At 63.3% G+C, this 40,435-nt stretch carries 32 protein-coding genes and 1 pseudogene; 18 read left to right on the top strand and 15 right to left on the bottom strand.

Features of this window, described 5'->3' with window-relative positions; genetic code table 11:
- A pseudogene (locus tag ASD63_RS19615) lies at positions 1 to 653 on the top strand (aldehyde dehydrogenase family protein); the annotation flags it as partial.
- Positions 654 to 780: 127 nt separating this feature from the next.
- Positions 781 to 1,587, top strand: coding sequence for an HpcH/HpaI aldolase/citrate lyase family protein (locus ASD63_RS19610; protein WP_034801630.1), 807 nt, complete (start codon positions 781 to 783; stop codon positions 1,585 to 1,587).
- On the opposite strand, the gene ASD63_RS19605 is transcribed toward ASD63_RS19610, so the two are convergent.
- On the bottom strand, positions 1,581 to 2,669 hold the full coding sequence (locus ASD63_RS19605; protein WP_034801632.1) for a D-mannonate oxidoreductase: 1,089 nt from the start codon (positions 2,667 to 2,669) through the stop codon (positions 1,581 to 1,583). The genes ASD63_RS19610 and ASD63_RS19605 overlap by 7 nt on opposite strands.
- A gap of 20 nt (positions 2,670 to 2,689) precedes the next feature.
- Positions 2,690 to 3,568 carry a GntR family transcriptional regulator gene (locus ASD63_RS19600; RefSeq protein WP_034801634.1) on the bottom strand — a complete coding sequence of 293 codons (879 nt, stop codon included), beginning with the start codon at positions 3,566 to 3,568 and terminating at the stop codon, positions 2,690 to 2,692.
- A 218-nt stretch (positions 3,569 to 3,786) separates the two neighbouring features.
- Between ASD63_RS19600 and ASD63_RS19595 the strand changes: the two genes are divergently transcribed.
- From ASD63_RS19595 to ASD63_RS19555, 9 genes are all read left to right on the top strand, one after another.
- The gene (locus ASD63_RS19595) at positions 3,787 to 5,292 is read left to right on the top strand and encodes an altronate dehydratase family protein (protein WP_034801636.1); all 1,506 of its coding nucleotides are present in this window, start codon (positions 3,787 to 3,789) and stop codon (positions 5,290 to 5,292) included.
- 32 nt (positions 5,293 to 5,324) lie between these two features.
- Entirely contained in the window at positions 5,325 to 6,344 is a 1,020-nt protein-coding gene (locus ASD63_RS19590; protein WP_034801638.1) for an aldo/keto reductase, read from the top strand.
- Positions 6,345 to 6,511: 167 nt separating this feature from the next.
- The gene (locus tag ASD63_RS19585; RefSeq protein ID WP_034801640.1) at positions 6,512 to 7,501 is read left to right on the top strand and encodes an ABC transporter substrate-binding protein; all 990 of its coding nucleotides are present in this window, start codon (positions 6,512 to 6,514) and stop codon (positions 7,499 to 7,501) included.
- A 94-nt stretch (positions 7,502 to 7,595) separates the two neighbouring features.
- Complete coding sequence (locus ASD63_RS19580) at positions 7,596 to 9,149, top strand: sugar ABC transporter ATP-binding protein (RefSeq protein ID WP_034801642.1); 1,554 nt, start codon at positions 7,596 to 7,598, stop codon at positions 9,147 to 9,149.
- Between the two features lie 39 nt (positions 9,150 to 9,188).
- Entirely contained in the window at positions 9,189 to 10,166 is a 978-nt protein-coding gene (locus ASD63_RS19575; RefSeq protein ID WP_034801644.1) for an ABC transporter permease, read from the top strand.
- Between the two features lie 26 nt (positions 10,167 to 10,192).
- On the top strand, positions 10,193 to 11,215 hold the full coding sequence (locus tag ASD63_RS19570; protein WP_060521537.1) for a zinc-binding alcohol dehydrogenase family protein: 1,023 nt from the start codon (positions 10,193 to 10,195) through the stop codon (positions 11,213 to 11,215).
- Positions 11,216 to 11,548: 333 nt separating this feature from the next.
- A complete protein-coding gene (gene phaZ, locus ASD63_RS19565; RefSeq protein ID WP_034801648.1) occupies positions 11,549 to 12,823 on the top strand; it encodes a polyhydroxyalkanoate depolymerase in 1,275 nt (424 codons plus the stop codon).
- A gap of 146 nt (positions 12,824 to 12,969) precedes the next feature.
- The gene (locus ASD63_RS19560; protein WP_034801651.1) at positions 12,970 to 13,389 is read left to right on the top strand and encodes a DUF2852 domain-containing protein; all 420 of its coding nucleotides are present in this window, start codon (positions 12,970 to 12,972) and stop codon (positions 13,387 to 13,389) included.
- A 109-nt stretch (positions 13,390 to 13,498) separates the two neighbouring features.
- Entirely contained in the window at positions 13,499 to 14,251 is a 753-nt protein-coding gene (locus ASD63_RS19555) for a M48 family metallopeptidase (RefSeq protein WP_034801660.1), read from the top strand.
- 25 nt (positions 14,252 to 14,276) lie between these two features.
- Here ASD63_RS19555 and ASD63_RS19550 read toward each other — a convergent pair whose 3' ends face one another.
- Positions 14,277 to 14,471, bottom strand: a complete 195-nt coding sequence (locus ASD63_RS19550; protein WP_034801662.1) for a YqaE/Pmp3 family membrane protein — start codon at positions 14,469 to 14,471, stop codon at positions 14,277 to 14,279.
- Between the two features lie 156 nt (positions 14,472 to 14,627).
- Between ASD63_RS19550 and ASD63_RS19545 the strand changes: the two genes are divergently transcribed.
- The 5 genes from ASD63_RS19545 to ASD63_RS19525 all read left to right on the top strand — a co-directional run bounded on the left by ASD63_RS19545 (position 14,628) and on the right by ASD63_RS19525 (position 19,829).
- Positions 14,628 to 15,302: a phosphoribosylanthranilate isomerase gene (locus ASD63_RS19545; protein WP_034801664.1), complete on the top strand. Its 675-nt coding sequence runs from the start codon at positions 14,628 to 14,630 to the stop codon at positions 15,300 to 15,302.
- The gene (gene trpB / locus ASD63_RS19540; protein ID WP_034801666.1) at positions 15,299 to 16,519 is read left to right on the top strand and encodes a tryptophan synthase subunit beta; all 1,221 of its coding nucleotides are present in this window, start codon (positions 15,299 to 15,301) and stop codon (positions 16,517 to 16,519) included. The genes ASD63_RS19545 and trpB overlap by 4 nt, the downstream gene beginning before the upstream one ends.
- 4 nt (positions 16,520 to 16,523) lie before the next feature.
- On the top strand, positions 16,524 to 17,363 hold the full coding sequence (trpA, locus tag ASD63_RS19535; RefSeq protein WP_034801668.1) for a tryptophan synthase subunit alpha: 840 nt from the start codon (positions 16,524 to 16,526) through the stop codon (positions 17,361 to 17,363).
- A 50-nt stretch (positions 17,364 to 17,413) separates the two neighbouring features.
- Positions 17,414 to 18,328: an acetyl-CoA carboxylase, carboxyltransferase subunit beta gene (gene accD / locus ASD63_RS19530; protein ID WP_034801670.1), complete on the top strand. Its 915-nt coding sequence runs from the start codon at positions 17,414 to 17,416 to the stop codon at positions 18,326 to 18,328.
- A gap of 157 nt (positions 18,329 to 18,485) precedes the next feature.
- Positions 18,486 to 19,829 carry a folylpolyglutamate synthase/dihydrofolate synthase family protein gene (locus tag ASD63_RS19525; RefSeq protein WP_034801672.1) on the top strand — a complete coding sequence of 448 codons (1,344 nt, stop codon included), beginning with the start codon at positions 18,486 to 18,488 and terminating at the stop codon, positions 19,827 to 19,829.
- 93 nt (positions 19,830 to 19,922) lie between these two features.
- On the opposite strand, the gene trxA is transcribed toward ASD63_RS19525, so the two are convergent.
- From trxA to chvI, 12 genes are all read right to left on the bottom strand, one after another.
- On the bottom strand, positions 19,923 to 20,246 hold the full coding sequence (trxA, locus tag ASD63_RS19520) for a thioredoxin (protein ID WP_034801674.1): 324 nt from the start codon (positions 20,244 to 20,246) through the stop codon (positions 19,923 to 19,925).
- A gap of 86 nt (positions 20,247 to 20,332) precedes the next feature.
- Positions 20,333 to 23,899, bottom strand: coding sequence for a double-strand break repair helicase AddA (gene addA, locus ASD63_RS19515; protein WP_060529773.1), 3,567 nt, complete (start codon positions 23,897 to 23,899; stop codon positions 20,333 to 20,335).
- Positions 23,889 to 27,071, bottom strand: coding sequence for a double-strand break repair protein AddB (gene addB / locus ASD63_RS19510; RefSeq protein ID WP_234798716.1), 3,183 nt, complete (start codon positions 27,069 to 27,071; stop codon positions 23,889 to 23,891). The genes addA and addB overlap by 11 nt, the downstream gene beginning before the upstream one ends.
- A 2-nt stretch (positions 27,072 to 27,073) precedes the next feature.
- Positions 27,074 to 27,805 (bottom strand): nucleotidyltransferase family protein, encoded by a 732-nt coding sequence (locus ASD63_RS19505; protein ID WP_034801678.1) that lies wholly within the window; start codon positions 27,803 to 27,805, stop codon positions 27,074 to 27,076.
- A gap of 10 nt (positions 27,806 to 27,815) precedes the next feature.
- Positions 27,816 to 29,327, bottom strand: coding sequence for a tRNA (adenosine(37)-N6)-threonylcarbamoyltransferase complex ATPase subunit type 1 TsaE (gene tsaE / locus ASD63_RS19500; RefSeq protein WP_082572943.1), 1,512 nt, complete (start codon positions 29,325 to 29,327; stop codon positions 27,816 to 27,818).
- A complete protein-coding gene (locus tag ASD63_RS19495; protein WP_051659589.1) occupies positions 29,327 to 31,807 on the bottom strand; it encodes a PAS domain-containing sensor histidine kinase in 2,481 nt (826 codons plus the stop codon). Before ASD63_RS19495 ends, tsaE begins: the two co-directional genes overlap by 1 nt.
- Before the next feature lie 306 nt (positions 31,808 to 32,113).
- Positions 32,114 to 33,514, bottom strand: coding sequence for an adenosylhomocysteinase (gene ahcY / locus ASD63_RS19490; protein WP_034801698.1), 1,401 nt, complete (start codon positions 33,512 to 33,514; stop codon positions 32,114 to 32,116).
- Between the two features lie 166 nt (positions 33,515 to 33,680).
- Positions 33,681 to 33,971 (bottom strand): HPr family phosphocarrier protein, encoded by a 291-nt coding sequence (locus ASD63_RS19485; protein WP_034801682.1) that lies wholly within the window; start codon positions 33,969 to 33,971, stop codon positions 33,681 to 33,683.
- Positions 33,971 to 34,372 carry a PTS sugar transporter subunit IIA gene (locus ASD63_RS19480; protein ID WP_034801684.1) on the bottom strand — a complete coding sequence of 134 codons (402 nt, stop codon included), beginning with the start codon at positions 34,370 to 34,372 and terminating at the stop codon, positions 33,971 to 33,973. The genes ASD63_RS19485 and ASD63_RS19480 overlap by 1 nt, the downstream gene beginning before the upstream one ends.
- Before the next feature lie 156 nt (positions 34,373 to 34,528).
- On the bottom strand, positions 34,529 to 34,987 hold the full coding sequence (locus tag ASD63_RS19475) for a serine kinase (protein ID WP_034801686.1): 459 nt from the start codon (positions 34,985 to 34,987) through the stop codon (positions 34,529 to 34,531).
- Positions 34,984 to 36,717 carry a sensor histidine kinase gene (locus ASD63_RS19470; RefSeq protein ID WP_218685636.1) on the bottom strand — a complete coding sequence of 578 codons (1,734 nt, stop codon included), beginning with the start codon at positions 36,715 to 36,717 and terminating at the stop codon, positions 34,984 to 34,986. Before ASD63_RS19470 ends, ASD63_RS19475 begins: the two co-directional genes overlap by 4 nt.
- 239 nt (positions 36,718 to 36,956) lie before the next feature.
- The gene (gene chvI / locus ASD63_RS19465) at positions 36,957 to 37,682 is read right to left on the bottom strand and encodes a two-component system response regulator ChvI (protein ID WP_034801691.1); all 726 of its coding nucleotides are present in this window, start codon (positions 37,680 to 37,682) and stop codon (positions 36,957 to 36,959) included.
- 324 nt (positions 37,683 to 38,006) lie between these two features.
- Here chvI and ASD63_RS19460 point away from each other — a divergent pair, with 324 nt between their 5' ends.
- Together ASD63_RS19460 and arfB are read left to right on the top strand one after the other, a co-directional pair.
- A complete protein-coding gene (locus ASD63_RS19460; RefSeq protein WP_034801700.1) occupies positions 38,007 to 39,617 on the top strand; it encodes a phosphoenolpyruvate carboxykinase in 1,611 nt (536 codons plus the stop codon).
- Positions 39,618 to 39,820: 203 nt separating this feature from the next.
- Positions 39,821 to 40,255, top strand: coding sequence for an alternative ribosome rescue aminoacyl-tRNA hydrolase ArfB (arfB, locus tag ASD63_RS19455; RefSeq protein WP_034801693.1), 435 nt, complete (start codon positions 39,821 to 39,823; stop codon positions 40,253 to 40,255).
- Positions 40,256 to 40,435 lie beyond the last annotated feature (180 nt).

The raw sequence follows: 40,435 nt of genomic DNA, 5'->3' as shown, positions 1-40,435 counted from the left end.
CTTCGACGATGCCGATCTCGATGCCGCGGTCGAAGGCGCGCTGATCGCCAAGTTCCGCAACAACGGCCAGACCTGCGTGTGCGCCAACCGCATCTATGTTCAGGACAAGGTCTATGATGCCTTCTCCGACAAGCTCGCCAAGGCGGTCGCCAAGCTGAAGATCGGCAACGGTCTCGACGAAGGCGTGATCCTTGGCCCGCTGATCGACAAGGCGGCGCTGGAAAAGGTCGAGGAGCACATCGCCGATGCGACGTCGAAGGGCGCACGCGTCATCCAGGGCGGCAAGCGCCACACGCTCGGCGGCACCTTCTATGAGGCGACGGTTCTGGCCGACGTCACCCAGGCGATGGCCGTTGCGCGTGAAGAAACCTTCGGGCCGGTGGCCCCGCTCTTCCGCTTCACCGACGAGGCGGATGTGGTCGAGCAGGCCAACGACACCGAGTTCGGTCTCGCGTCCTAAGGACCTGGCGCGGGTGTTCCGGGTCGCCGAAGCGCTGGAATACGGCATGGTCGGCGTCAACACCGGGCTGATCTCGACGGCGGAAGCGCCGTTCGGCGGCGTCAAGCTTTCCGGACTTGGCCGCGAGGGCTCGCGCTACGGCATCGAGGAGTTCACCGAGATCAAATATGTCTGCCTCGGCGGCGTTGCGTAAGATACGGTACCCAATCTGAAAAACCGGCCGGAAAGTTCTGGCCGGTTTTTTTCTTTGCCGGTAGAAATCTCGTGATTGCGGGATTGAGGCATCGCTCGTCCCGTCGCATAGCAGGAGGAGACGACCCATGCCGGCACCGAAGAACCCTTTCAAAGCAGCCCTGCGCGAAAACCGCTTCCAGCTTGGGCTCTGGGTGGCGCTAGCCAGCCCCTATGCGGCCGAAGTGGTGTCCGGCAGCGGCTATGACTGGCTGCTCATCGACGGCGAACATGCGCCGAACGATATCCCGCTGCTGTCCGCACAGTTTCGTGCCGTCTCCGCATCGGCGAGCCACCCGATGGTTCGCCTGCCGGTGGGCGATACCGTGCTGATCAAACAGATCCTCGATACCGGCATGCAGACCCTCCTGATCCCGATGGTCGAGAGCCTGGCGCAGGCGCAGCAGTTGGTGCGCGCCACCCGCTATCCGCCCCATGGTATTCGCGGCGTCGGCGCCGCCCTCGGGCGGGCCTCGGAGTTCGGCCGCATCGGCGACTATCTTCAGACCGCCGGCGACGAAATCTGCCTGATCCTGCAGATCGAGAGCCGCGCAGGTCTTGCCGCCATCGACGAGATTGCCGCGCTCGATGGCGTTGACGGCCTGTTCATTGGTCCCTCCGATCTGGCGGCCGACATGGGTTACCTCGGCAAGCCGGGTCATCCGGAGGTGCGCGCGGCGATCGCCGACGCGTTTGAGCGCATCAAGAAGGCCGGCAAGGCGCGGGGCATCATGACGCTCGATCTCGAACAGGCGCGAGACTATCGCGAGATGGGCGCCGATTTCATGGCGATCGGCACGGATGTCACCTCGCTCGTGCGCGCGACGACGGCATTACGCCAGGAGTTTCTCGGCGAGGCGACGTCGGTTCCGAAAAAGCAGGAATCCGGCTACTGATCGCAAATTGCCTGGAGCTCAGGCATGACTACGCCGGGGCTCCAGCGCAGCAAATCGACGATCCGCCGTTCGATCTTTTCGCGATGATGATTGGCGATATCGCCTAGGCGGTGGTTGAGGAACGGGTTTCTGAAGCGTTCCAGCGTCGCGGTCACGTAGTCTGCCGCTTCGCTCTCCAGGCCTTTTGCGGCAAAGGCGGGGATCACTTCGGATTGGTAGATTTTGTCCAAGTGCGCGGCAATGCCGGGGTCGGCCAGGATTTTCCGAACGGTCCCGTTCTGGTCGCGACCTTGCCTAAGCCAGAGCTCGGCGAGCACCGTGTGGCCGAGATTGAGAATGTGAAGCTTCAGCTTCTCGTAAGGCGTCAGGTCATCCACGAGCTTCACGCACGGATGGATGCAAGGGAGCCGCAGGCCGGACTGGTTTTCGATCGCCCAGAGCGCATAAGGTTCGGCAATTGCACCGGCAGGCTCGAGCGGCTCGGAGACGATGCGGTCGACCAGCGTGTTGGCCCAGACGACATCCTTGTCCAGCCAGTCGATAAAGGCGATGTTTCCCATCCGCTCCGCCGCGAGCCGCAGCATCAGCGCCTTCAACACGTCGCCGTTGCGCGACACGAGCTCGCAAGGAAGAATCGTCAGCGGGCGTCGGGCCGCGTCGAAACGCGCCTTCAAGAGCAGGAGCAGCTTACCCGGAAAGGAAAGCGGAATGTCGGTTATCAGGTCGTTGTCGCCGACCTGGTAACCCGTGTCGCCGGTGTTGGAGATCAGGATTTCGGCTTCCTCGGCGATAATCGCCCGGATCTCGCTCCAGTTTTGGGCGGTCGAAAGCGCGCGCGCCACGCTTGTCACTCGCTGCGTCGCGTCGATCGTCTCGCCTTCCTGGATGCCACGGATGATGACGGGAAAGCCTTCCGGCCGGGCAAGGGCTGCAAGGCGCCCAGACCGTTCGCTCGACCCTGTCGTTTGCACGATGGTGATCGGACCGGGCGCTTCCCCCTTCTTCAACGCTTCGCTGATGAAGAGATCGGCATGCGCCTGAAGAAAGCGGCTCGTCCCGAATTGCACGATCGGCGTCGGCATGCATAGGCTCCGATAGCTGGCTATGGAATGGATTGGAGAAGGGTTTCGCGAGCGGACTGAAGGTGTCGCCGGCAGGCCTGTTCCGCCTTGGCCGGGTCGTGCGAACGCAGTGCTTCGATATAGGCGAGGTGTTCTTCGAGCGCGCGGGCGTTGCGCTGGCGGGCATTCGTTTTGTTCCACTGGTAGTGATAGTGGAAGACGATCGCGATGATGTCGTAGAAATCGACGATGAACCGGTTGCTCGATGCCTTGTGTACCAGCAGGTGAAACTGCTCGTCGAGCTCGGAGAACTCCCGGTAGCGATTGTCGATGTCGGCGAGGATGTCCCGGTGCAGAGCCTCGATCTCCCGAAGCTCATCCCACGCCGGATGGTTGTCGGGCAAAGAGACAAAGCGCGCGGCCGAGCGCAGTTCGAACATCTCGCGCACTTCCGTCAGCTCCAGCGCGAATTCGCGGGTGAAACCCTTGAGGATCCAATGGCTGTTCGGCCGCTTCTCGATCAGGCCGAAGCGGCTGAAACGGATCAGGAATTCACGTACGCTGGTCGTGCCGGTTCCAATGTCGCGCGCCAGTTCCAACTCGTTGATCTGCATGCCCGGCTCGGCGCCGCCGGCGAGAATCCGGCGCATGAAGCTGCGCTCGATGATCTCGGCGAGTGAATCCGTCTCTTCCGTCGGAAAATAATCGTCGGGCCGGGGTTGTCTCAGCACGCTCTTTTTGCGCTTGTCCCAGGCTATCAGCTGCAGTTCCTCGAAGCGGCTGAGGATCGCGCGGACCGTCGTCCGGCTGACGCCGAGCATCTGTCCGAGTTCTGGCTCGGAGGGCAGCGAGGATGTGTCCGCCAGCAACTTCAGGCAGCGGTTATAGGCATCCTTGAAGACGGTGTTCTGCTTTGCCATGGGCGACGTCCGGATCGTTCGAAGTTTTCTGCGCTTACGCGGAAGGCTCCTCTATCCCGTCGCTCCGGTTTTGTCTGCGTCTGTCATCCACATCTGTTCCTCCCAAGTCGCTCCGGGGCGTCTCGGCCTGCCGCCGATGTTTTCGCTATAATACCCATTGACGGCTATCTGTCTATTGTAGATAAAAGACAGAACGAAAATCATTTGGGAGAAACCGGGTGTCTGCGCCGTCCACCATCCTGCTCGCACCGGAGGACAATGTCGTCGTGGCGACGCTGGCGATTGCCGCTGGCGACGCCCTGCCGAACAATGTTCATGCAGCAGCGAAAGTCGATGCCGGCCACAAGATCGCGATCCGCCCGATCCGCGCCGGCGAGCCGGTCGTGAAATACGCCCAGGCGATCGGCCGGGCGACCGCCGATATCGCGCCGGGCGACCACGTGCACTCCCACAACCTCGCCTTCGACAAGGATCGCTTGGCGATCAGCCCACAGGGGGTGCCGGAAGCGGCAAGCGATGCCGACAAGGCCCGCACCTTCATGGGCTATCGAAGAGGTGATGGCCGGGCAGCGACGCGCAACTACATCGGTGTCGTCGCCAGCGTGAACTGTTCCACCACGGTCTGTCGCGCCATCGCCGAGGAGGCGAACAGGCGCATTCTCCCGAGATATGAGGGTATCGATGGTTTCGTGCCGATCGTGCACGATCAGGGCTGTGGCATGTCCTCGACCGGCGACGGCATGGCCAATCTGCACCGAACCCTCGCCGGCTACGCCCGCCATGTCAATTTCGGCGGCGTTCTGATGGTCGGCCTCGGCTGCGAGGTCAACCAGTTGACGCTCTATGGCCAGAGCGGCGCCGGCGCGGAGAAACGTCATTTCAACATCCAGGAAGCCGGCGGCTCGCGTCGATCCGTTGAAAAGGCGCTGGGCATTCTCGAGGAAATCGCGGCCGAAGTCGGGAACGAACGCCGTATTGCGATCCCGGTCAGCGAGATCATCGTCGGTTTGCAATGTGGCGGTTCAGATGGGCTTTCGGGCATCACCGCAAATCCGGCGCTGGGTGCTGCGGTCGATATCCTTGCCGCGGCCGGCGGCACGGCGATCCTCTCCGAGACTTCGGAAATCTATGGCGCCGAGCACCTGTTGCGCAGCCGTGCAGTCAACGAAGCAGTGGCGCTGAAACTTGATGGGCTGATTGCCTGGTGGGAGAGCTATGTGGCGATGCATGGCGCCTCGCTCGACAACAATCCTTCGCCGGGCAACAAACGTGGTGGCCTGACCACGATCCTCGAAAAATCGCTCGGCGCCGTCGCCAAGGGCGGCCGCTCGCCGCTGAACGCGGTCTACCGTTATGCCGAACGCGTCACCGAGCACGGGCTCGTCTTCATGGATACACCTGGCTACGACCCGGTATCGGCCACTGGCCAGGTCGCCGGCGGCGCCAATGTCATTGCCTTTACCACCGGTCGCGGCAGCTGTTTCGGCTGTCGGCCCGCGCCGTCGATCAAGCTTACCAGCAACACGGCGCTCTACCGGGCGATGGAAGAGGACATGGATATCGATTGCGGCGTGATCGCTTCGGGGGAGGCGAGCATTGCCGGGCTTGGCCGCGAGATCTTCGACCTGATCATCGAGACCGCTTCGGGCCGCAAGACCAAGAGCGAGCTTTTCGGCTACGGCGATAATGAGTTCGTGCCCTGGCATCTGGGCGCAACGCTCTAATTTGCGTAGGCCTTGGAGGAGGAAACGGGGAAATGCAGACGAGACGGATCGGTCGAACCGACCTATCGGTGACCGAGTTTAGCTTCGGCGCCGCCGGTCTTGGCGGCCTCTACCGCGAATGCACCCGCGAGTCGGCGATGGCGACCCTGGACGCTGCCTGGCAGTCGGGCATGCGCTACTTCGACGTTGCGCCCTTCTACGGCCTCGGCCTTGCCGAGCGCCGCGTCGGCGACTTCCTGCGCGATAAGCCGCGCGACCAGTTCGTGCTCTCCACCAAGGTCGGCCGTCTCCTGCATCCGGTGCCGCAAGACGAGGTGCCGGACTATTCCTATGTGAAGCCGCTCAATTTCGACGTCACCTACGACTACAGCTATGACGGCATCATGCGCTCCATCGAGTTCAGCTACGCCAGGCTCGGGCTCAACCGCATCGATATCCTCTATGTGCATGATATCGGCGTCTATACCCATGGCGCCGCCCGCAATGCGATCTACTTACGGCAGTTGATGGAGGGCGGCCTCAAGGCGTTGGAGGGGCTGAAATCCTCGGGAACGATTGCGGCCTATGGTCTTGGCGTCAACGAAGTGCCGGTCTGTCTCGACGTCCTGCGCCAGGCCGATCTCGACTGCATCCTGCTGGCCGGGCGTTACACCTTGCTCGACCGGTCGGCTGTCGCCGAACTGCTGCCGCTCTGCGAGAAGAAGCAGACTTCGCTCGTCGTCGGCGGGGTCTTCAATTCGGGCATCCTGGCGACGGGACCGGTCGAAGGCGCGCATTTCGACTACATGCCGGCAACGGAAGATATCCGGCAAAAGGTCGGTGCCATGGACGCGGTCGCCCGCGGCATGAACGTGCCGCTTGCCGCACCCGCCATGCAGTTTCCGCTCGCCAGTCCGCAGGTCGCCTCGGTGCTGCTCGGCACCGCCAAGCCGCAGAGCCTGGCGCGCAACATGGCGCTCGTCGAGCACCGGTTTTCCGCCGCCGATTTCGCCGCCTTCGAGCCGTTCACACTGGTCGCACCGGAGCTCGGGGACGAGCCGGTTCGGGTTTAACGGACGGCACTAAAGCGCCGTCTGAAATGCTGTTCCGGCAGCTTGCCAAGCCGGGATTGTCGTATTAGCATTCCAATATGTTTTTTATCGATAAAAGGTCGATAAGCCAGCACCTGCGATCGACCTCCAAGAAGTGGAACACGGTGCACCAAGAGGAGAAACCTGGGATGAGCATTCTGAAAAGCAGCCTTACCCGTCGCGCCTTTACCGCCCTGGCCGGCGCCGCGATGATCGCCGGCATGTCGCCGGTCGCCTCCTTCGCACAGGACGTGACGATCCCGATCATCGTCAAGGATACCACGTCCTTCTACTGGCAGATCGTGCTCGCTGGCGCCCGCGCCGCCGGCAAGGATCTCGGCGTCAACGTGCCGGAGCTCGGCGCTCAATCCGAATCCGATATCAACGGCCAGATCAGCATTCTCGAGAACGCGGTTGCGGGCGCGCCGGCTGCCGTCGTCATTTCGCCGACGGAATTCAAGGCGCTCGGCAAGCCGATCGATGAGGCGGCAAAGGCCGTTCCGATCATCGGCATCGACTCCGGTGCCGACTCCAAGGCCTTCTCGTCGTTCCTCACCACCGACAACGTCCAGGGCGGCCGCATCGCTGCCGATGGTCTCGCTGCGGCGGTCAAGGAAATGAGCGGCAAGGAAGAGGGTGAGATCGCCATCATCACCAGCCTTCCGGGCGTCGGCTCGCTCGACCAGCGCCGCGAAGGCTTCCTCGATCAGGTCAAGACCAAGTATCCGGGCTTCAAGGTCGTCGTCGACAAATATGCCGACGGCCAGGCGACCACCGGCCTCAACATCATGACCGACCTGATCACCGCCAATCCCAACCTTGTCGGCGTCTTCGCGTCCAACCTGATCATGGCGCAGGGTGTCGGCCAGGCAATTGCCGAAAACAAGCTCGGCGACAAGATCAAGGTGATCGGCTTCGACAGCGACGACAAGACGGTCGGCTTCCTCAAGGAAGGCGTTCTGGCCGGTCTCGTCGTTCAGGATCCCTATCGCATGGGTTATGATGGCGTGAAGACGGCGCTCGCGGTCTCGAAGAAGGAGAAGGTCGAGGCGAATGTCGATACCGGCGCCAATCTGGTGACCAAGGCCAACATGGCCGAGCCGAAGATCGACGCTCTCTTGAACCCGAAGGTCAAGTGACGACGGCTGCGGTGGGCGTTGAGCCCGCCGCACCCGCTTGCGGCCGGAACGAGGACCGGCCGCAAGCGATCTCTGCGATGGGAGGAATGCGCAGATGACCGATTTGCAAGAGGCACGCGACGGGAGGACCGAAGGACTGCATGTGGCGACACGCCATCCGGTTCCGAAAGGCGAGCCTATCCTGGAGCTGCGCGCCCTGCAGAAGAAGTATGGCGCCGTCGAAGCCTTGAAGCCGGCGTCGCTGACCTTTCTTTCCGGTGAAGTTCACGCGATCGTCGGTGAGAACGGGGCCGGCAAGTCGACGCTGATCAAGCTTCTGACCGGCGTCATCAAGCGCACGTCCGGTGAAATCTTCTGGTGCGGAAAACCCGTTCAGCTTGGCACGCCGCAGGAGGCGATTGAGCGCGGTATCAATGCCGTGCACCAGGAGGTCGTACTTTGCGCGCACCTGTCGGTCGCGGCCAATATGTTTCTCGGCGACGAGATCAATCGCAACGGCCTGATGCGCAAGCGCGCCATGACCGATGCGGCACAAAGCGTGCTGGATGATCTCGGCTTTAACCTGCCGGCCGGTGCCGTGCTTGGTAGCCTGACGATCGGCCAGCAGCAGCTTGTCGCCACGGCACGCGCGGCCATGCGCGGCACGCAGTTTCTGATCTTCGATGAGCCGACCGCCTATCTCACCCGCCAGGAATCGGCACAGCTCTTCCGGTTGATCCGAAGGCTGCAGGCCGAAGGCGTGACGATCGTCTATATCAGCCATCGCATGGAGGAAGTGTTCGAGCTTGCCGACCGTGTCTCGGTGCTGCGTGACGGCACCCATGTCGGCACCCGCAAGATCGGCGAGACCAATGAGGCGGAACTGATCGCGCTGATGATCAACCGCACGATCGAGCAGATCTATCACAAGGAGCATTTTCCGCCCGGCGAGATGATCGTCGAGACGCGCAACTTGAGCGGTCCCGGTTTCCAGGATGTATCGCTGACGGTGCGCGCCGGCGAGATCGTCGGCCTCTATGGGCTGATCGGCGCGGGACGCAGCGAGTTTGCGCTCGGCCTCTATGGCCGGCACCGACCAACGGCTGGAGAGATCTACTGGCAGGGCCGCAAGGTTGAGATCGCCAGCGAGCGTAAGGCCATGGACCTCGGCATTGCGCTTGCGCCGGAAAGCCGGCGCGACCAGGGCCTCTGCCTCAACCTGCCGATCGGCCTCAACATCAATCTGCCGGTTTTCAACCGGCTGACACGCGGTCTGACGATCAATGGCCAGCAGGAACGGGAAAACGCCGACCGCCAGATTCGCGACCTGAAGATCAAGACGCCGTCACGCCGGGTGCTGGCCTCCGCCATGTCCGGCGGCAACCAGCAGAAGATCGTAATCGGCAAGTGGCTGAGCCACGGCGCCAAGCTTTTCATCTTCGACGAGCCGACGGTCGGCGTCGATGTCGGAACCAAGGCGGAAATCTATCGGCTGTTCGCACGGCTTCTGGAGAACGGGGCGGGCATCATCCTGATCTCGTCCTATCTGCCCGAGGTCTACGAACTGGCGGACCGGCTGCACGTGTTCCGGCGCGGGCGGCTGGTCGCCAGCCACGACTATCGCGCCGCGAGCCATGAGGAAGTGCTGACGCAGGCAATTGGCGTTTGAACCGATAAAAACAAACTTGAGGATGCAGGGAGGAAGACGATGAGTGCGGAAACGGTGGAGAGCGGCGCCAGCGCGGCACCACGCAAGGGCGTGAGCATTCTGTTCGGCCTTACCCTCCTGGGGTTGCTTCTGTTCCTCTGGCTGCTGTTGGGCTTCGCGACCAACAGTTTCTGGACGCCCAACAACATCAGCAACCTGCTGCGCCAGGGGGCGATGACGGCGATCCTTGCGGTTGGCCAGACCTTCGTCATCATTACCGCCGGCATCGACCTTTCGGTCGGTGCCGTGGTCGGCTTCACCAGCGTTATCGTCGCCTGGCTGCTGGCCGCCGGCGTGCCGCTCTGGATCGCCATCATCCTGACGCTCGCCTTCGGTGTCCTGATCGGCGCGTTCCACGCCTTCGGCATCGTGCGCATGGGCCTGCCGCCCTTCATCATCACGCTGGCGACCCTGACCTCGCTCCGCGGTATCGGCCTCTTGATCACCAATGGCTCGACCATTTCGATCACCAATGAGGCCTTCACCAATTTTTCGCGGGCGGATTTCCTGGGCGTTCCCAGCCTGTTCTGGATGGTGATCGTGGTGGCGATCCCGGCCTATGTCTTCCTGCATTTGAGCCGCTTCGGCCGCTATCTCTTCGCCGTCGGCTCCAACAGTGAGGCCGCCCGTCTCTCCGGCGTCAACGTCCACCGCACGATCTATCTGGCCTACATCCTGTCGTCGACCTGCGCCGCCTTCGTTGGCCTGCTGCTTGCCTCGCGCATCGGCATCGGCAACGCCACCCAGGCCGAGGGTTGGGAACTGCAGGCGATCGCTTCGTCGGTCATCGGCGGCACCAGCCTCTTTGGGGCCGTCGGCTCGGTGCACGGGCCGCTGCTCGGCGCCTTCATCCTCGCAACGATCAACAACGGCGCCAACCTATTGAACGTCAACTCGTTCTGGCAGCGCATCATCACCGGCGCGCTGATCATCGTCATCGTCTATTTCGACCAATTGCGTCGCCGCAGCGCCCGCTAGGCGCTGCCGTACTCGAGAGAATTGCCATGAAAGCCGTGCTCTGCCCACAACCCGGTCGGCTGGAGGTCGTCGATCGCACACCAATCGAAACCGTGCCGGACGGTTGGGTCCGCCTTGCCGTCAGCCATGTCGGCATCTGCGGCACGGACTACCATATCTTCGCCGGCAAACATCCGTTCCTCGAATATCCGCGGGTCATGGGCCACGAGATCTCGGCAACGGTGATTTCTGGCGGGCGAGGGACGACGATAGCGCCCGGCACGCCGGTCGTGGTCAACCCCTATCTCTCCTGTGGCGCTTGTATTGCCTGCCGAAAGGGCAAACCGAACTGCTGCACGGCCATCAAGGTTCTCGGCGTCCATACCGACGGTGCGTTTTGCGAGGAGATCGTCGTGCCGGAGGGTAATCTTTATCCGGCGGAGGGTCTGTCGCCGGAGGCGGCCGCCACCGTTGAGTTCCTGGCGATCGGTGCCCACGCGGTCCGCCGGGCATCGACGGATGCCGGGTCACGGGCGCTGGTTATCGGTGCCGGGCCAATCGGACTCGGCACGGCGATCTTCTCTCGCATCGCCGGCCATGACGTGGTGCTCGCCGACACCAGTACCGAGCGGCTGGACTTTGCCGCTCGCAAGCTCGGCTTTGCCAAGGGCATCGTCGTGGATGTTGATGCGGCGGCGCGCATTGCCGCTGCGACGGATGGCGACGGTTTCGATGTCGTCTTCGACGCCACCGGGCACGGTGGTTCGATGCAGGCGGCCTTCGCCCACGTCGCCCATGGCGGTACCCTGGTCTTCGTCAGTGTCGTCAAGGACGAGATCCGCTTCTCCGATCCGGAGTTCCACAAGCGCGAGATGACCTTGATCGGCAGCCGCAACGCGACCCGGCAGGATTTCGACCACGTCGTCGCGTCGATCGCGTCCGGCCTTGTGCCTATCGACGCGCTGATCACCCACCGCACCACGCTCGATGGCGCGGTTGCCGATCTGCCGCGATGGGCGGAGGAAAAGACGGGTCTGGTGAAGGCAGTCATCCAAGTGGCGGCCACCTGAGTGATGGCGGCTTTGCTGCATCGCCACAGGGGAGCGTACCCATATTTTCCTGCGGCGAGGCTCCAGGTTTTCCTGAAAACGTCAGGCAGCGTGCCTCAATGCACGAAAACAGCGGAAAACGGCCAGTTTCGAGCAAGCTCGTTTGCAAATCGTCAGGAATCCAGATTCATTCTAGCTTCAGGCCTTGTATCGAGGCGAGACGGGTATATTTGTTGCACTGCACAAGAAAAATGGTAGTCTGGCAGCGATTGCGGACACCAAGACAAACAATCTCAAGCTTGCGTCCGACCGGGAGCGGCGTTGTCGTTGATTGAACCAAGGGGTACGCTTCCCATGTTCTACCAGCTCTATGAACTGAACCACGCAATGATGGCGCCGTGGCGCACGGCAGCCGACGCCATGCGGCTCGCGTTCAGCAATCCGATGAACCCCGTCTCGCACACCTATTTCGGTCGCGCCGCCGCCGCCGGTCTCGAAGTGTTCGAGCGCTCCACCCGCCGTTATGGCAAGCCGGAGTTCGGTCTTCCCGAGACTGTGGTCGATGGTCAATCGGTTTCGATCTACGAACGCATCGTCTGGCGGGCGCCATTCTGCAACCTCATTCATTTCGAGCGTGCGCTTCCCAAGGGCCGCGCGCCCGATCCGAAGGTGCTCATCGTCGCGCCGATGTCCGGCCACTATGCGACGCTGTTGCGCGGCACGGTCGAGGCGCTGCTTCCGCATTCCGATATCTACATCACCGACTGGATCGATGCCCGCATGGTGCCGCTCAGCGAAGGCACCTTCGATCTCGATGATTACATCGACTACGTCATCCAGATGCTGCATTTCCTCGGGCCCGACACGCATGTGATCGGCGTCTGTCAGCCCGCGGTGCCGGTGCTCGCCGCCGTCGCGCTGATGGAAGCTGCCGACGATCCGCTGTCGCCGGCGACGATGACGCTGATGGGCGGCCCGATCGACACCCGCATCAACCCGACCGGCGTCAACCAGCTGGCGGAAGAACGTTCGATCGAATGGTTCCGTGACAATGTCATCATGCCGGTGCCGTGGCCGCAGCCGGGTTTCATGCGCATGGTCTATCCGGGCTTCCTGCAGCTCTCCGGCTTCATGTCGATGAATCTCGACCGGCACCTGATCGCCCACAAGGAGTTCTTCGCCCATCTGGTGAAAAACGACGGCGATGCCGCCGAGAAGCACCGTGACTTCTATGATGAATATCTCGCGGTCATGGACCTGACGGCCGAATTCTACCTGCAGACCGTGCAGGTGGTGTTCATGCAGCACGCGCTGCCGAAGGGCGAGATGATGCATCGCGGCAAGCGCGTCGACACGACCGCGATCAAGAAGGTCGCGCTCTTGACGGTCGAAGGCGAGAACGACGATATCTCGGGCGTTGGCCAGACGAAGGCGGCGCAGACCATCTGCACCAACATCCCGGATCATATGCGTATGCACTACATGCAGCCGGATGTCGGTCACTACGGCGTCTTCAACGGCTCTCGCTTCCGCCGCGAAATCGCGCCGCGCATCGTCGCGTTCCACCGCGAGCATGCGCGCCACGCAAAACCGGTAAAGCAACTGATCAAGGGCGGAAAGTCGGCCTGATCCCGGCTCTTGGGTCGTTTTGACCGCGTAGAGTCAAGGGTTTGTCGGATTCCGGAGGGAGGCGTCTTGCAGAGCCAAGGGCGCCTTCCCACATCGTTTTCATCGGGTCGCATGGGCGGCCCGGATGATTGCGAGGAATCCTGAAGATGAACCAATCTGCAATGATCCGTCCGGATTGGACGCCCGCGACCATCGCCCTGATGGTGCTTGGCTTTGTGGTCTTCTGGCCGCTCGGCCTGGCCATGCTCGCGTACATTCTCTTTGGCGAAAAGCTCAAGACGTTCAAGAAAGACGCAAACGATACGGTGGATGGCATGTGCTCGGCTTTCAAGCGCGGCGGCCGCCGTTCCAACTGGACGCATCGTACCGGCAACGTCGCTTTCGACGACTGGCGCGAAGCTGAACTGGCTCGCCTCGAAGAGGAGCGCCGCAAGCTCGACGAGATGCGCGAAGAATTCGACACCTACGTGCGCGAGCTTCGCCGCGCCAAGGACCAGGAAGAGTTCGACCGCTTCATGCGCGATCGCAAGAATGGTGGCTCGGGTCCGATTGTCGAAGCCCATTAACCTGACGAAACCGCTTCCGGCGTTTCACATGAAACGCCGGATCACTCTCGGCACGCATCCAACCAGCGAACAGTAGGCGAAAGCCCCGCGAATCGGTTAGAAAGCCTGCATGTTCCCTTCCTTCAAGCGGCGCATTCAACCTGCACCACCCGCAACAACGCGGCAGATCGAGGTCGCCGGCAAGTCCCTGCCGCTGACGATCAAGCAAAACGCGCGCGCGACGCGCATGACGCTGCGCATCGAGCCAGGCGGGCGGGCCCTGAAGATGACGGTGCCGCAGGGCCTCCCCGAGCGCGAGGTGAATGCCTTCCTGACACGACACCAGGGCTGGCTGATGACCAAGCTCGCCCGCTTCTCCGGCGAAAGCCAGATCGAGGAGGGCGGTTCCATCCTCATCCGCGGCGTTGCCCACCGCATCGAGCGCACCGGCAAGATCCGTGGGCTCACGGAAGCGATCGTGATCGATGACGAACCGGTGCTGCGCGTCAGCGGTGGCGAGGAACATCTCACACGGCGCATCGTCGATTTCCTGAAGAAGGAAGCGCGCCAGGATCTCGACCGGTTGGTGGCGATCTATACCGGCCGTATCGGCCGGAGGGCAAAGTCGCTTTCGCTCAAGGACACGCGCAGCCGCTGGGGATCATGCTCAGCCGACGGGGCGCTGAGTTTTTCCTGGCGCATTGTCATGGCGCCGCCAAAGGTCATCGCCTATCTCGCTGCGCATGAAGTGGCACACTTGCAGGAAATGAATCACGGGCCCGACTTCTGGGCGCTGTGCGGGAGGCTGTGTCCGGATACGGACGATGCCAAGCGATGGCTCCGCCGCAACGGCACGATGCTTCACGCGATCGACTTCGATTGAATCTTACAGGGCGATGAGCGGCGCGTTATGCGCGGTGGCGCAGCGCTTCGCGGATCTTCTCGTCGGTCTTGTATTGGCTGAGCGCATAGACCGACCAGATCGCCGCCGGAACCCAGCCGATCAGGGTCAACTGCAGGATCAGGCAAATGAGGCCAGCAAAGGGGCGGCCGATGGTAAAAAACTGCAGCCAGGGCAGGATAAGCGCGAGCAACAGGCGCATCAGTCTCTCCGTTGTGGTAAAATGCATATGGTGAAAGCGCGCCTGCCGCGCAAGGGGCGCGCACCCGCCAAAGGACGGGTGCGGGGGCGCTGAGTGACCGCTTTTGCGTCGGTTTTTGGCTCGACTCGCGCGGCATTTCATGCAAGGTCGCTTCTCATGAAAACCCAAGTGAAGATATGCGGGCTGAAGACCGCGGAAGCGGCCGAGCGTGCTGTCGCGCTCGGCGCATCCCATGTCGGCTTCATCTTTTTCCCGAAGAGCCCCAGGAACATCGAGCCCGACGATGCCGGCCGCATCGCCGACAGGATTCGCGGCCAGGCGAAGATCGTCGCCGTCACGGTGAATGCCGACAATGACGAGCTTGACGAGATCGTCTCGGCCCTCAATCCGGATATCCTGCAGCTTCACGGCAGCGAGGACGCGGAGCGACTGCTGACGGTCAAGGCGATGTATGGCCTTCCTGTCATGAAGGCCCTTTCGGTGCGCGAAGCATCTGACCTTGAAAAGATCGATGCCTATATCGGCATTGCCGATCGCTTCCTCTTCGATGCCAAGCCGCCAAAAGGGTCCGATTTGCCCGGTGGCAACGGCGTTTCCTTTGACTGGAAGCTGCTCGATGCGCTTGACGGAAGCGTCGATTACATGCTTTCCGGTGGTCTTAACGCCGACAACATTGGCGAGGCCATGGCGCAGACCAGCGCGCGTGCCATCGATATCTCCTCCGGCGTCGAGAGCGCGCCGGGCGTCAAGGATCTGAAGCTCATGGAATCGTTTTTCAATGCCGTTCGCCAGGCGGAGGCGGGCATGCCACGGTCAGGGAGCAGGACGTGAACCAGGCGCCAAAGTTGAATTCCTTCCGGGGTGGCCCGGACGAGGACGGCCGTTTCGGTATCTTCGGTGGCCGCTTCGTGGCCGAAACCCTGATGCCGCTGATCCTCGATCTCCAGAACGAGTGGGACAACGCGAAGAACGATCCGGCCTTCAAGGCGGAGCTGGAGCATCTCGGCGCGCATTATATCGGCCGCCCGAGCCCGCTCTATTTTGCTGAACGGCTGACGGCGGAGCTTGGCGGTGCCAAGATCTACTTCAAGCGCGAAGAGCTGAACCACACCGGCTCGCACAAGATCAACAACTGCATTGGCCAGATCCTGCTTGCCAAGCGCATGGGCAAGACGCGCATCATCGCTGAGACCGGTGCCGGCCAGCATGGCGTGGCTTCGGCAACCGTCGCTGCCCGCTTCGGCCTGCCCTGCGTCGTCTACATGGGCGCGACCGACGTCGAGCGCCAGGCGCCGAACGTCTTCCGCATGAAGCTCTTGGGTGCCGAGGTAAAGCCGGTGACGGCCGGCAGCGGCACGCTCAAGGACGCCATGAACGAGGCGCTGCGTGACTGGGTCACCAATGTCGACAACACCTACTACCTGATCGGCACGGCTGCCGGCCCGCATCCCTATCCGGAGATGGTCCGCGATTTCCAGGCGGTGATCGGCCAGGAAGCCAAGGAGCAGATGCTCGCCGCCGAAGGCCGGCTGCCGGATCTCGTCATTGCCGCCGTTGGCGGTGGCTCCAACGCAATCGGCATCTTCCATCCGTTCCTCGATGACGAGAGCGTCAAGATCGTCGGCGTCGAAGCCGGCGGCAAGGGCATCGAAGGCGACGAGCATTGCGCCTCGATCACAGCCGGTTCGCCCGGCGTGCTGCATGGCAACCGCACCTATCTGCTGCAGGACGGCGACGGCCAGATCAAGGAAGGGCATTCGATTTCGGCCGGTCTCGACTATCCCGGCATCGGCCCGGAGCACGCCTGGCTGAACGATGTCGGTCGCGTCGAATACGTGCCGATCATGGACCACGAAGCGCTTGAGGCGTTCCAGACGCTGACCCGTCTCGAAGGCATCATTCCGGCGCTCGAGCCGTCGCATGCGCTTGCCGAAGTCATCAAGCGCGCGCCAAAAATGGGCAAGGACGAGATCATCCTGATGAACCTCTCCGGCCGCGGCGACAAGGACATCTTCACCGTCGGCAAGTTACTGGGAATGGGGCAGTAAGATCATGACCGCACGCATGGACAAGCGATTTGCCGATGTTGCGGCCGAAGGACGTCCGGTCCTCGTCACCTATTTCATGGGCGGCGATCCGGATTTCGAGACGTCGGTCTCAATCATGAAGGCGCTGCCGAAGGCCGGCGCCGACGTCATCGAACTCGGCATGCCTTTCTCAGACCCGATGGCCGACGGCCCGGCGATCCAGCTGGCCGGTCAACGCTCGCTGAAAAGCGGACAGACGCTCGCAAAGACGCTTGAGATCGCCCGCCGTTTCCGTGAGGACGACCAGCGCACGCCGATCGTGCTGATGGGCTATTACAACCCGATCTATATCTACGGCGTCGACCGCTTCCTGACGGATGCGCTGGCCGCCGGCATTGACGGCCTGATCGTCGTCGACCTGCCGCCGGAGATGGACGACGAACTCTGCATCCCGGCGCTGGAGAAGGGCATCAACTTCATTCGCCTGGCGACGCCGACCACGGACGACCGTCGCCTGCCGAAGGTCCTCGAAAACACCTCCGGTTTCGTCTATTACGTGTCGATGAACGGCATCACCGGTTCGGCTCTGCCCGATCCGTCGTTGATCGCCGGCGCCGTCGGGCGTATCAAGGCACACACCAATCTGCCCGTTTGCGTCGGTTTCGGCGTCAAGACGGCGGAACATGCAAGGGCCATCGGAGCATCTGCCGATGGCGTGGTCGTCGGTACGGCGATCGTCAACCAGATCGCGTCGAGCCTGACCGAAGAGGGCAAGGCGACCGATGCGACGGTTCCGGGTGTCGAAGCGCTGGTGAGAGGGCTCTCGGCAGGCGTGCGGTCCGCACGTCTCGCAGCAGCCGAATAATTGCCTATATTAGCGCGCACAACCCGAAGGAAATCTTCAGGAGTTACTAAGTGAACTGGATCACAAACTACGTTCGGCCGAAGATCAACTCGATGCTGGGCCGCCGGGAAGTTCCGGAAAATCTCTGGATCAAGTGCCCGGAAACCGGCGAGATGGTGTTCCATCGCGATCTCGAGGAAAACAAGTGGGTCATCCCGCAGTCCGGCTTCCACATGAAGATGCCGGCCAAGGCGCGGTTGAAGGACCTGTTCGACGGCGGCATCTTTGAAGCGTTTCCGCAGCCGAAGGTTGCTCAGGACCCGCTGAAGTTCCGCGATTCCAAGAAATACGTCGATCGTCTGCGCGACAGCCGCGCCAAGACTGAACTCGAAGACACGATCGTCGCCGGTCTCGGCCGCGTCCAGGGCGTCAAACTCGTCGCCGTCGTGCACGAGTTCAACTTCATTGGCGGCTCGCTCGGCATGGCTGCCGGCGAGGCGATCATCAAGGCCTTCGAACGGGCGATCGCCGAGAAGTGCCCGCTGGTCATCTTCCCGGCTTCGGGCGGCGCCCGCATGCAGGAAGGCATCCTGTCGCTGATGCAGCTGCCGCGCACCACGGTTGCCGTCAACATGCTGAAGGAAGCCGGCCTCCCCTATATCGTCGTACTCACCAACCCGACCACCGGTGGCGTCACCGCATCCTACGCGATGCTCGGCGACATTCACATGGCCGAGCCCGGCGCGGAAATCGGCTTTGCCGGGAAGCGCGTGATCGAGCAGACGCTGCGCGAGAAACTGCCGGAAGGTTTCCAGACGTCGGAATACCTGCTGGAGCACGGCATGGTCGACATGGTCGTCAAGCGCCATGATCTGCCGTCGACGCTCGCCCGGGTCCTGAAAATCCTGATGAAGAAGCCGGCGGAAGCCTCGAAGCTCAACGGCGGCACGCAGCCGGCCGCCTTGCCGGTCGCTGCCAGCGCTTGAATAAGCGCTGGGCTGGTCGAACTGCGTAGAACAAAATAATGCATCTCCGCGATTTCTTGTGTGTGGGGATGCTGCAACTCAAGGCGTTACAGCGATCGGTAGACGGCCTATAAGGCGCGCGCTGTAGCAGCCGAGCGTGTCGGGGCGGGGTTAAGAGATGGCAGCGGTGGAAGCCAGCGAAGCGGGCTACGAGATCGAAAAACTTCTCGCCCTTCACCCCAAGGGCTTCGACCTGTCGCTGGACAGGATCACCCGGCTTCTCGCCGCCCTCGGCAATCCCCAGGATCGTCTTCCGCCGGTGATCCATGTCGCCGGTACCAACGGCAAGGGCTCGGCGACCGCGTTTTCGCGGGCGATCCTCGAAGCAGCCGGCCTCAGCGTTCACGTCCACACGTCGCCGCATCTCGTCAACTGGCACGAGCGCTATCGCCTGGGCGTCAAGGGTGGCAAGGGCAGGCTCGTCAGCGATCCCGTTCTCGCCGATGCCGTGCGTCGCGTCGCCGAAGCCAATGGCGGCGAGAAGATCACCGTCTTCGAGATCCTGACCGCCGTCACCTTCCTGCTCTTTGCCGAGCACCCGGCCGACGTGGCGATCATCGAGGTTGGTCTCGGCGGCCGCTTCGACGCGACCAACGTTATTGCCCGGCCGGCCGTCTCGGTCGTCATGCCGATCTCGCTCGACCATCAGGCCTATCTCGGTGATCGGGTGGAGCTGATAGCCGCCGAAAAGGCCGGCATCATGAAGCGTGGCTGCCCCGTGGTAATCGGCCAGCAGGAGGAAGAGGCCGCCCGTGACGTGCTCGTCTCGACGGCGGAACGCCTCGGTTGCCCGATGTTTGTCTATGGCCAGGATTTCATGGCGCATGAGGAGTTCGGTCGCCTCGTCTATCAGGACGAAGGCGGGCTCGCCGATCTGCCGCTGCCGAAGCTGCCGGGGCGCCACCAGTATGCCAATGCCGCAGCCGCCATCCGCGCGGTGCGGGCCGCCGGTTTCGATGTTTCCGAAGCGGCGATCGAGAGGGGCCTCGCGGGCGTCGAATGGCCCGGACGCCTGCAGCGCCTGACCAGCGGTAAGCTCACGCATTACGGGCCCAATGGCGCGGAGATCTGGGTCGACGGCGGCCACAATCCCGGCGCCGGTCAGGTGATCGCCGAGGCAATGGCGACCTTCGAGGAGCGCGAATCGCGCCCCCTGTTCCTGATCATCGGCATGATCAACACCAAGGAGCCGATCGGCTACTTCCGCGCCTTCCTCGATCTCGCCGAGCAGGTCTTCACCGTTCCGATCCGCGGTTCCGATGCTGGGCTTGATCCTGTGGCGCTGGCCAGTGATGCCGCATCGGTCGGCTTCGAGGCTTCGGCGGTCTCGTCCGTTGCCGAGGCGCTGACGGTCATCGCCAATCTGGTCGACGAAGATCCGGCGCCGCCGCGCATCCTGATCGGTGGCTCGCTCTATCTGGTGGGCGATGTGCTTGCCGACAACGGCACGCCGCCGAAGTGATCGGCAGCTGGGACCGCCATCCCGCTTCCAGATTTAAGACAAGAAAAAAGCCCGGCATGCCGGGCTTTCAACGTTTTCAGCAGTGAACTCGCTTTAAGCGACCGCCGTGGAGATCCACGAGGACAGGGCCGTCTTCGGGGCGGCGCCAACCTTGATGTCAGCCACTTCGCCGGCCTTGAACATGGCGAGCGTCGGGATCGAGCGAACGCCGTACTGGGCGGCCAGTTCCGGGTTTTCGTCGATGTTGAGCTTGGCAACCTTGACCTTGCCGGCGAGTTCGTTCGAGATTTCCTCGAGGCTCGGGGCGATCATCTTGCACGGGCCGCACCATTCAGCCCAGAAATCGACAACCACCGGCTCGGCGGAGTTCAGCACTTCCTGCTGAAAATTGGACGTATCGACCTTTACAGTAGCCATAGGCTGCTCCTTGCGTTCGGAATGGCAGTATCCAGATGTTGTGTCTCATGTGAGAAGGCACCGCTGGATTTTCAATATCGGGTATCTCACTTTGTTGCGAGGTCTTCAAGGCTCCTGTCGAGTGCCTGGTCGGGAACGACGTGGATTGCCGGCCCCTCGGTGAAGATCAGCACACACCGAAACGCATGCGCCGGATAAAGCGGCTGCAGGAGCGCGCGGTAGATGGCAAGCTGCGCCGTGTAGGCGAAGGGAATGTCGTTAGGCGATGCCGGCACCTGCCTGTTGGTCTTGAAGTCCGCAATCGTCACGACGCCATCGCGGACGGCCAGCCGGTCGATCCGGCCTGAAACCGCGTGCTCACGCTTGCCGAGCGTCAGCGTACCCATGACCGAAACCTCGGCCCGGCTGCTCACCGAGAAAACTGCGCCGAGGTCCGGATGGTCGAGCACGGTTTCGATGCTGGCGATCAGTGCGGCGCGTTGTTCTGAAGGCCAACTGGGCACGGATCGCTCGAGATAGCGTTCGGCCGCGGCCCGGCGATCGTCTCCCGCCATCGAGGGCAGAACCTGCAGCAGGCGGTGCAGGATGGCGCCGCGCAGCATCGAGAGGTTTGCCGGGGCCTTTTCTGAGAAAAGAGCCGAGCCGACGAGCGCATCGCCATCGTCCTCGTCAACCGCGATGCCGACGCCGGAAGGACTGAGCGGCCGCGGCAGCTGTTTTTGCGGCGGCAGTGGCGTCGAAAGCGCCTTTGGCAGGGCGGTGGCGGGACGGCCCGAATCGGCCGAGCGCGCATCGCCGGAGGGCAGATCGCGTTCGAGCTGCTTCTCGCGCCAGGCATGGCCGGACCATTCCTCGCCGCCGGCGTGAAAACTGGTCGGGTGGCCGCGGCCGCTCTCGTCTCCGGCAAGGCTCGCCTGAACCATAGCGTGCCATGTATCGGTAACGGCCCGCTGGCCGCGATAACCGCAGACGATCAGGCGGTCGGCGGCGCGGGTCATGCCGACATAGAGCAGGCGACGATATTCTTCCTCAGCCAGCGTCTTCAGCCGCTCGCCGTCGGCGGTGATGAGCGAGTTCGATTCCGCGCCCGGCGCGCGCCACACCGGAAGCGGCAGGACGGTGCCGTCTCTCTGGGCAAGCTCCAGGAAGCGAAGAGAGGGCACATGCTGGTTGCTGAACGCCGCCCCGCCGCCATCGGCGAGGAAGACGACTGGCGCTTCCAGGCCCTTGGCCGCGTGCACGGTCATGATCCGGACTTCGTCGCGTTCCTTGTCCTGCTCGCGCTTGACCGTCGGCGCTTCCATTTCCAGCGTCGAGACGAAGGCCTGCAGGCCGGGCAGGCCGCTTCTTTCCTGGTCGAGCGCGAAGGTCAGGAACTCGTCGAGAATGTCGCTGACCTCGGTGCCGAGGCGCGCGAGAAAGGCGGCGCGGCCGCCATGCACGCCGAGGACGCGGGCATAGAAGTCATGCGGCGCCAGCTGGCTTGCGAGCGCCATGTAGGATTTCAGCGTTCGCGCCGTCTGGTGAAACAGGATACCGTCATCGGCTTCATGCTGCAGCCTCTCCCAGAGGCTTTCGCCTTCGCCGCGCCGCGCCGCGAGTTCGAACAGCGCGTCTTCGCCGAGGTTGAACAGCGGGCTTTTCATCAGCGCGGCCAGCGACAGGTCGTCCTGCGGCAACAGCACGAACCGCCCGAGGGCGAGCAGGTCCTGGACGGCAATATGCTTGGTGAGCACCAACCGGTCGGCGCCGGCGACCGGAATGTTGTTGCGGCGCTTGAGTGCTCTCGTCAGAGCATTGACGAAGGCGTCGCGCTTGCGGACCAGTACGATCACGTCGCCCGGGCGCATCGGCCGGCGAACGCCCTTCTCGACGATCGTCTCCTTGCCGATCCAGCTTTCCAGCGTGGCTGCGATCCGGCGGGCGAGGATGTTGACCGGCGCACTCTCCGGCGTTGCGTCGAAGGCGGCGGTCCATTCCTCGTCTGTATCCACCGGTTCGGCGGCAATCACGTCCCAGATGTCGACGGCGCCGGGATGGCCGATGCGGTTCGAAGCATGCACCACGGGCTCGTTGCGGGCGCTGAGGCCTCGCGCATGCGCCGGATTGGCAAAGACGGCGTCAACGGCCGAAAGCACGTCGACGGTCGAGCGGAAGGAGAGCTGCAGGCGGATGGGCTCGAAAGCCTTGCCGCCGTCGCGCACCCGCCGTTCGGTCTCCTGGCTCTCGCGCGAAAACCGCTCCGGACGGGCGCCCTGGAAGGAGTAGATCGACTGTTTCTCGTCACCGACAGCAAACATCGTGCGGGCAGTACCGCGTGCGCTCTCGCCCGAGAAAAAGTCGGAAGCCAGCGCCTGGATGATCGTCCACTGCGCCGGGCTGGTGTCCTGCGCCTCGTCGACGAGGATATGGTCGATGCCCTGGTCGAGCTTGTAGTGTACCCAGGCGCTGACGTCGCCGCGGGCAAAGAGCGCCGCCGTGCGGTTGATCAGGTCCTCGAAATCGAGCTGGCTGCGGCGTCGCTTCAGTTCCTCGTAGTCGGCATTCAGCCGCTCGGCGAGCGTCAGCGCCGCCAGCGTCGCCTCGAACATCCTGAGGATGCTGATGTGATCGATGCAGGCGACGACATGGCGATAGGCCTCGTCCACGAGGTCAATGAGATCGGGGGCAGCCTGCTGCATCGCCTTGTTGAGGAAGGCGGATTGCGCCCGCGGCTTGCCCGTGCCGGTGAAGAACAGATGCCTGAGCCCGTCATAGCGCGCGCTGAGATCCGTCATCTTCGAAACGGTCCTCAGCCCCTCCGCAAAGTCGAGCACCTTCGTGCCGCCGACGCTGGTGGCGAGCGAGAAGTACCTTTCGAGCGCCGCGCCGTTCAAGCCCGCCAAGGGCCAGATCGTCGCCATGGCGCCATCGACGCTTTCCCCCGGCGAAAGCTTCAGCGCCCGGCGCAGCTCGGCCTCGGTGCCGCCGAGCCCGTCGGCATGTTCGAGGAAGACCTGGATCGCGGTTCGGTTTTCGACGATTGCGGCCAGCAGCTTTTCCAGGCCGGTATCGTCGGCGATGTCGAGCACGGTGGCAAAGGCGTGGGCAAGAGCCGGATCGTCCTTGGCCGCGGTCGCGGTCAGCAGCAGCCGGCGCGCATCGGCAAGCAGAACCGCAGCCGCGCGATCGTCGAGAACCGAGAAATGGCCGGCGACATTGGCCTCCAGCGGAAACTGGTGCAGCAGCGCCTCGCAAAAGGCATGGATCGTCTGGATCTTCAGGCCGCCCGGGGTCTCCAGCGCGCGGGCGAACAGGCGCCGCGCCTCCTGCAGCTTCAAGCGCCCGGGCCGCTCGCCCTCAATCGCCTCGATCCGCTTTTCGAGCGTCGCGTCGTCGAGCGTTACCCATTCGGCCAGCCGTTCGAACACGCGATTCGACATTTCGGAGGCCGCCGCCTTGGTATAGGTGAGGCAGAGGATCGCCGAGGGGCGGCAGCCGGCAAGCAGCAGCCGTATCACCCGCTGGGTCAGCACGTGGGTCTTGCCGGAGCCGGCATTGGCCGACACCCAGGCGGAGCGGTCCGGGTCCGAAGCCAGCGACTGCCGGCGCGAGGTCCAGTCGAGCCAGCTTTGAGGCGTCGCCTGTTCGGGGCCGAGGTCGTCATCCCTCATCGCCATCCTCCTCTTCGCTGTCGGCCGTCGACCATTCGGCTACGCGTGCCAGATGGTCGTATTCGCCGCCATAATCGCGCTCTTTCTGAACAATCACGCGCGAGGCAAAGCCATGCTTGCCCGAAAGCAGCGCGCTTAGCAGCTTCCTGAGTTCGGCAAGCGACTCGTCCGCAAGCTGATCGGCCGACTTCGTCTCCTTCGACTTGCTGCCTTCGTTGTTGACCGCTTCCGGTTTGAAGCGCGCGCCCGGTTTGAGCCGGACATAGAGCAGCGACTGTGGGTGGCTGGGCGGCATGTCCTTAAAGGCGCCGGCCTTGAGGGCCGCGGCTTCCAGCGCGAGCTGCGGGTCGAGCAGGACGCGCGCTTCCTTGGTCGATGGGCTGGAGCCGGTCTTGTAGTCGACGATCTCGACGCTGCCGTCGGTCAGCGTATCGAGCCGGTCGGCAATGCCGGTCAGCCGCATGTCGGCGACGCCGAGCTCCATCGATGCCGCCACTTCGGTGCGCGACCGGCGGATGAAGCGGGCGCGGTCCCGTTCCCATTTGATGAAGGCCAAGCCGACGGCGGCAAAGCGCGGCCGCCAGATCGTGTCGATATGGGTGGGCAGTCGCGCCTCGTCGAAAGCCTCGTTCAGCAGCCGGTGCATGACCTCTTCCGCCGCCGGCAACATCAGATCGACGCCGGCGCGTACGAAACGCTCGACGATCTGGTGGTAAAGCGTGCCGCGCTCGGCCGGGCCGGGGTCACTGTTGAACGGCAGCAGCGGATCCAGCCGAAGGATGCGTCGCGCATAGATCGCGTAGGGGTCGCGCCGTAGCCGCGACACTTCGCTGAAAGAGTACTTGCGCGGCTGTAGGTCCGCCGGCGGCTTGGGGGCGGGACGCTCGGCCAGCGGCTGGCGGCCGCCGTCGTCGAGCATGCGGGCCCAGGCGAGATAGTCGGCGCCATTGGCGTGCAGCGCTCGCGTCAGCCGTTCGCCGCCGAGCGCCAGCAGCCGCTGCAGCCAGCGCGAGGCGACGGTGGGTGCTGCGCCCTGGCGCATCGAGCGGGTGAAGATCAGCCGCCTTGTGCCGCAGGCCATCTGGAAGTCGTGCGCAAGCTGGCCGATGCGTCGTTCAGGCGGCTCAAGACCGATCCCCGTCTTCATGGTGCGCGACAGGAACGGATCGTTGGCCGTCTGGCCCGGCCAATTGCCTTCGTTCAGGCCGCCGAGAACCACCAGGTCCATGCTCTGCAGGCGCGATTCCAGCGCGCCGAAGATGAACACCCGCGGATGGCGCATGGAGCGAGGCTTGACCGCGGCGCTGGCCGATAGGGCTTCGACGACATCGCACCATTGCGGCCCGTCCGCGGTCATCTGGCCGTCGGTTTCGATGATGCCGCGAAGGAGAGTTGCGAGCGTATCGGCGGCCTCTCCGGACCAAAGCCCACCGAGGTCGCCACGCTCGTCGGCTGAGGCCGCTTCCAGGGCCTCGCCGGTGCGCATCGCCCAGTCGGCAAAGGTAAATTCGTCCGAGAACACGCGGCTTCCGTCCCGGCTTCGCGTCAGCGCTGAGGCGAGCGGTGCCACCGCGAGACCGATCTTCGCCGCCACGTCGCGGGCCGCCTCAAGCGCGTCATCCCCGATGCCGATGCGCCATTCCGGTGGATGGCGATCGGTCTTGTGCCGGACGATCGCCGCGTCGAGCACGGATCCGAGGACCAGCAGATCGACCGTCGCGGTGCTGCCACGCAGTGCCATGCGTTCCAGCGCGTCGGCCCCTTCGCGCATCCTGTCGCGGGAAAGCCCGAAGCGCGCCAGCGGATGCTTGAGCAGCGCGACGAACGGCACGGGATCGCCGGGGCGCAGGCATGCTTCTAGCAGCAGCCGCAGCAGGCTGCCCTGCGGCGTCGCGATGAGAGGCGTACCGGCGGAATCGTCGGCCTCGATGCCGAAGCGGGCAAGCTCGGCGCCGACCCGCCGTGCGAGATTGCGGTCCGGCGTGATCAGCGCTGCCTGGCTCTCGTCGCTGCCTTCGAGCGCGAGCCGCAAGGCGACCGCGATCGCGGCCGCTTCCTCGCGTTCGTTGGCGGTTTCGATGAGGGCTGCATCCTGGAAGGCTTGCTGCAGCAACGCCGGATCCAGCTCGCTGCGCATCGCGGTCCATGCATTGGTCGCCTTGGCCGGCAGAAGAGCGTGCGACAGGATCTCGGCACGGACGTCGAGGTCGACCTCGGCGACAGCCAGGGCGGTCACGTCGGGCCGCAGTACGCCCATGCGTTTCAGCAGCCTGTAAAAGCCGTATTGCGGGTGGCTGCGGCTTGCCGGGTCCGGCCTGCCGTCAAGGGCGGCGTCGGCGACGATCATGTGCCATTCGGCCTCGCTCATCGTCTGGTCGAGGCCAGGCAGCACGATCGTACCGTTGGGCAGCTTCTGCACGGCGGCAATCAGCGTGGCCGTTGCGGGAATGGAGCCGGTCGAACCGGCAATGATGATCGGGCCCTCGATCTTGCCGGCGGCGATGCGCTGCGTCTCGGCCTGCAGGATGGCGTTGCGGTGGCGCGCGGGCGAGGATTGTTTCAGTTCCTCCAGCCGTTCCGGCCAGTAGCTGCGGGCAATCTTCAGGAATTCGAGCGTCAGCTGCCACCAGAGGGCGTGCTCGCCGGCATCGAGCTTGTCGAGCTTGTCCCAGTCGAGCTCTTCCGTCTCCATCGCGTCGATGAGGTCGGCAAGATTGCGCGCGAGCCAGATCGCATCGGCAGGGCTTGCCGGCGCAATCAGCGGGCTCTCCGCATGGATGTCGAGCACCACCTTCGGCAGCCGGTTGCGCCAGGCGAGGATAAGCCGGCCAAGCTCGATCAGGCGTGCGGTCCCGGGCAGGGGCGGGGCGAGATCGAGGATCGCCGGCACCTCGGCATCGAAGAAGCCGCTGTCGTCATCGGTCTCGCCGAGCGCCTTGATCGTGGGCAGGATGGTGGAGCGGCCGCCGAGCAGGTCGACGAACTCGGACCGGAGCACACGGGCCGAGCGCCGCGTTGGCACGAAGATCGTCACGCCGGCAAGCGGCAGGGGATCGGCCGGGTCGTAGCGGAAGTCCGGCGTCAGGCTACCGTCGCAAAGCTTTTCGGCGAGCGTCTTCAGGAAGGGGAGGCCGGGCGGGATCGTGAAGACGTTGGACCGGCGGCCACGCACGCTCATCCCTCCGGCTGGAGGCGGCGGATCGCCGCCTCCGCTTCGCCGATCGCCTCGGGCGTTCCGACCGTCATCCAGTGACCGTCGAGCAGCAGGCCGTAAAGACGGCCTTCTTCGGCGGCGCGATCGAAGTAGATGTTGAGATTGAAGGCGTCGTCGGGCGCGTCGGCAAAAAGCCGGGAGTGAAGCGCGATCGCGCCGGCATAGACCACCGGGTTCGGCAGGCCTTCGGCGTAGCGCGTGAGCTTGCCGTCGTCACCCAGCGAGAAATCCCGCTTGCCGTTGTGGCCGGTCGTATCCTCGTCGCGCACGCAAAGGAGCAGCATGTCCATGCGCTCCGCGTCGAAGGCGGCGGCCAGGCGCGTCAGGTTGCTGGGCTTGCCCTTGGGCTCGCCGACCCAGAAGAGATCGGCATTCATCACCAGAACCGGCCCCTCCGGCAGCAGTTTCAGCCCCTTGGCGAGACCGCCGCCGGAATTCATCAGCGCCTCGCGCTCGTCCGAAATCACGATCTCCGGGGCGCTGCGTTGGCTGAGATGGCCTTCCATCAGGTCGGCGAAATGATGCACGTTGACCGCGGCCGTGCTGACGCCGGCCTCCACCAGGAGGTCCAGCACGTAGTCGATCATCGGCTTGCCGGCGATCTCGACGAGCGGCTTTGGCATGGTGTTGGTGATCGGACGAAGACGGGTGCCGAGGCCCGCGGCGAGCACCATCGCATTGCTGATCGACATTGATTCTCTGTCAGTTCGCTGATTCGGAAACGAGGATTCCGGTCTTCATACACCAGTCGTGCAAGGGTTTCAGCGATTCATGTGAAAGCGCCGCCTGAAGATAGGCGAAAGTGCGCGGCATGTGCTTCATGTAGCCGGACTTGCCGTCGCGCTGCATCAGCCGCACCCAGATGCCGACGAGCTTGCAGTTGCGCTGCGCCGACATCAGGTGCCAGTCGCGAAGGAACATAGCCTCGTCGAAGCTACCACCCGCGCGCCGTTCGGCGAGATAGGCGTCCATCATCCGGCTTGCGAGCGAAGGCGGGATGGTGACGCGGGCATCTTGAACCAAGGACGCGACGTCATAGGCAGTCGGACCGATCATTGCGTCCTGGAAATCGATGAGGCCGATCCGGTTCAGACCTTCGCGTTCCCCGCGCCAGATGATGTTCGGCGAGTGAAAATCGCGCAGCAGCAGGTTCGTTTCGGATGTCTGCAGGAGGTCGATCAGGCCGTCCCAGATCTCTCCATATTCGCGCTTCTCGTCGTCGCTTGCCGGCGCGCCGCGTTTCCAGGGCAGATACCAGTCGGTCAAAAGCCGCGTCTCGATCTTCATCGCCGTCCGGTCGAAATCCGGAATGCGGTGGATCACAGTCGGCTCGACCTTGATCTCGGCCTCGGCCGGTTCCGCGTGCAGGCGAGCAAGCAGCCGCGCGCTCTCGATGTAGCGTTCGTCGATCGGCTCTCCGTCCGCATCGAGAACGCCGTCCGAGCCCAGATCTTCGATCAAGAGGACGCCCTGGTCGATGTCGCGGGCGTAGATTTCAGGTGCCGCGAAGCCGCGGGCAATGAGCATCTGGTCGACGGCGACGAAGGGAACGACATCTTCGGCGATATGCGCCAGCTGCTGATAGTACTTTCCGTCCTGAAGGATCGGGCCCGGCTTGTGCCGCGGCGAATCCATCAGAATCCGGCTAACGGAGCCGTCCGCCGGGTAAATGCGCTCATAGGCCCGGATCGAGGCGTCGCCGCTCAGGTGCCGCCGCCGCGCCTTGGAATGTCCGTTCGTATCGAGAAACTCGCGGATCGAAAGCGTTCGGGCGATGCGCTGCAGCGTGTCATCAGGCGCCGAAATCCCGACGCGTCGCCCGTCCTTCTCGTGGGTGATCGCAAGCGTGATGCGACGTGAGGGGAGGGCGTCGTCCGCCCGTTCCGGCCATTCGACCAGGCAGATGCCCTGCGACAGGGCTTCATCGAAGCCCAGTTCGTCGAGCTCGCTGGAATCGGCCAGCCGGTAAAGGTCGAAATGCGCGACGGGTATGCGCAAGTCGTAGCTCTGGACCAGCGTGAAGGTCGGGCTCGGCACTTCCAGGCCGTCGTCATCGGCGACGGCTCTCAGAAAGGCGCGCGCCAGTGTGGATTTGCCGGCGCCGAGATCGCCCGAAAGAGCGACGCAGTCGCCAGGCTTCAGGGCGAGCGCCAGGTCCTCACCAAGCTCGATCGTTGCCGCCTCGTTTGCAAGATGGCGCTCGATCGCCGGCATCATTCGGCCGCGACGGTGGACGGCACGTCGGCCGAAGGGATGCGGCAGGTCACTTCCGTGCCTTCGCCTTCCTTGCTGCGGATCGAGACCGTGCCGTGATGCAGGCTGACGAAGCTCTCGACGATCGAAAGCCCGAGGCCGGCGCCGCCGCGCTGACCGTGGCTTTCAAAGCGGTTGAAGACCGTGTCGAGCACGTCCTGCGGAATGCCGGGGCCGCTGTCGGAGACCGAGAAGATGAAGTCGCTGCCCTCGCGGCGGCACGCCAGTTCGATGACGCTGCCATCGGGGGCGAAGTTCGCGGCATTGGTGAGCAGCTTGACGAAGATCTGCTTCAGGCGCTGCTGATCGGCGACCATCCGGCCGAGATTATCAGGTGCGGCGATCCGGAGCGTCACTCCGCTTTCGGTCAGACGGTCGGCCATCTGATACGCGATGTCGTCGAGGAAATCGGTGAGGCTGATGTCGGCAAGGTCGAGCTGGACGATGCCGGCGTCGACGGTCGCAAGATCGAGGATGTCGTTGACGATCGTCAGAAGCAGCGACGACGACGTGGCGATATGGTCGACATACTCTGCCTGGCGCTCGTTGAGGTCGCCGAACGCAGGCGTCTTCAAGAGATCGGCGAAACCGATGATGTTGGTGAGCGGCGAGCGCAGCTCGTAGGAGACGTGGTGGACGAAGTCGTTCTTCAACGCATCGGCCTTGCGCAGCGCCTCATTCTTTTCGGTGAGCGCGCGCTCGACCCGGACGCTGTCGGTAATGTTGACGAAGGTCAGCATCGTCTGGGCGTTCGGCAGCGGGATGACCGCGTAGTCGAGAATCAGCCCGGTCCTGAGTTCGAGAATGCCGCGGCTGGAGGGCCGCTCGTCGTCGAAGCTGGTGATGATGTGGGTGAAACGCTTCCAGCCGTCGGGCTGGTCGTAGGAGATCAGGCAGGCCTGCTCGATCGCCTTGATATGCGTACCGGGTTTGGCTTCAGCCTCGCTGATGCCCCAGATCGCGCGAAACGCCGGGTTCGACAGGCGGATGCGGCCGTCCGGGCCGAACACCGCTACGCCTTCGGCCAGGTGATCGATGGTTTCGCCCTGGACCTGGACGAGGGTGTTGTAGCGCGTTTCGAGGTCGACCTTCTCGGTCAGGTTCTCGAACACCCAGGTAACGCCGCCCTGCGGGCGGGCGGTGGCAAAGACGCGCAATGTCTGTCCGTTCGGCAGGTGCCAAAGGTCGCTCTGTGTATCGAGCGCCTGGTAGACCGATAGTGCGTTCGCCTTCCACTGTTTCCAGTTGAGCTGTTCCGGCAGCTGGCCGCCGGCGCGCAGCCGATCGAGCACTTCGCCATTGTCCGGCTTGCGCTCCAGGAAGCCGATATCGAGGTTCCACAGGCGCTGGAAGGCCTGGTTGTAGAACTGCAGACGCTGGTTGCCGTCGAAGATCGCGACGGGCGTCGCCAGATGGTCGAGCGTTTCCGCATGGCTCTTGAGCGTGCGGTTGAGCTCTTCGCGCACGGCCTCGATCCCCGAAATATCGACTGCGATACCGGCCGAACCGGCGGCGCTGCGGGCGTCGACGACGTCGAAGAAGGTGCGGTTGCCGCGCACGACGGTCGAGACCTTGTCGTGGAAAGGCGTATCGAACGTCGAGACCGACCGGATCTTTTCACGCGCAACGGTCGCAAGCAACTCGCGCTTTTCCGCGACGGCGGTGGCGACATCGGGTGCCTCGACGGCGTCGGCATAGGCTTCGTTGACCCAGACGAGCGCGCCGTCGGTGCCGCGCTGCCAGACGGGCAGGTCGATTGCGTCGAGGAGTGTATGGAAGGAGCGAAGAGCGATATTGAGCCGGTCGTGTTCGAGCTTCAGTTCGGCGAGCTCCGCCCGCATGTTGTTGAGCGCGATGAAGCGCACAAAGGCGCGGCCGCCGGAAACGCGTCCCTGGGCTTCCAGCACTTCATTGCGCTGCGTTTCGATGACGAGATCGAAGCTGCGCGCCTGGGTGCGAAGCGCCTCGATCGATTTTTCGAGCTCGCCTGCAGACTGCGCCTTGACCCAGCGGCCGAAGGCCAGGAAGTCGCGGTCGTCGGAAGGCGCGCCGGTTTCCGCCGGCAGCTGGCCGAGCAGTTCGGCGCGTTCGAGAAGCCCGTCCCAGATGACGATCCGGCGGTTCTTGTCGGCGACCAGCGCTTGGTAGCGCGAGAGGCGCTGGTTGGCGTCGGAAAGGTCGGACCTAAGCTCGCGGTTTTCCGCCTCGATGTTGCCGCGCTGGCGGATCAGCCAGATCGCCGAGATCATCGCAGCGGAAATGACGCCGATCAGCACGGAAAAGGTGACGACCTCCGACGAGCCGAAGATGCCGGCCTTTTGCGGGACAACCTGGGCGAGAGCATCCGTGGCGGTGAAAAGGGCGGTGCCGGCCAAAAGGCGGCGCAGGAATTTCGGACCCTTGCGGCGGATGGCCGGAAAATCTGTGTGGTCTTTGTTCATGGCGCTGCCATCCCCGTCTGTCCGAAGGGTGCTGCCGGCCTTGCTGCGCCTTGCACAGTTCCACCGGGGCCCTGTTCAAGGGTCCGCGTCAGTTCCGATTGCATCCCCGGTCTGTCTCCGTCTGTTTGCCGCTAATTCGACAAGACATCCCATCCGCGATGCCCAAGGTCCGCACCGGCATCACGAATCAATGGGTTAGAGCATACTTCCTAGTCGAATCGTCGGGAAGGGAGAGGCCCAAAAAAGCGGCCGCGCTCTCTTGTCAAGAACGCGGCCACAAGATGTTGTGGATTGCCCGGGTAAGGATTAGTACCGGTAGTGCTCAGCCTTGAACGGACCCTGCGTCTTCACGCCGATGTAGTCGGCCTGCTCTTCGGAAAGTTCCGAAAGCTTGGCGCCGAGCTTCTTGAGGTGCAGCCGAGCGACCTTCTCGTCGAGCGCCTTGGGCAGGACGTAGACTTCGTTCTTGTACTTCTCACCCTTGGTGAAGAGCTCGATCTGGGCCAGGACCTGGTTGGAGAACGAGGCCGACATCACGAAGGACGGGTGACCGGTGGCGTTGCCGAGGTTGAGCAGGCGACCTTCCGAAAGCAGGATCATGCGATTGCCCTTCGGGAACTCGATCATGTCGACCTGCGGCTTGATGTTCGTCCACTTCAGGTTACGCAGAGCCGAGACCTGGATCTCGTTGTCGAAGTGGCCGATGTTGCCGACGATCGCCATGTCCTTCATCTCGCGCATGTGGTCCATGCGGATGACGTCCTTGTTGCCGGTCGTCGTGATGAAGATGTCGGCCGAGGAGACGACGTCTTCGAGCTGGACGACTTCGAAGCCGTCCATGGCGGCCTGGAGCGCGCAGATCGGGTCGATTTCAGTGACCTTGACGCGGGCGCCGGCGCCGGAAAGCGAGGCGGCCGAACCCTTGCCGACGTCGCCGTAACCGCAGACGACGGCGACCTTGCCGGCCATCATCACGTCGGTGCCGCGGCGGATGCCGTCGACCAGCGATTCCTTGCAGCCGTACTTGTTGTCGAACTTCGACTTGGTGACGCTGTCGTTGACGTTGATCGCCGGGAAGGGCAGCAGGCCCTTGGCCTGGAGCTGGTAGAGGCGGTTGACGCCGGTGGTGGTTTCCTCGGTCACGCCCTTGATGGCGTCGCGCTGCTTGGTGAACCAGCCCGGCGAAGCGGCAAGCCGCTTCTTGATCTGCGCGACGAGGATTTCTTCTTCCTCGGAGCCCGGGTTGGAGAGCACGTCCTCGCCGGCTTCGGCGCGGGCGCCGAGCAGGATGTACATGGTGGCGTCGCCACCATCGTCGAGGATCATGTTCGAGACGCCACCGTCGGCCCACTGGAAGATCTTGTCCGTGTAGGTCCAGTATTCTTCGAGCGTCTCACCCTTGACGGCGAAGACCGGAACGCCGCTGGCGGCGATCGCGGCTGCGGCGTGGTCCTGGGTCGAGAAGATGTTGCACGAAGCCCAGCGTACGTCGGCGCCGAGCGCGACCAGCGTCTCGATGAGGACGGCGGTCTGGATGGTCATGTGCAGCGAGCCGGTGATGCGCGCGCCCTTCAGCGGCTTCGAAGCGCCGAACTCTTCGCGGCAGGCCATCAGGCCCGGCATTTCCGTTTCGGCGATCGCAATTTCCTTGCGCCCGAAATCGGCAAGTCCGATGTCGGCGACGATGTAGTCCTGAGTGGTGGTCATGGAGTTCTCCGGGCTGATCTCTTCAAGCCGCGCGGCCTTGGCCATCTCCGCGGCGCGATTATGCCTCCCACGCCTATACGACGCGGTGAGAGTGCGACCGATCTATCAGGATTCAGGGTGGAGAGCAACCTCGATATAAAGAAGTCTTTATATCTTTATATTGCCGTCAGATTTCTTCGCCGAACTTGTCGGCGACCAGAGCGTCGAGCGCGTTCAGGGCTTGTTCGGCCTGCGCGCCGCTGGCGGTCACGCAAACGCTGCAGCCGGTGCTGGCGGCCAGCATCATCAGCCCCATGATCGAGGTTCCGCCAACGGTCATGCCGTCCTTCGAAACGGTGATCTCGGCGTCATAGGCCTCGACCGTCTGCACGAACTTTGCTGACGCCCGCGCATGCAGGCCCCGCTTGTTGATGATCAGCAGTTCGCGCGTCAGCGACATGTCGGGGCGGTGATCCATTACTTTCCACTCAGGACGCGGCTGGCGACGTTGATGTATTTCCGCCCGGCCTCGGAGGCCTCGACAAGTGCCTTGTCCATGTCGCTCTCGCCGCGCACGCCGGCAAGCTTGATCAGCATCGGCAGGTTGACGCCGGCGATCACTTCGACGGTGCCGCTGCGCATCACCGAGATGGCGAGGTTGGAGGGGGTCCCGCCGAACATGTCGGTGAGAATGATGACGCCGTTGCCTTCGTCGACATTGGTGACCGCGTCGAGGATATCCTGCCGACGCTGGTCCATGTCGTCCTCGGGGCCGATGCAGACGGTCTCTATAGCTTTTTGCGGACCGACAACATGCTCAAGCGCATGTCGAAATTCCTCAGCCAGCTTGCCATGGGTGACAAGCACAAGTCCGATCATGGGTATCTTCGCTCCAACTGCACACGCAATTCACTGATGGCCAGATATCGCAATGCAGCAATTTCGTCCACCTGTTGGGGAGGGCATCTTGGCAAGGAAAAGGGGAAGTGCAAGCCAAAAATGCCGAAATTCCGGTCGCGCTGACGGTAAATCGGGCTAGAAACCTATTTTTTCAGCGATGAGCGCCTGCAAAATATTGAGAACCTGGGCGCCTTCTTCAACGGGAACGCGAACAATCGGCAATACGCGCCCGAGTGGCAGGGGGAATGTCTCGTCTTCGGGCGGTAGCCGCGGGTCGAATGGGGCGGCGACGGGCAGAATGGCCCAGTCCATGACGGCGGCAGGCACGGTTTCGATCGTGCCGATGCCGGCGCCGCGGATTTCGATGAGGCCGTGAATGGAGGGCGGGCAGCGCGCCACGATCCGGCCGTGTTCGAGCGCAAGATCCACGCGGTCGTCGGCGACGAGCGCCGCGAAATGTCCGGCCTGCCGGGCGGCCGTGATGCAGGCGAGCGCCAGTCTGGATTTGCCGCTGCCGGACGGGCCGGTAAGCAGGAAGCCGCGTGTCCCGAGCACGATTGCGGTGCCGTGGACATTGGCGCGGGCCGTTGTCACGCGTGCGGCTCGGCGGGCAGGGACAGGACGAAGCGCGCGCCGGTGATATGGCCATCCGGTCCGGCGATGTTCTCGGCCTTGAGCGTGCCGCCATGGGCTTCGGCGATCTGCCTGGAGATCGACAGCCCGAGGCCGGAGTTCTGTCCAAAATCCTCGCCTTCCGGCCGGTCGGTATAGAAGCGCTCGAAAATGCGGTCGATGTCTTCGGCCTGGATGCCCGGGCCGTTGTCCTCGACATAGACGAGGCAGCGCGAGCGCGAGCGGGTGAGGCGCACGACGATCCGCCCGCCGTCCTCGGGAACGAAGGAACGGGCGTTTTCGATCAGGTTGGTAATGATCTGGCCGATGCGCAGGTCGTAGCCGCTGACGGCAAAGCGCGCCTTGGGGCTGTCCTTGCGGTCGATGACGAAATCGAGCAGCACCGCCTTCTTCTTGCTGCGGACCTGTCGCGAGATATCGACGAGGTCGCCGAGGAGTTTTTCGAGATCGATCGTCTTGGCGTCGCTGCGGGCAAGTTCCGCGTCGAGACGCGAGGCGTCCGAGATATCGCTGATCAGGCGGTCGAGACGGCGGACGTCATGCTGGATGACGTCCATCAGCCGCTTCTTCGATTCGTCGGTCCGCGCCAAAGGCAGCGTCTCGACGGCGCTACGCAGTGAGGTGAGGGGGTTTTTCAGCTCGTGGCTGACGTCGGCGGCAAAGTTTTCGATCGCGGCGATCCGGTCATAGAGCGCGGTCGTCATCTCACGCAGCGCGACCGAGAGGTTGCCGATCTCGTCCTGGCGCGAGGAGAAGTCGGGAATTTCCTCGCGCTCCTTGGCGCCGCCGCGGCGCACGCGCACCGCTGCTGCCGCAAGCCTGCGCAGCGGATTGGCGATCGTCGACGACAGAAGCAGCGACAGGATGATGTTGACGAGCGCCGCGACGCCGAAGACGCGGATGATGGCGAGGCGCTCGGCCTGGACGATCTTGTCGATGTCGCCGGCCTGGGTCGAAAGCAGGAGCACGCCGAGAACGGCGCGGAAGCGCTGGACGGGCACCGCCACGGAAACGATGAGCTCGCCCTTCTCGGTAACGCGCTCGACATAGCCGCGCACGCCCGTCAGCGCATTGGTCACCTCAGGGTAGATCGAGCCGTTGCCACCCGGCGGTTCTTTATAGAGCGGCAGGTTGCCCGGCTGCAAAAGCTTGTTCAGCCAGCTGTTGAGCTTTTCGCCGATGCCCGTCGCCTCCGGCTCGATCGGCGGCAGGTCGAAGCGCAGCACCTGGCCGCCGCTATAGAGATGGCGCGAATCGAGCAGCAGGTCGGCGTCCGCGTCGAACAGGCGGGCGCGGGTGCGCGTCGGCGAGATCAGCCGGCGCAGAACCGGCGCGACACGCTCCTGGATGATCGGGAAGTCGAGATCCTCGTCGCTCGGCAGCGGCGTGATGCTCTGGCCGGCCTGCAGTTCCAGCAGCTTTTCGGGATCGATGGTGATCGAATTGGTATCGACCGAGGCGGAAGCGGAGATCGCGCCGGCGATGATTTCGCCCTGGGTCAAAAGGCTTTCGACGCGCGCGTCGATCAGCCCCTCGCGGAACTGGTTGAGGTACATGATGCCGCCGACCAGAACGACGAGCGCCACCAGGTTGAAGAAGACGATACGGCGGGTGAGGCTCGAGAAGACGGCATTGCCGAAGAGACGACGAATGAGCGTGAAGGGATGCGCCCAGCGGCGCTGGCCCTTCAGTGCCTGGGCACGCCCGTCAGTGTCTTCAATGTCGCCGTGCAAGACTTCTACCAAATGTCCCGCTCCCGCGCGGACTGTCCTTCATAATCGTTCGATAGCGGCGGCGCTGCCGGCCGGTTGCGCCGCCTTCCATGGTTTTGATCCGAAGACGGCGGAGATCGTGTCGAGCCTCAGATGAGGCCATCACCATCGCGCCGCTTCAAATGCGCCACTCTGGGCTCGATGGCAAGCCCCGAGGCTCAGGCACTCTCCCGGAAACGATAGCCGACACCGTAAAGCGTCTCGATCATGTCGAAGTCGTTGTCGACCATCTTGAACTTCTTGCGCAGCCGCTTGATGTGGCTGTCGATGGTGCGGTCGTCGACATAGACCTGTTCGTCATAGGCAGCGTCCATCAGTGCGTCGCGGCTCTTCACCACGCCCGGGCGCTGCGCCAGCGAATGGAGAATGAGGAATTCCGTCACCGTCAGGGTCACCGGCTCACTCTTCCAGGTACAGGTGTGGCGCTCCTGATCCATCACCAACTGCCCACGCTCGAGCGAGCGCGACGGCGCGTCGGTTGCCTTGACGGTATTGTTCGGATTGGCGGCCGCGGCTTCGCGGTTGGCGGCGCGGCGCAGGATCGCCTTGACGCGTTCGACCAGAAGGCGTTGCGAAAACGGCTTGGTGATGAAGTCGTCGGCGCCCATCTTCAGGCCGAAGAGTTCGTCGATCTCTTCATCCTTGGAGGTGAGGAAGATCACTGGCAGGTCCGACTTCTGCCTCAGGCGGCGCAGCAGTTCCATGCCGTCCATACGCGGCATCTTGATGTCGAAGATCGCAAGCTGCGGCGGCCGGGCGAGCAAGCCTTCGAGCGCGGAAGCGCCGTCGGTATAGGTCTCGACTTTGTAGCCTTCTGCCTCCAGGGCGATGGATACGGACGTCAGAATATTCCGGTCATCATCGACAAGCGCGATGGTCTGCATCGTGTTCAACTCCGTCTTTTGAGGCGCCGGTCCCGTCCCCGAAAACTCCGGCATTCGCGAGTCACGGGTGCGTTAGTGAGTATAAAGGTGGAACAAATTGTGGCGAAGCCCAAAAAGCACCTGTCGTGACGATAGGATAGGTCCTGTCAGATCGGTGTTCGGGAGGTCGATTTCAACCGATTAAAAAAACGATAATTTTCTTTAAATCGATTAATATACTGAAATCATTATTCTTTTTTTGACGTCGCCTTGTTTTTGAGCGAGCATGCAAGTAAGGTCCGGCGAAATTCAACGCCAATGGCCAAACACGAAGGAAGCTTGACCATGGAGCAACTCGGCACTCGCAATCTCGCGAACGGCTTGGAAAAACTCGGCTTTATCGACCTGGAAACGGTTCGGTACAACCTCGAAGCCGCAGAGCTTTATGAGGAAGCTCTTCGCCGCGGCGAGGCTGAGCTGACGGCACACGGTGCGCTCGTCGCCCGTACCGGCCAGCACACCGGTCGCTCGCCGAAGGACAAGTTCGTCGTTCGCGATGCGAACACCGACGACCAGATCTGGTGGGACAACAACAAGCCGATGTCTCCGGAGCATTTTGCCCTGCTGCGCAAGGATATGCTTGAGCACGCCAAAGGCATGTCGCTCTACGTGCAGGACCTGGTTGGCGGCGCCGATGCCGACAACGCCCTGCCGACGCGCGTCGTTACCGAGTACGCCTGGCATTCGCTGTTCATCCGCAATCTGCTGATTCGCCCAGCCCGCGAAGCGCTCGGCTCCTTCCTGCCGAAGCTGACGATCATCGATCTGCCGAGCTTCAAAGCAGATCCGGAGCGCTACGGCTGCCGCACCGAGACGGTCATCGCCTGCGACTTCACCAACGGCCTGATCCTGATCGGCGGCACGTCCTATGCCGGCGAAATGAAGAAGTCGGTCTTCACCGTTCTCAACTACCTGCTGCCGAAGAAGGGCGTCATGCCGATGCACTGCTCGGCAAACGTTGGCCCGGCCGGCGACACCGCGATCTTCTTCGGCCTCTCCGGCACCGGCAAGACGACGCTTTCGGCCGACCCGACCCGCACGCTGATCGGCGACGACGAGCACGGCTGGGGCGAGCAGGGCGTCTTCAACTTCGAAGGCGGCTGCTACGCCAAGGCGATCCGCCTGTCGGAAGCCGCCGAGCCGGAAATCTACGCCACGACCCGCCGCTTCGGCACCGTCATGGAAAACGTCGTGCTTGACGAGCGCCGCGTTCCTGATTTCGACGACGGTTCGCTGACGGAAAACACCCGTTGCGCCTATCCGCTCGACTTCATCCCGAATGCCAGCGCCACCGGCACCGCACCGCAGCCGCGCACCATCATCATGCTGACCGCCGATGCGTTCGGCGTGATGCCGCCTATTGCCAAGCTGACGCCGGAACAGGCGATGTACCACTTCCTTTCCGGCTACACCGCCAAGGTCGCCGGCACGGAAAAGGGCGTTACCGAGCCGGAAGCCACCTTCTCGACCTGCTTCGGCGCACCGTTCATGCCGCGTCACCCGTCGGAATACGGCAACCTGCTGAAGGACCTGATCGCCAAGAACGGTGTCACCTGCTGGCTGGTGAACACGGGCTGGACCGGCGGCGCCTACGGCACCGGCAGCCGCATGCCGATCAAGGTAACGCGCGCTCTGCTCGCGGCCGCGCTTGACGGCTCGCTGAACGCTGCGGAACTGCGCACCGATGCCAACTTCGGCTTTGCCGTTCCGGTCTCGGTCCCGGGCGTCGACGACGGCATCCTCGACCCACGCTCGACCTGGGCCGATGGTGCAGCCTATGACGCACAGGCCCGCCGCCTGGTCGACATGTTCATCACGAACTTCGCCAAGTTCGAGAGCCATGTGGACGGCAGCGTTCGCGACGCGGCTCCCGGTACGAAGATCGCCGCCGAATAAACATTGTCGGCTATGATTCACGTGAAACCCGGTCCTTGTGGCCGGGTTTTTCGCTTTCGCGTCTGCTCTATGTCCCTTTAAATCCTCTTCGATCTAAGGCGAGCCAGAGTGCTACGGCGACCTTTGCGCCTCTGATGAGACGCGCGGCGCCGCAGTGTTTTCAACGGGTTCGCTCTGTGCCATAGATCGGGCCGAGGTGAACCATGGCCAGCGACCCGCTCTACATAAACGACAATATCGTCCTTGCCGGCTGGGAGCTGACGGAGCAATTCGTGCTGGCCGGTGGCCCGGGCGGGCAGAACGTCAACAAGGTGTCGACCGCCGTTCAGCTGTTCTTCAACGTCCAGGCGTCTCCGGCGCTTTCCGATCGCATCAAGGCCAACGCCCTGAAGATCGCCGGCAAGCGCGCCTCGAAAGAGGGCGTGCTGATGATCGAGGCGAGCCGCTTTCGCAGCCAGGAGCGCAACCGCGAGGATGCGCGCGAGCGGCTGAAGGAGTTGATCCTGAAGGCTGCCGAACCCCCGCCGCCGCCGCGCAAGAAGACCAAGCCGACGCGCGGTTCCGTCGAGCGGCGTCTCAAGGAGAAGTCGGGTCGCGGGGAGATCAAGAAGCTCAGGGGCCGGCCTGGAGGCGATTGATTCTTTTTGCGGCTCCCTTGCCTTTTGGCGGGCAGCGCCCTCTCTTATCGAGCAGTGTTTTCGCAAAAGGAGGTGGCATGAAAGAGACCGCGTCCGCTGAGAGAACGGATCACTGAGATGCAGGTGATGATTGAGGGACAGCCACGCTTCCGGCCTTTCGGCTTATCCTGTTGGGGTTTT

Origin of the sequence: Ensifer sp. Root558 (genome assembly GCF_001427045.1) — a bacterium.
Taxonomy (GTDB): domain Bacteria; phylum Pseudomonadota; class Alphaproteobacteria; order Rhizobiales; family Rhizobiaceae; genus Ensifer; species Ensifer adhaerens.
This window is presented reverse-complemented; position numbering and strand designations above follow the sequence as displayed.

Bases quoted from the DNA above. Each gene is read 5' to 3' on its own strand.
- ASD63_RS19570 (WP_060521537.1), top strand. From the start codon at position 10,193: ATGAAAGCCGTGCTCTGCCCACAACCCGGTCGGCTGGAGGTCGTCGAT.
- ASD63_RS19485 (WP_034801682.1), bottom strand. From the start codon at position 33,971: ATGGATCACCGCCCCGACATGTCGCTGACGCGCGAACTGCTGATCATC.
- ASD63_RS19590 (WP_034801638.1), top strand. From the start codon at position 5,325: ATGCAGACGAGACGGATCGGTCGAACCGACCTATCGGTGACCGAGTTT.
- trxA (WP_034801674.1), bottom strand. From the start codon at position 20,246: ATGGCTACTGTAAAGGTCGATACGTCCAATTTTCAGCAGGAAGTGCTG.
- ASD63_RS19480 (WP_034801684.1), bottom strand. From the start codon at position 34,372: ATGATCGGACTTGTGCTTGTCACCCATGGCAAGCTGGCTGAGGAATTT.
- ASD63_RS19525 (WP_034801672.1), top strand. From the start codon at position 18,486: ATGGCAGCGGTGGAAGCCAGCGAAGCGGGCTACGAGATCGAAAAACTT.
- ASD63_RS19555 (WP_034801660.1), top strand. From the start codon at position 13,499: ATGTTCCCTTCCTTCAAGCGGCGCATTCAACCTGCACCACCCGCAACA.
- ASD63_RS19600 (WP_034801634.1), bottom strand. From the start codon at position 3,568: ATGGCAAAGCAGAACACCGTCTTCAAGGATGCCTATAACCGCTGCCTG.
- ASD63_RS19545 (WP_034801664.1), top strand. From the start codon at position 14,628: ATGAAAACCCAAGTGAAGATATGCGGGCTGAAGACCGCGGAAGCGGCC.
- ASD63_RS19560 (WP_034801651.1), top strand. From the start codon at position 12,970: ATGAACCAATCTGCAATGATCCGTCCGGATTGGACGCCCGCGACCATC.
- chvI (WP_034801691.1), bottom strand. From the start codon at position 37,682: ATGCAGACCATCGCGCTTGTCGATGATGACCGGAATATTCTGACGTCC.
- ASD63_RS19505 (WP_034801678.1), bottom strand. From the start codon at position 27,805: ATGTCGATCAGCAATGCGATGGTGCTCGCCGCGGGCCTCGGCACCCGT.
- phaZ (WP_034801648.1), top strand. From the start codon at position 11,549: ATGTTCTACCAGCTCTATGAACTGAACCACGCAATGATGGCGCCGTGG.
- tsaE (WP_082572943.1), bottom strand. From the start codon at position 29,327: ATGCCGGCGATCGAGCGCCATCTTGCAAACGAGGCGGCAACGATCGAG.
- ASD63_RS19605 (WP_034801632.1), bottom strand. From the start codon at position 2,669: ATGCCGACGCCGATCGTGCAATTCGGGACGAGCCGCTTTCTTCAGGCG.
- ASD63_RS19610 (WP_034801630.1), top strand. From the start codon at position 781: ATGCCGGCACCGAAGAACCCTTTCAAAGCAGCCCTGCGCGAAAACCGC.
- arfB (WP_034801693.1), top strand. From the start codon at position 39,821: ATGGCCAGCGACCCGCTCTACATAAACGACAATATCGTCCTTGCCGGC.
- ASD63_RS19575 (WP_034801644.1), top strand. From the start codon at position 9,189: ATGAGTGCGGAAACGGTGGAGAGCGGCGCCAGCGCGGCACCACGCAAG.
- ASD63_RS19585 (WP_034801640.1), top strand. From the start codon at position 6,512: ATGAGCATTCTGAAAAGCAGCCTTACCCGTCGCGCCTTTACCGCCCTG.
- trpA (WP_034801668.1), top strand. From the start codon at position 16,524: ATGACCGCACGCATGGACAAGCGATTTGCCGATGTTGCGGCCGAAGGA.
- ASD63_RS19550 (WP_034801662.1), bottom strand. From the start codon at position 14,471: ATGCGCCTGTTGCTCGCGCTTATCCTGCCCTGGCTGCAGTTTTTTACC.
- ASD63_RS19580 (WP_034801642.1), top strand. From the start codon at position 7,596: ATGACCGATTTGCAAGAGGCACGCGACGGGAGGACCGAAGGACTGCAT.
- ASD63_RS19460 (WP_034801700.1), top strand. From the start codon at position 38,007: ATGGAGCAACTCGGCACTCGCAATCTCGCGAACGGCTTGGAAAAACTC.
- addA (WP_060529773.1), bottom strand. From the start codon at position 23,899: ATGAGGGATGACGACCTCGGCCCCGAACAGGCGACGCCTCAAAGCTGG.
- ahcY (WP_034801698.1), bottom strand. From the start codon at position 33,514: ATGACCACCACTCAGGACTACATCGTCGCCGACATCGGACTTGCCGAT.
- ASD63_RS19495 (WP_051659589.1), bottom strand. From the start codon at position 31,807: ATGAACAAAGACCACACAGATTTTCCGGCCATCCGCCGCAAGGGTCCG.